The organism is Acidilobus saccharovorans 345-15, assembly GCF_000144915.1.
GTDB lineage: Archaea > Thermoproteota > Thermoprotei_A > Sulfolobales > Acidilobaceae > Acidilobus > Acidilobus saccharovorans.
Genome location: NC_014374.1, coordinates 1,255,402 through 1,312,263, shown reverse-complemented (window position 1 = coordinate 1,312,263; position 56,862 = coordinate 1,255,402). Strand labels below are relative to the sequence as shown.

General features: G+C 57.0%; 59 protein-coding genes and 1 tRNA gene (1 of these 60 only partly in view). 28 read left to right on the top strand and 32 right to left on the bottom strand.

The genetic code is table 11. The features are described from left to right. Positions 1-69: 69 nt before the first annotated feature. Positions 70-2,742 carry an aconitate hydratase AcnA gene (acnA, locus tag ASAC_RS06745; RefSeq protein WP_048813041.1) on the bottom strand — a complete coding sequence of 891 codons (2,673 nt, stop codon included), beginning with the start codon at positions 2,740-2,742 and terminating at the stop codon, positions 70-72. A 111-nt stretch (positions 2,743-2,853) separates the two neighbouring features. On the opposite strand from acnA, the gene ASAC_RS06740 reads away from it, so the two are divergent. Further along, complete coding sequence (locus ASAC_RS06740; protein WP_148217201.1) at positions 2,854-3,993, top strand: NAD(P)-binding protein; 1,140 nt, start codon at positions 2,854-2,856, stop codon at positions 3,991-3,993. On the opposite strand, the gene ASAC_RS06735 is transcribed toward ASAC_RS06740, so the two are convergent. From ASAC_RS06735 to ASAC_RS06705, 7 genes are all read right to left on the bottom strand, one after another. Further along, the gene (locus ASAC_RS06735) at positions 3,990-5,063 is read right to left on the bottom strand and encodes a DHH family phosphoesterase (protein WP_013267245.1); all 1,074 of its coding nucleotides are present in this window, start codon (positions 5,061-5,063) and stop codon (positions 3,990-3,992) included. The genes ASAC_RS06740 and ASAC_RS06735 overlap by 4 nt on opposite strands. Further along, the gene (locus ASAC_RS06730) at positions 5,063-5,311 is read right to left on the bottom strand and encodes a hypothetical protein (protein WP_013267244.1); all 249 of its coding nucleotides are present in this window, start codon (positions 5,309-5,311) and stop codon (positions 5,063-5,065) included. Before ASAC_RS06730 ends, ASAC_RS06735 begins: the two co-directional genes overlap by 1 nt. 46 nt (positions 5,312-5,357) lie before the next feature. Further along, a complete protein-coding gene (moaC, locus tag ASAC_RS06725; RefSeq protein WP_013267243.1) occupies positions 5,358-5,789 on the bottom strand; it encodes a cyclic pyranopterin monophosphate synthase MoaC in 432 nt (143 codons plus the stop codon). 62 nt (positions 5,790-5,851) lie between these two features. Continuing rightward, on the bottom strand, positions 5,852-6,109 hold the full coding sequence (locus ASAC_RS06720) for a helix-turn-helix domain-containing protein (protein WP_148217299.1): 258 nt from the start codon (positions 6,107-6,109) through the stop codon (positions 5,852-5,854). A gap of 16 nt (positions 6,110-6,125) precedes the next feature. Further along, positions 6,126-7,364 carry a Cdc6/Cdc18 family protein gene (locus tag ASAC_RS06715; RefSeq protein WP_013267241.1) on the bottom strand — a complete coding sequence of 413 codons (1,239 nt, stop codon included), beginning with the start codon at positions 7,362-7,364 and terminating at the stop codon, positions 6,126-6,128. A gap of 116 nt (positions 7,365-7,480) precedes the next feature. Next, positions 7,481-8,017, bottom strand: coding sequence for a hypothetical protein (locus tag ASAC_RS06710; protein WP_048812881.1), 537 nt, complete (start codon positions 8,015-8,017; stop codon positions 7,481-7,483). Further along, positions 7,963-8,655: an endonuclease III domain-containing protein gene (locus ASAC_RS06705; protein ID WP_013267239.1), complete on the bottom strand. Its 693-nt coding sequence runs from the start codon at positions 8,653-8,655 to the stop codon at positions 7,963-7,965. The genes ASAC_RS06710 and ASAC_RS06705 overlap by 55 nt, the downstream gene beginning before the upstream one ends. 66 nt (positions 8,656-8,721) lie before the next feature. On the opposite strand from ASAC_RS06705, the gene ASAC_RS06700 reads away from it, so the two are divergent. Next, positions 8,722-9,261, top strand: coding sequence for an archaemetzincin family Zn-dependent metalloprotease (locus ASAC_RS06700; protein ID WP_013267238.1), 540 nt, complete (start codon positions 8,722-8,724; stop codon positions 9,259-9,261). Here ASAC_RS06700 and ASAC_RS06695 read toward each other — a convergent pair. Then, positions 9,258-9,698 (bottom strand): archease, encoded by a 441-nt coding sequence (locus tag ASAC_RS06695; protein WP_013267237.1) that lies wholly within the window; start codon positions 9,696-9,698, stop codon positions 9,258-9,260. The two genes, ASAC_RS06700 and ASAC_RS06695, sit on opposite strands and share 4 nt — an antisense overlap. Before the next feature lie 55 nt (positions 9,699-9,753). Here ASAC_RS06695 and ASAC_RS06690 point away from each other — a divergent pair, with 55 nt between their 5' ends. The 3 genes from ASAC_RS06690 to ASAC_RS06680 are packed head-to-tail and all read left to right on the top strand — an operon-like array spanning position 9,754 to position 12,162. After that, the gene (locus tag ASAC_RS06690; RefSeq protein ID WP_013267236.1) at positions 9,754-10,815 is read left to right on the top strand and encodes an NAD(P)-binding protein; all 1,062 of its coding nucleotides are present in this window, start codon (positions 9,754-9,756) and stop codon (positions 10,813-10,815) included. A 45-nt stretch (positions 10,816-10,860) separates the two neighbouring features. Further along, positions 10,861-11,352 (top strand): Lrp/AsnC family transcriptional regulator, encoded by a 492-nt coding sequence (locus tag ASAC_RS06685; protein WP_013267235.1) that lies wholly within the window; start codon positions 10,861-10,863, stop codon positions 11,350-11,352. Positions 11,353-11,385: 33 nt separating this feature from the next. Then, positions 11,386-12,162: a hypothetical protein gene (locus ASAC_RS06680; RefSeq protein WP_048812880.1), complete on the top strand. Its 777-nt coding sequence runs from the start codon at positions 11,386-11,388 to the stop codon at positions 12,160-12,162. 3 nt (positions 12,163-12,165) lie between these two features. Here the strand turns inward: ASAC_RS06680 and ilvA are convergent, their stop codons facing one another. From ilvA to ASAC_RS06660, 4 genes are read right to left on the bottom strand one after another with little or no spacing between them, the layout of a single operon-like run. Beyond that, complete coding sequence (ilvA, locus tag ASAC_RS06675; RefSeq protein WP_238523604.1) at positions 12,166-13,401, bottom strand: threonine ammonia-lyase; 1,236 nt, start codon at positions 13,399-13,401, stop codon at positions 12,166-12,168. A 50-nt stretch (positions 13,402-13,451) separates the two neighbouring features. Next, a complete protein-coding gene (locus ASAC_RS06670; RefSeq protein WP_013267232.1) occupies positions 13,452-13,877 on the bottom strand; it encodes a DUF61 family protein in 426 nt (141 codons plus the stop codon). A gap of 1 nt (position 13,878) precedes the next feature. Continuing rightward, on the bottom strand, positions 13,879-14,571 hold the full coding sequence (locus tag ASAC_RS06665) for a fibrillarin-like rRNA/tRNA 2'-O-methyltransferase (protein ID WP_048812879.1): 693 nt from the start codon (positions 14,569-14,571) through the stop codon (positions 13,879-13,881). Positions 14,572-14,577: 6 nt separating this feature from the next. Next, positions 14,578-15,831: a SnoRNA-binding protein gene (locus ASAC_RS06660; RefSeq protein WP_013267230.1), complete on the bottom strand. Its 1,254-nt coding sequence runs from the start codon at positions 15,829-15,831 to the stop codon at positions 14,578-14,580. A 260-nt stretch (positions 15,832-16,091) separates the two neighbouring features. On the opposite strand from ASAC_RS06660, the gene ASAC_RS06655 reads away from it, so the two are divergent. The 3 genes from ASAC_RS06655 (at position 16,092) to gatE (ending at position 19,618) form a co-directional block, all read left to right on the top strand. After that, positions 16,092-16,262 carry a 30S ribosomal protein S30e gene (locus tag ASAC_RS06655; protein WP_048812877.1) on the top strand — a complete coding sequence of 57 codons (171 nt, stop codon included), beginning with the start codon at positions 16,092-16,094 and terminating at the stop codon, positions 16,260-16,262. 103 nt (positions 16,263-16,365) lie between these two features. Continuing rightward, positions 16,366-17,703, top strand: a complete 1,338-nt coding sequence (gene gatD / locus ASAC_RS06650) for a Glu-tRNA(Gln) amidotransferase subunit GatD (RefSeq protein ID WP_048813039.1) — start codon at positions 16,366-16,368, stop codon at positions 17,701-17,703. After that, positions 17,690-19,618, top strand: coding sequence for a Glu-tRNA(Gln) amidotransferase subunit GatE (gene gatE, locus ASAC_RS06645; protein WP_013267227.1), 1,929 nt, complete (start codon positions 17,690-17,692; stop codon positions 19,616-19,618). Before gatD ends, gatE begins: the two co-directional genes overlap by 14 nt. On the opposite strand, the gene ASAC_RS06640 is transcribed toward gatE, so the two are convergent. Then, positions 19,615-20,181 (bottom strand): hypothetical protein, encoded by a 567-nt coding sequence (locus ASAC_RS06640; protein ID WP_148217200.1) that lies wholly within the window; start codon positions 20,179-20,181, stop codon positions 19,615-19,617. The genes gatE and ASAC_RS06640 overlap by 4 nt on opposite strands. A gap of 187 nt (positions 20,182-20,368) precedes the next feature. Between ASAC_RS06640 and ASAC_RS06635 the strand changes: the two genes are divergently transcribed. Then, the gene (locus ASAC_RS06635) at positions 20,369-21,118 is read left to right on the top strand and encodes a hypothetical protein (RefSeq protein ID WP_148217199.1); all 750 of its coding nucleotides are present in this window, start codon (positions 20,369-20,371) and stop codon (positions 21,116-21,118) included. 4 nt (positions 21,119-21,122) lie between these two features. Here the strand turns inward: ASAC_RS06635 and ASAC_RS06630 are convergent, their stop codons facing one another. Further along, on the bottom strand, positions 21,123-22,097 hold the full coding sequence (locus ASAC_RS06630; protein WP_013267224.1) for a tyrosine-type recombinase/integrase: 975 nt from the start codon (positions 22,095-22,097) through the stop codon (positions 21,123-21,125). A gap of 176 nt (positions 22,098-22,273) precedes the next feature. Between ASAC_RS06630 and ASAC_RS06625 the strand changes: the two genes are divergently transcribed. Both ASAC_RS06625 and ASAC_RS06620 read left to right on the top strand, forming a co-directional pair. Then, positions 22,274-22,813 (top strand): TFIIB-type zinc ribbon-containing protein, encoded by a 540-nt coding sequence (locus ASAC_RS06625; protein ID WP_148217198.1) that lies wholly within the window; start codon positions 22,274-22,276, stop codon positions 22,811-22,813. 32 nt (positions 22,814-22,845) lie between these two features. Beyond that, positions 22,846-23,832 (top strand): GTPase, encoded by a 987-nt coding sequence (locus ASAC_RS06620; protein ID WP_158303800.1) that lies wholly within the window; start codon positions 22,846-22,848, stop codon positions 23,830-23,832. A gap of 85 nt (positions 23,833-23,917) precedes the next feature. Here the strand turns inward: ASAC_RS06620 and ASAC_RS06615 are convergent, their stop codons facing one another. Both ASAC_RS06615 and ASAC_RS06610 read right to left on the bottom strand, forming a co-directional pair. After that, positions 23,918-25,192: a Glu/Leu/Phe/Val family dehydrogenase gene (locus tag ASAC_RS06615; protein WP_013267221.1), complete on the bottom strand. Its 1,275-nt coding sequence runs from the start codon at positions 25,190-25,192 to the stop codon at positions 23,918-23,920. A 121-nt stretch (positions 25,193-25,313) separates the two neighbouring features. Next, positions 25,314-26,729, bottom strand: a complete 1,416-nt coding sequence (locus ASAC_RS06610) for a YeeE/YedE thiosulfate transporter family protein (protein ID WP_013267220.1) — start codon at positions 26,727-26,729, stop codon at positions 25,314-25,316. A 125-nt stretch (positions 26,730-26,854) separates the two neighbouring features. On the opposite strand from ASAC_RS06610, the gene ASAC_RS06605 reads away from it, so the two are divergent. Further along, the gene (locus tag ASAC_RS06605) at positions 26,855-27,097 is read left to right on the top strand and encodes a sulfurtransferase TusA family protein (protein WP_013267219.1); all 243 of its coding nucleotides are present in this window, start codon (positions 26,855-26,857) and stop codon (positions 27,095-27,097) included. Positions 27,098-27,154: 57 nt separating this feature from the next. Here the strand turns inward: ASAC_RS06605 and ASAC_RS06600 are convergent, their stop codons facing one another. Next, positions 27,155-27,970, bottom strand: coding sequence for a mechanosensitive ion channel family protein (locus ASAC_RS06600; RefSeq protein WP_013267218.1), 816 nt, complete (start codon positions 27,968-27,970; stop codon positions 27,155-27,157). A gap of 156 nt (positions 27,971-28,126) precedes the next feature. Between ASAC_RS06600 and ASAC_RS06595 the strand changes: the two genes are divergently transcribed. Both ASAC_RS06595 and ASAC_RS07655 read left to right on the top strand, forming a co-directional pair. Then, a complete protein-coding gene (locus ASAC_RS06595) occupies positions 28,127-28,600 on the top strand; it encodes an NUDIX hydrolase (RefSeq protein ID WP_013267217.1) in 474 nt (157 codons plus the stop codon). 143 nt (positions 28,601-28,743) lie between these two features. After that, positions 28,744-29,196 carry a PadR family transcriptional regulator gene (locus tag ASAC_RS07655; RefSeq protein WP_202965446.1) on the top strand — a complete coding sequence of 151 codons (453 nt, stop codon included), beginning with the start codon at positions 28,744-28,746 and terminating at the stop codon, positions 29,194-29,196. On the opposite strand, the gene ASAC_RS06585 is transcribed toward ASAC_RS07655, so the two are convergent. Next, positions 29,159-30,307 (bottom strand): radical SAM/SPASM domain-containing protein, encoded by a 1,149-nt coding sequence (locus ASAC_RS06585; protein ID WP_158303799.1) that lies wholly within the window; start codon positions 30,305-30,307, stop codon positions 29,159-29,161. The two genes, ASAC_RS07655 and ASAC_RS06585, sit on opposite strands and share 38 nt — an antisense overlap. 73 nt (positions 30,308-30,380) lie before the next feature. Between ASAC_RS06585 and ASAC_RS06580 the strand changes: the two genes are divergently transcribed. The 6 genes from ASAC_RS06580 (at position 30,381) to ASAC_RS06555 (ending at position 35,915) form a co-directional block, all read left to right on the top strand. Continuing rightward, a complete protein-coding gene (locus tag ASAC_RS06580) occupies positions 30,381-31,907 on the top strand; it encodes a B12-binding domain-containing radical SAM protein (protein WP_148217197.1) in 1,527 nt (508 codons plus the stop codon). A 27-nt stretch (positions 31,908-31,934) separates the two neighbouring features. After that, a tRNA-Gly gene (locus ASAC_RS06575) sits at positions 31,935-32,013 on the top strand. 155 nt (positions 32,014-32,168) lie between these two features. Next, positions 32,169-32,687, top strand: coding sequence for a 4Fe-4S dicluster domain-containing protein (locus ASAC_RS06570; protein WP_013267213.1), 519 nt, complete (start codon positions 32,169-32,171; stop codon positions 32,685-32,687). Beyond that, positions 32,674-34,575 (top strand): aldehyde ferredoxin oxidoreductase family protein, encoded by a 1,902-nt coding sequence (locus ASAC_RS06565; RefSeq protein WP_013267212.1) that lies wholly within the window; start codon positions 32,674-32,676, stop codon positions 34,573-34,575. Before ASAC_RS06570 ends, ASAC_RS06565 begins: the two co-directional genes overlap by 14 nt. Positions 34,576-34,621: 46 nt before the next feature. Then, the gene (locus ASAC_RS06560) at positions 34,622-35,053 is read left to right on the top strand and encodes a PPC domain-containing DNA-binding protein (RefSeq protein WP_158303798.1); all 432 of its coding nucleotides are present in this window, start codon (positions 34,622-34,624) and stop codon (positions 35,051-35,053) included. A 10-nt stretch (positions 35,054-35,063) separates the two neighbouring features. Beyond that, positions 35,064-35,915, top strand: a complete 852-nt coding sequence (locus tag ASAC_RS06555; protein WP_048812875.1) for a DMT family transporter — start codon at positions 35,064-35,066, stop codon at positions 35,913-35,915. 54 nt (positions 35,916-35,969) lie between these two features. Here ASAC_RS06555 and ASAC_RS06550 read toward each other — a convergent pair whose 3' ends face one another. From ASAC_RS06550 to ASAC_RS06525, 6 genes are all read right to left on the bottom strand, one after another. Then, on the bottom strand, positions 35,970-36,929 hold the full coding sequence (locus ASAC_RS06550) for a 2-oxoacid:ferredoxin oxidoreductase subunit beta (protein WP_013267209.1): 960 nt from the start codon (positions 36,927-36,929) through the stop codon (positions 35,970-35,972). After that, a complete protein-coding gene (locus tag ASAC_RS06545; RefSeq protein ID WP_013267208.1) occupies positions 36,919-38,835 on the bottom strand; it encodes a 2-oxoacid:ferredoxin oxidoreductase subunit alpha in 1,917 nt (638 codons plus the stop codon). The genes ASAC_RS06550 and ASAC_RS06545 overlap by 11 nt, the downstream gene beginning before the upstream one ends. 128 nt (positions 38,836-38,963) lie before the next feature. After that, positions 38,964-39,872, bottom strand: coding sequence for an electron transfer flavoprotein subunit alpha/FixB family protein (locus ASAC_RS06540; RefSeq protein WP_048813036.1), 909 nt, complete (start codon positions 39,870-39,872; stop codon positions 38,964-38,966). 10 nt (positions 39,873-39,882) lie between these two features. Then, on the bottom strand, positions 39,883-40,689 hold the full coding sequence (locus tag ASAC_RS06535) for an electron transfer flavoprotein subunit beta/FixA family protein (RefSeq protein ID WP_013267206.1): 807 nt from the start codon (positions 40,687-40,689) through the stop codon (positions 39,883-39,885). A gap of 256 nt (positions 40,690-40,945) precedes the next feature. Next, positions 40,946-41,263, bottom strand: coding sequence for a DUF424 domain-containing protein (locus ASAC_RS06530; RefSeq protein WP_013267205.1), 318 nt, complete (start codon positions 41,261-41,263; stop codon positions 40,946-40,948). Between the two features lie 62 nt (positions 41,264-41,325). Then, entirely contained in the window at positions 41,326-42,207 is an 882-nt protein-coding gene (locus ASAC_RS06525) for a dipeptidase (protein ID WP_083774100.1), read from the bottom strand. Between the two features lie 98 nt (positions 42,208-42,305). Here ASAC_RS06525 and ASAC_RS06520 point away from each other — a divergent pair, with 98 nt between their 5' ends. Continuing rightward, positions 42,306-42,815 (top strand): hypothetical protein, encoded by a 510-nt coding sequence (locus ASAC_RS06520; RefSeq protein ID WP_013267203.1) that lies wholly within the window; start codon positions 42,306-42,308, stop codon positions 42,813-42,815. A 72-nt stretch (positions 42,816-42,887) separates the two neighbouring features. On the opposite strand, the gene ASAC_RS06515 is transcribed toward ASAC_RS06520, so the two are convergent. After that, positions 42,888-43,460 (bottom strand): class II aldolase/adducin family protein, encoded by a 573-nt coding sequence (locus ASAC_RS06515; protein ID WP_238523603.1) that lies wholly within the window; start codon positions 43,458-43,460, stop codon positions 42,888-42,890. Between the two features lie 223 nt (positions 43,461-43,683). Between ASAC_RS06515 and ASAC_RS06510 the strand changes: the two genes are divergently transcribed. After that, positions 43,684-45,222, top strand: a complete 1,539-nt coding sequence (locus ASAC_RS06510; RefSeq protein WP_013267201.1) for an APC family permease — start codon at positions 43,684-43,686, stop codon at positions 45,220-45,222. Between the two features lie 133 nt (positions 45,223-45,355). Here ASAC_RS06510 and ASAC_RS06505 read toward each other — a convergent pair whose 3' ends face one another. Then, complete coding sequence (locus ASAC_RS06505) at positions 45,356-46,981, bottom strand: B12-binding domain-containing radical SAM protein (protein ID WP_048812874.1); 1,626 nt, start codon at positions 46,979-46,981, stop codon at positions 45,356-45,358. A 107-nt stretch (positions 46,982-47,088) separates the two neighbouring features. Between ASAC_RS06505 and ASAC_RS06500 the strand changes: the two genes are divergently transcribed. The 4 genes from ASAC_RS06500 to ASAC_RS06485 are packed head-to-tail and all read left to right on the top strand — an operon-like array spanning position 47,089 to position 50,901. Next, positions 47,089-47,487, top strand: a complete 399-nt coding sequence (locus tag ASAC_RS06500) for a HEPN domain-containing protein (protein ID WP_013267199.1) — start codon at positions 47,089-47,091, stop codon at positions 47,485-47,487. A gap of 56 nt (positions 47,488-47,543) precedes the next feature. Continuing rightward, positions 47,544-48,299 (top strand): Fe-S cluster assembly ATPase SufC, encoded by a 756-nt coding sequence (gene sufC / locus ASAC_RS06495; RefSeq protein WP_013267198.1) that lies wholly within the window; start codon positions 47,544-47,546, stop codon positions 48,297-48,299. Positions 48,300-48,352: 53 nt separating this feature from the next. Next, positions 48,353-49,747, top strand: a complete 1,395-nt coding sequence (gene sufB, locus ASAC_RS06490; protein ID WP_048813035.1) for a Fe-S cluster assembly protein SufB — start codon at positions 48,353-48,355, stop codon at positions 49,745-49,747. 8 nt (positions 49,748-49,755) lie between these two features. Beyond that, a complete protein-coding gene (locus ASAC_RS06485; protein ID WP_148217194.1) occupies positions 49,756-50,901 on the top strand; it encodes a SufB/SufD family protein in 1,146 nt (381 codons plus the stop codon). Here ASAC_RS06485 and ASAC_RS06480 read toward each other — a convergent pair. From ASAC_RS06480 to ASAC_RS06470, 3 genes are all read right to left on the bottom strand, one after another. Then, entirely contained in the window at positions 50,867-51,493 is a 627-nt protein-coding gene (locus ASAC_RS06480) for a FumA C-terminus/TtdB family hydratase beta subunit (RefSeq protein ID WP_048813034.1), read from the bottom strand. The genes ASAC_RS06485 and ASAC_RS06480 overlap by 35 nt on opposite strands. Before the next feature lie 10 nt (positions 51,494-51,503). Beyond that, positions 51,504-52,412 carry a fumarate hydratase gene (locus ASAC_RS06475; RefSeq protein ID WP_013267194.1) on the bottom strand — a complete coding sequence of 303 codons (909 nt, stop codon included), beginning with the start codon at positions 52,410-52,412 and terminating at the stop codon, positions 51,504-51,506. Between the two features lie 63 nt (positions 52,413-52,475). After that, positions 52,476-53,489, bottom strand: coding sequence for a glycosyltransferase (locus ASAC_RS06470; RefSeq protein WP_048812872.1), 1,014 nt, complete (start codon positions 53,487-53,489; stop codon positions 52,476-52,478). A gap of 74 nt (positions 53,490-53,563) precedes the next feature. Here ASAC_RS06470 and ASAC_RS06465 point away from each other — a divergent pair, with 74 nt between their 5' ends. Together ASAC_RS06465 and ASAC_RS06460 are read left to right on the top strand one after the other, a co-directional pair. Then, a complete protein-coding gene (locus ASAC_RS06465; RefSeq protein WP_420805100.1) occupies positions 53,564-54,634 on the top strand; it encodes an AIR synthase family protein in 1,071 nt (356 codons plus the stop codon). A gap of 6 nt (positions 54,635-54,640) precedes the next feature. After that, positions 54,641-56,029 (top strand): bifunctional hydroxymethylpyrimidine kinase/phosphomethylpyrimidine kinase, encoded by a 1,389-nt coding sequence (locus ASAC_RS06460; RefSeq protein ID WP_013267191.1) that lies wholly within the window; start codon positions 54,641-54,643, stop codon positions 56,027-56,029. A 2-nt stretch (positions 56,030-56,031) separates the two neighbouring features. On the opposite strand, the gene ASAC_RS06455 is transcribed toward ASAC_RS06460, so the two are convergent. Together ASAC_RS06455 and ASAC_RS06450 are read right to left on the bottom strand one after the other, a co-directional pair. Then, positions 56,032-56,745 carry a 50S ribosomal protein L2 gene (locus tag ASAC_RS06455; protein WP_013267190.1) on the bottom strand — a complete coding sequence of 238 codons (714 nt, stop codon included), beginning with the start codon at positions 56,743-56,745 and terminating at the stop codon, positions 56,032-56,034. Continuing rightward, positions 56,711-56,862 carry the 3' portion of a helicase HerA domain-containing protein gene (locus ASAC_RS06450; RefSeq protein WP_013267189.1) on the bottom strand. It continues 1,396 nt past the right edge of the window, so 152 of the gene's 1,548 nt are visible here — the last part of the coding sequence; its start codon lies off the right edge, out of view; its stop codon occupies positions 56,711-56,713. The genes ASAC_RS06455 and ASAC_RS06450 overlap by 35 nt, the downstream gene beginning before the upstream one ends.

The window sequence follows — 56,862 nt, the reverse complement described above, 5'->3', positions numbered from 1 at the left end:
TAAGACATACAGAAAAAGTTCCGGCCTCCTCATACATGAAGGTTTTTGAAGGCCTTAAAACTGCACCCCTCACCCCTTCGCCTTCTCCTTTGCCTCCTTCATCAGCTGCCTTAGCATGTAGTGCAGTATGCCTCCGTGCCTTATGTACTCGACCTCTATCGGCGTGTCGACCCTGGACTTGGCCTTAAACTCTATGACTCTGCCGTCGGGCTTCACGGCCCTTATGGTCAGTATCTTGCCTGGGGTCAGGTCGGAGAGCCCTATTATATCGTAGGTCTCGCTGCCGTCAAGTCCCAGCTCGTCTGGACCCTCGTTAGGCATGAACTCTATGGGCACTATTCCCATGCCTACCAGGTTGCTCCTGTGAATCCTCTCGAAGCTCTTAGCTATGACGGCCCTGACGCCCAGCAGGTAGGGTCCCTTGGCGGCCCAGTCCCTGCTGCTTCCCATGCCGTACTGGCTCCTGCCCAGGACTATGACTGGTATGCCCGCCTCCCTGTACTTCATTGCAGCGTCAAACACGTGCATGACCTCCTTTGTGGGCCAGTATATGGTGTAGCCTCCGGTCCTGTCCGGGGTCAGCAGGTTCTTGAACTTGGGGTTGTCGAAGGTGCACCTCATCATGACCTCGTGGTTGCCCCTCCTGCTCCCGCACGTGTTGAGCTCCTCAGGCCTCACTCCCAGGCTGAGCAGGTACTGGCCGGCCTTTGAGGTCGGGTTTATGGCCCCGGCTGGGCTTATGTGGTCCGTGCTTATCCTGTCCGGGGCGTAGATGAGCACCCTGGCCCCCTTTATGTCCTTGAGCGGCTCGGGGTTCTCAGTCATCCCCTCGAAGAATGGGGGCCTCTTGAGGTAGGTGCTCTTGGGGTCCCACTGGAACGTCGGCGTCGCGGGCGCCTCTAGCTTCACCCACTCCTCGGTGCCCTCAAATATGTCACTGTACTTCTCCTGGAACTCCTTCGGGTCAAGGGCTCCCTGCACGTACTTGGCCACCTCCTCGGCCGAGGGCCATATGTCCCTCAGGTACACGGGCTCGCCGTTGGGATCGTAGCCGAGCGGCTCCCTGTCGAAGTCTATGTCTATCCTGCCGGCTATGGCGTATGCGACTACCAGCGGCGGCGAGGCCAGGAAGGCGCCGGTGGCGAGCGGGTGTATCCTTCCCTCGAAGTTCCTGTTGCCGCTGAGCACCGCAGCCGTGTAGACCTTCTCGGACCTTATGAAGTCCTCAACCTCCTTCCTGAGCGGCCCCGTGTTGCCTATGCAGACCGTGCAGCCGTAGCCGGTTATGTGGAAGCCCAGGGCCTCGAGGTAAGGCATGAGGCCCAGCCTTGTCAGGTACTCGGTGACCACCCTGCTTCCCGGGGCGTTGCTGGTCTTAACCCACGGCCTCACCCTTAGGCCGCGCTGAACCGCGTTCCTGGCCAGGAGGCCAGCGGCTATCATGTTGGTTGGGTTGCTGGTGTTGGTGCAGCTCGTTATGGCGGCAATTATTACCATGCCGTCGCCCACGTCGTAGGTCTCACCGTCTATTGTGAGCTTAGAAGTCTTCCTCTGCCTGTTCTGCGACTTAGCATATGACTCTATTATGGCGCTGAGCTGCTGCTTGGCGGAGCTCAGGGGTATCCTGTCCTCAGGATGCGCTGGTCCAGCTATGGCTGGCTCTATCTTGCCCAGGTCTATCTCTATGAGCTGGCTGTAGGATGGCTGAGGGGCGTTCTCGTCGTGCCAGAGGCCAACCCTCTTGGCATACTCCTCCACGAAGCTCACGTGCCTCGGGTCCCTCCCGCTCATGGCCAGGTAGCTTATGGTGACCTCGTCGATTGGGAAGTAACCCATGGTGGCTCCGTACTCAGGCGCCATGTTAGCTATGGTTGCCCTGTCAGGGACGCTCAGGTACTTTATGCCTGGGCCGAAGAACTCGACAAACTTGCCTACGACATTTGCCTTCCTCAGGGTCTCAGTTATGTAGAGCACTATGTCCGTTGGCGTGACGCCCTCCCTCGGCTTACCCACGAGCTTAACTCCGACTACCGGGGGCACCAGCATGTAGTACGGCTGGCCGAGGACCACGGCCTCCGCCTCTATGCCTCCAACGCCCCAGCCGAGCACCCCGAGGCCGTTTATCATGGTCGTGTGGCTGTCGGTGCCGAGGACGCTGTCAGGGTAGGCCGTGAGGCCCCTGCGCTTGTCGTTCCCTATCCATACCACCTTAGCGAGGTACTCGAGGTTAACCTGGTGAATTATTCCCTTGCCTGGGGGCACGACCCTCAGGTTCTGGAATGACTTCTGAGCCCACTTGAGGAACCTGTACCTCTCTGAGTTTCTCTCAAACTCCTTCTCCATGTTCTTCTTCAGGGCGAGGCTGGTGCCGTAGTAGTCGACCTGGACGCTGTGGTCAATTACAAGGTCCACGGGTATGAGCGGGTTGACCATGTTGGGGTCGTAGCCCATCTGGGCGAACTGGTCCCTCATGGCAGCCAGGTCCACTATGGCCGGGACCCCTGTGAGGTCCTGCATTATCACCCTTGCAGGCAGGAGCGGTATCTCGACCTTTCCCGCGTTCTCCTTCCAATTAAATATGGTCTTTAGGTCCTCGTCCCTCACCACAAAGCCGTCGTAGTTTCTAACTATGTTCTCCAGCAGGACCCTTATTGAGTACGGCATCTCGCTGACCTTTACTATGCCCTTCTCCTCGAGCTTGCGGAGGTTCACTATTGTCACTGGGCCGGCGTACGAGTCCATCTTTTCAAAGGCTACGCTTATGTCCTGCGTGCTCAAGCTTCAGTCCCCTCCTAACCTAGGCATCTGGATTTTTAGCTATTGCATCTAGGCGTGAACTTACAGGCCCAGGACATGAGGGCGGCTGTGATAGGGGCTGGCTTCTCGGGGCTTATGTTTGCCCTGTCGCTGGCCCAGGGCGGAGTGAACGTTGACCTGTACGAGGAGCATAACAGGGTCGGCTACCCTGAGCACTGCACGGGGCTCGTGTCTAAGGCCACCCAGGACATGATAGGCCGCCCCGCCCTGCGCTCCGAGCTGGGAACCATAGGGAGCTTCGTCATAGCCGGCCCCAGGCTGTCCCTCAGGCTCAGGGCCTCGCAGCCCATAGTTAAGCTCGACAGGGTGAGGCTTGAGGAGCTCATGCTTGAGGAGGCCGAGGCTGAAGGCGTGAACTTCATCAGCGGGGCCAAGGTTAGGCCCCTGCCCTCGGGCGAGGTGCTGCCCCCCGGCAGGAGCTATGACGTCATTGTGCTAGCCGAGGGCTTTAACGGCCGCCTGAGGGGACCCCTGGGCATAGGGTTCTCGGGTCACCCCCTCTTCGGGGTCAACGCCGAGTTCGAGGGGGGCGGGGAAGCTGACTTCGTGGCCAGGTTCGACAGGTCCACGTCAGACGGCTTCTTTTCGTGGAAGGTCTCCGTAGATGGCCTCACCGTAGTAGGGACTGCCTCAAGGGACCCAAGGGGCCTCGGTAGGCTGCTGGAGGAGTCCATGAGGGTTCACGGGGCTGAGGGAAAGCCGCTGAAGACATATGGAGGGCCCATATTGACGGGCCCGATGCCAAGGAGGGTGAGGCTGGGCAGGGTGATAGCCGTCGGCGACGCCGCCTCTATGAACAAGCCGCTCACGGGTGGGGGGCTTTACCCATCAGCGGCCGCCGCCCGAAGAGCGCAGGCCCTCATTAACGGCGGGGCCAGGCCCGCTGACGCCGTAGAGGAGGCAGTGCTGGGCGTGCTTAAAGTCTTGAGGAGAACCTACAGGCTCTCCAGGCTACTTCATGGGAGGCCGGAGGCCGTTGACGTGCTGATAAGGGCCGCCACGGACTCAGGTCTTGCAGAGAGGGTCTCGGGCAGGATAGACTATGACGTCCATGATAGCCTCTTCAGGGAGTCCATTAAGTCGTGGCGTTTTTACCTGGCCGCAGCTGATACTATTATAACCAGCCCCGTGACGTCACTTAGGCTTCTGGCCTCGCTGCTTGCTGACATGATCTAACCATTGCTAACTAACACGTCTGCAAGCTTTCCTATGGACTTAATCACTAGATCTACCGCCTGTTCAAGGTCACCTGGCTGAACTTCAAGTGAAACCACGTTATTGCTCCTCTGGCTCTTTCCGCCCACGTTGAGCCCTTTGGAGCGGAGCTCCTCTATGAGTGGCTTGGCCTGGGCAAGCCCCCTGACGTAGATCCTGCCCGTGGCGCCCTCCTCTACTGAATAAACTACCACTATCTTACCGGCGTTCTCCCTTGCCAGCTGCCTGGCCAGCATGCCTGTTATCTTATACTTCGTGGTGACCCCGAAGGCCAGCACCCTTCCGTTGAGCTCCTCCTTCCTTGAGGCGGCCGAGCGGGCCCTGCTCAGCTCCTCCTCCACCGCCTCCCTGGCGTTGGTCATGCGAGGGTCGCTCAGTATGGCCTCGCATGGGTCAGCCCCGCCATAGGCGAGCGAGTAGGCGAGGCCGTCTATTACATCCTTTAGCTTCGCCGCCTCAGCCGCCCATATCTGCATGGCGCAGTTCCTTATCAGCTCCGAGTCCTCCTTCACGTCAAGCCCTACCTCCTCCATGTATGCCCTGTACACCCTGTTGTTGACGGCGTCGTCCCACAGGTCGCCGTATATGCTCATAGCTACCAGCATGGGATCGTAGAAGCCTAGGGCGTCAGCTATGACGTGGGCTGCGCTGGGCCAGAGGCCGTTGGGGTCGCCCTCGGCGGCGGGGTTGTAATAGTAGAAGTTCGGGACCCTTGGGTAGGTGGTGGTGTGGTGGTCAACCGCCACCACAGGCCTCCCCCCTGCGGCCGTCACAAGTGACGCGTAGACCTCCGGGGGAGCATTATAATCTAGAACTAGCACCACGTCCTTGTTGGCCGCCAGCTTAGATGCCTGCTCCACGAAGTCCCTGGGCGGCCTGTAAGTGAAGGGAGGCACCACGAAGATGGCCCCAGGCCCCACGAACTGGGCCACGGTCACCGCGGAGGCTATGCCGTCGGCGTCCCAGTGGTGTATTATCAGGGGCTCCACGTCGGCTAACAGGGAGGCCAGGGAGTTCCTGCTGAGGCTCATCAGTTGCACCCTGAGCTGCAGAGCTGAAGCACGTACTCGGCTATCTCCCTAGCCTTCGTCTCCGCGTCTGGGTCCTCGGACCTCCTCAGTATAACTTCTATGTTATCAACTAGTGACTTCATGCTGTTCCCCTGTGGCCCCTCCCTGACGGCCGCCTGGACGAAGGTCTCTAGCTCCATTAGCGTGAACGGGTCCGCGTAGGCATTGTACTTGGTGAACGCCTTCCTGAGCGCGTCGTGAACCCTCAAGCTAGCTCCCTGATCCCAGGTGGAGGGGGAGGAAAAATGAGTAAGCCTATGCCTCCCCCTTGAACTTGGACTCAACCACGACGTTCCTTATGGCCGTTACCGGGTACTGGCCCTTCTCGTCCTTCTCGTAAGCCTTAACCATGTCCCATATGGCCAGCAGGCCCGCCATGACGCCCGCCAGGGCGTCCATCTCGACGCCCGTCTCGGCCTTGGTCTTAACCGTCACCCTCAGCCTGACGCTGTTCTCGGTGTAGTCGAAGCTCACGTCAACGCCAGTTATAGGTATCGGGTGAGCTAACGGTATTATCTTTGAGGAGTCCTTGGCAGCCATGATGGCCGCGACCGAGGCCACCGCCTCAACGTTGCCCTTCTCAACGAGGCCCTCCCTGATCCTCCTCACCGTCTCGGGCCTGAGCACTATCTCGCCGGAGGCGGTGGCCTCCCTGTAGACTACAGGCTTGTTTGTGACGTCAACCATGTGAGCCACTGAGGTCGCCCGAGGAGGCGTACACGGTTGAAGTTAAATCAACTTACACAAGCTCAGAGGCTCTCCAGCTGCCTCAGGACCTCGCTGAGCCCGCTGACCTTGGGGTCCCTGAGGTCAACCATGAACATCCTCAGCCTGCCATATCTCCTTTCCTGAACTATGCCCATCTTGACCAGCTCCTCAAGGTGCTTCTCGACGAGCCTGTGGTTGAGCCCTGACTCCCTGACTATCCTCGTTATGTTTGCCTGGCCCTCGTTCAGGAGCACCTTAAGCACCTTCACCCTCCCTCTGCTGGAGAGAAGGTCCTCCACCTTCAAGTCCCACACCTCAGGGCGATATCTTTGGGCCGCCGACCCTGTCCATTATTATGGACTCGACGACCTCCCTGAGCCTGTCCGCAGGGATCTCAGGCGGGAGCCTCACCATGGTGGTCCTGCCCCTCTGGGGCAGGTTGGTCACCCTGGACTCCAGGAGGCCCAGGTTTGAGAGGTCCTTGAGGTACTCGTAGAACTGCGTGTGCCTTCTGGGCTCCTCCCCGTAGGCCCTGGCGAGGCTCTCATACTCGCCCTTTATCTCCCCGGTGGAGAGCCAGCCCCCCTTGGCTGCTATGAGGGTTGAGATGGCCAGCAGTATGAGCAGCTCGTGAATGTTCAGGGACCTCATGACGTCAAGCGGCACGTTTGATATGGCGTCAGTGCTTATGGCCCTCCTGACGTGCTCCTCAGTTATCCTGATGGCCCCTTCGGCTTCAGCCATCTCAGCTGCCATCCTGAGCGCAAGTATAGCCCTCCTGGCGCTGCCGTCGCCTCCCTTGGTCTCGGAGTAGCCATAGTAGTCAGATATCATGTCAATTATGTCGTGGCTCCACGCGCTGTCGGCGAGGCCCAGGGAGGCCCTCTGCTCGAGTATGGCCCTCAGCTCGTCGGCCGTGTAAGGCTTTAGGTAGACCTTGAAGCCTATCTGGGACTCGACCTGCGGTATCCTCTCCTTCATGTAGCTGAGCACCTTGAAGTCCTGCGAGACCAGGAGGAAGTTGAGCCTGTTCACGTTGTCCTTAGGGGGTATCTCCTCGTAGACCCTGAGCAGCATATAGAGGTCCTCGTTGCTGACCCTCGTTGACATGAGCAGCGACTGGAACTCGTCCAGGACCACGAGGGCGTAGGAGTCCTTTATGTAAAGGTAGTCCGTTATAGCCTTAAGCATCTCTATGGCCGCTGTCCCCCTGACCGGCACATTTATGCCAAGCTCCGATACTATGCCTGAGAGTATCTGGTGCACGCTGGGGGCGCCGTAGACGTTTATGTAGACAGGCCTAAGGTTAACGCCCCTCCTCCTGAGGTGCTCCTGGAGGGCGTGCGCTACATATTTCGCCAGCGTGGTCTTGCCTATGCCAACCCTTCCTATGGAGCCATATATAACCGTTATGTCCGTGGCCCCTGGCCCCTCGCTGAACCTTGACGTGTACCTGTTCAGCAGCATTTCCGCCTCCTTGTCCCTGACCGGCAGTATGTCGGGCACGTAGGTCTCCTCGAACACCCTCCTGTCCGTGAATATCCTTCCTCCCATCAAGGCCTGTCCTCCGGCCGGCTAGGGTACTTTCATACCTTCTATTAACGGAAGAGGAGCTGAGCTTATTAAGGGAACCTGCTAGCTCCGCGCGTGCGCCTCGCGGACCTTCCCTCTCAGGGTAATACTGGAACTAGGACGGCGCAGTGAGGCCCACAGCTGCGCCACTCCCCAACTGATATGAGCAGGCAGTCCCCAACGCTCTCCACTACAACCTTGAGGTTGGCCTCCCTGCCGCGGAGCGCCACGCCGGCGACCCTTAAGGCCTCCTTAACGGCGCCCTCGCTGACCCTGCCCTTAAGTGGTACCCTTACCTTGAGCTCCAGGCCCGCCGAAAGCCCCTTGGGCACAAGCCTTGCCATCGCCTCGCCCAGCCTCTCAGGCGTCGAACACGCAAGCACTGGGACGACCCTGGCTATGAAGGCATGTTGATACAGGAGGAACTGCCTCGCGATCTCGTCAGGGCTGAGGCTTGAGTAGACCTCCACGACCCCCCTGTAGCCCGTGGCCTCAAACCTGGCCGAGGGGTCCCTCGCGACCACGGTGTCCATGAGCTCCTCGAGGGCCCAGGAGTCCCTCCCTGGAAGCGAGGTGACGACTAGCCTTGGGCACCTGTCGCAGTAGCTGATGGGCAGTACTGCCTCAGGGGGCACTCCGAGCACCTTGGGTTCCTGGCCGTGCAGTAGGCCCTGCCGAAGGCTATTAATAGCCTGTGAGCCTCGTCAGACCTCTCTGGCCCAAAGAAGTTAAGCAGCGCCCCTGAGACCTCCTCATAGCTTGCCCCCTTCCTTGTAAGCCCCCACCTGGCCGCTATCCTCTTGGCGTGCGTGTCCACCGCAAACCTCGGCACCTTCCTGTAGAGCGAGAGGAACACGTCAACCGTCTTCGAGCCGATGCCCCTTATTGAGAGCAGTGCCCTCTCGACCTCATTAATGTCGCCGTGCTCAAGGAAATCAACTCCCCTCTCAAGCGCAAGCCTAGCGAGCTCCCTTATGGCTCTGGCCTTCTGCCTAACCATCCCTGCCCTCCTAATTACCTGCTCCAGACCATCGCCTAGGGCAAGTATCCTCGCCGGGTCCAAGCCCGTGGCCCTTTTGAGGTCATCATATGCAGCTATTGAGTTTCTGTCGTTCGAGTTCTGGCTTAATATTATTGCGACCAGGAGGGCGAAGGGGCCGTCGGGGAGGCTGTGGAGCGCTGTAAAGTCCTCCTGCCTCACTGTGACGCTCCCCTTAAGTATGTTGTAAACTGTAATGCCGTCAGCTGATATGACCTTCGGCCTCTCCCCCAAGGCTGTCCCCTTAGCCTTGTCTAAGTTAAAGTTAAAACTTTAAGGAACACCTGGCACCTGAGAGTCATGATAGAGCTGATAGTACAGCCCGTGGGCAGGACCAGGCCTGAGGACGCGGTCTTCGTGGGCTCCGAAATAGCGAAGCACTTCCCGGTGAGGTTAAGCGCCGTGCCCTCCATGTGGCCGCTTCAGCCCCCCGCATCTGCCTATGACTGGAGCAGGATGCAGTACAGGGCTGATGAGGTCAACGCGTGGCTTCACAGGAACCTTGAGCCGCTCCTCAAGGGAGGGAGGTTAGCGCTGGGCCTCGTGGGGGCGGACGCCTACGTGCCTGGCCTTAACTTCGTCTTTGGCCTCGCTGACCCAAACCTTGGAGTTGCCACCGTCTACACCGCAAGGCTTGAGACCGAGGACCACGGCAAGTACCTGGGGAGGCTCCTCAAGGAGTCTGTTCACGAGGTGGGCCACCTGCTTGGCCTTGGACACTGCAGCAACAGGTCGTGCGTCATGTCGTTCAGCAACTCGCTGGAGGACGTCGACCTTAAGTCCGCGTACTTCTGCGACGACTGCAAGCTTAAGCTCAGGTCCCTTCACCCCTCGGACTAGATGTCCACGACAAAGCGAAGCCTCCAGCACCCGTCCTCCTCCCTGAAGTCCATCTGCGAGTAGGTCATCGCCTTTACTATGGTCCTCTGCTCGTGCCTTGACGGGTCGAACCTCTCGCCCCAGACCCTGGCTACGAGCCGCGTGCCGTCCTCGCTGAGGTCGCACACCCTGAATATGCTGAAGACCAAGCCGTCGGCGTCGGTGCTGACCAGGAGCTGCTCGATCCACCTGTAAATGGTGTTGTAGAGGTCCATCCCGTTAACCTCTATGTCGACGTGAGTCAGTGGCCTGACCTTCGACGTGTCAGTCATGATCTCGTAGACCGCCAGCCCCGCCTGCTCAAGTGCCTCCTCCTTGGTCCTGCCCCTGGCCTCTATGAGCACGTCAGCCGTGTGATCCAGGAAGTCATAGCCGGGACAGCCCTGCAACACTCCCACCCTGCCGCAAACTTATTACTTCGCTGCAAATGTAAAAGGCTTTAGAGGAAGGGGCTTGGCTGAGGCACTAAACATAGTTGGAGCGGGCCCTGCAGGCGCCTCTGCGGCGTACGCGGCCTCGAAGCTTGGCTTCAGGGCAGTTGTCTACGAGGCTAACCCAAGGCCGGCTGTTAAGCCATGCGGAAGGGGCATACCAACGCTTTCTAACCTGCCCTTCGAGGTCCCCAAGGAAAGGGTCATAGCTGACATAAAGGGCGCCGTCCTCTATGTTGATGGGGTTAAGTCCGTTGAGGTCAGGGACACTGTCAGGGGGTACATAGTTGACAAGGAGGGCATGATACGTGATGTAATAGCCTCCTCTGGGGCCGAGCTGTACACTTCGTCGCCTTACAACGCCTCAAACGGCACAGTTAAGGTGAACGGCCAGGTCAGGGAGGTCAGGACGGGCCTCCTGGCGGGCGGCGTTGCCTTCTACGATGGCGAGAAGATTTATGGGGTTCAGGCCATAGTCAGGGCGCCCAGGCTTGAGTCCATGGATTACCTTTACATAGACTTTGACACGAGCCTGATAGGCTACTACTGGATATTCCCTGCCGAGGAGGGCGTTGAAGTCGGCGTGGGCGGCTTTGAGTCACCGCAGAGGCTCAGGGAGCTCTTGGAAAGGTACATTGAGAAGCATAAGGAAATGCTGGGCAGCTACTCAATACTCTCGATAGCCGGGGCCCCCATAGCAGTGGGAGGGGTGTCCACGGGGAGCGTCAGAGGGCTCTTCAAGGTCGGCGAGGCGGCCGGCTTCGTCCTTCCCCTAACTGGGGAGGGCATTAGGCCCTCGGCTATATCAGGCTACGAGGCCGCCAGGGCTTACCTCACAGGCCTTGACGTTAATAGCGTGCTCGAGTCCCTTAACATATCGAGGGTAGTTAGGGTCCACAGGTCCATACTTAAGGCGCTTAAGGGCATGAGTCCGGAGAGGAGGAGGGATTTCATGTTTGAGATACCCGCAGCCGTTCATGAGGAGGTGGCCCTGGGCACCATGAACATTAACAGGATAGTAAAGGCCCTCGCCTCAAAGCCTCTCCTTGCAGCTAAGATAATGAAGTATATTATGATTAGCTGACAATATTAACTGCCTGAAGGCTAGTAGGCCTGTCGGCGAGAGGGCTTGAGAAGGCAGGCGACCCCCGTAGTTGACGAGAGGGACCTCCAGCTCATAAAGTACCTGGAGGAGGACGGAAGGATGCCGTGGAGCGAGATAGCCTCGAAGATGGAGGTCAGCGAGGCAACTGTCTACCTGAGGGTCAAGAAGCTGGTCAGCGAGGGGGTCATAAAGGGGTTCACGGTAAATGTTGAGCCCTCAAAGCTTGGCCTTGAGGCCTCGGCCTACTTCCTAGTAAAGGCCAGGGCCGACAGCCTGGGCAAAGTGAGGGAGCTCCTCAGAAGCCTTAACTATGTAGTTGAGGCATATGAAACTAGCGGGCCCTACAACTTCCTTGTCAAGGTGCTGGCGCCGACCCAGAGGGACCTGTCAGCGGCCCTGGACGGCATAGCTTCTGCGCCCGGTGTGATAGAGGTCTCCTCGATAATGGTAATAAATGAGCTGAAGAGGGTCTCGAGCGTCGCCAGCGTCTACGAGAGCTGGTCAGAAAAGCCTTAAAGCTAAGCGACTAGTTTGCTGAGGGGTCCAGGCTTGACAAGCCGCGACGTAACGATATATTTTCACCCCTCCTGCGAGACCAGCCATGAAGTGATAACCGGGCTCCGCAGGGCTGGGGCCCTGGGCAGGGTCAGGCTTGTGAGGCTGGGCTCCCTTGAGGCCGTCAGGCTAGGCGTCCTCAGCGTGCCCTGGGTGACGGTCGGTGACGAGCCTGCGGCTACCGACCCTGTGAGCGCCGAGGAGGTCATTGACATAGTTAACGGTTCTAAGGTAGACCCAGGGGACCCTGTCGAGGCCTTCATGAACTCGGTCCTTCACAGCTCCCTGGCATCGGCGGTTGCCATACTTCACGGCTCCCTTGCCCCCGTGGCCGTCAGGGAGCTGGTCAGCGCCGCCGTGAGGTCTCCCGTGAGCGGCGTGAGGCCTGAGCAGGTTATAGGCGAAGTGATTAGAAAGGACAGGGAGCTTTTCGCTGAGTGGCGCGACAAGCTGAGGAGGGCGCTGTCGATCAGCTTCGTCAGGGAGCTCTACTGGGCCTCCGGCGGCGCCTTAAGCCCCCAACTTGTCAGGGAGCTTTCAAGGCCTGAGGTGGTAGGCCTGTGGCTGCTCGGCAAGGGCAGCCTTGGGAGGTCCGCGCTCCCTTACAACCCTAAGGGCTCCGCGTCTGAGGACGTAGAGTGGATTGCCGAGTTCGTCTCAAGGACCGCCAGCGGGCTCCTTGAAAAGGTCAGGGAGGAGCAGGAGGGCATATACTCTGACAAAGAGTACATGGAGGTCGTGAGCTCAGCCAGCGGGCCGAGCGGGCCCTGACGGCTACCCCTCGGCCTCCCTGAAGTTAAAGCCGTCAGCCTTCAATGCCTGCAGCGCCTCAGGCACCGCGTCCGGGTCTGGCGCCTCGACCAACACCTCTACCATGGCGTAGCCCGGCACCAGGCTTGGCGAGAACCTGTCGTGCCTTATGTCAATAACGTTGAACCTGGCGTCGGCAAGCTTCCTCAGGACCCTGTCAAGGTAGCCCGGCTGGTCAGGCACTGTGCCCACGAGCTTTATAAGCCTCCTCGTCCTGAAGAGCTCGTAGTTAATTATGTTGGCCAGCCTCGTCAGGTCCACGTTGCCTCCGCTTATGAGTGCGACGACCCTCTTACCCTTTACGTTAACCTTGCCCTCCAGTATCGCCGCCAGGGGGGCAGCCCCCGCGCCCTCAGCAAGCGTCTTGCCTCTCTCCAGCAGGAGGAACATGGCCCTGGCGACCTCCCTATCATCAACTGTAACTACGTCATCTACGAGGTCCCTTATTAACTCAAAGGTGAACTTGCCGGCTGTCTTCACTATAAGGCCGTCCATCAGCCCTGAGACAACGCCAGTTATGTTAACGGGCCTGCCCTCCTTGAGGCTCATAGAGTACTTGGGCAGGTAGGAGGGCTCAACTCCTATTACTTTGACTTTGTCGCCAAGCCTCTTCTTAAGCACCACGGCGTTGCCAGATATGAGGCCTCCGCCGCCTATGGGAATGACCACCACGTCCGGCGGCTCGCTCATCTGCTCGAGCAGCTCAAGCGATATAGTTCCTTGGCCAGCTATAACAGCTGGGTCGTCATACGGGTGTATCAGCGTGGCCCCCGTCTGTTCGACTATCTCATTGGCCTTCTTCATGGACTCATCTATAACGTTCCCATAAAGCACCACCTCGGCCCCATAGGACTTCGTGGCAAGTATCTTAGAGAGGGGGGCCACAAGCGGCATAACTATGGTAGCCTTGACGCCCAGCAGCTTCGCCGCAAACGCTACTCCCTGCGCGTGGTTTCCAGCGCTGGCGGCCACGACGCCCCTCTTGGCGGCGTCGCCCAGGGTCCACATCTTGTAGTATGCCCCCCTTACCTTGAACGAGCCCGTCTTCTGCAGGTTCTCCAGCTTGAGGTAGACCTCCCCGCCCGTCATAGCTGAGAACGTAGAGCTCAGGTCGAGCGGGGTCTCATGTATAAGGCCTTTTAGTACGTCCCTGGCCCTCAGGGCGTTCTGGTAAATCTCTTCCACCAGACCGCTCTCCAAGGCTTGACACCACGACTTGAAGGTGTATACAGAGTTATAAAAGGCGCGCGTCAAGCCACGCTAAGCGAGACGAAGACCAGGCTCCTGTACTTGCCTATAATTACGAGAAACTCGTCAACGCTCAGCTCCCCTATGCCCTCCGCGGTGTAGTCGCCCCTCAGCATTATCTCCGCCAGCCTCCTCTGCCACCTGTTGCCAACCACGACATACTTAGCTACGCCCGACTCAGTCCTTATATAGTAAAGCAGCAGGGGCACCGTCATGAAGTCCCAAAAGTACTCCGGCACCTGGGAGAGCAGCCTGGAGACCTCGTCCTTGTCAAATTCATGCGACGTGCCGTCGTTGAGGATTATATAATCGGTGTCCCTCAGCTCCCGCAGCCTCACCTGCTTGCTCGGCCAGGAGGCCTGGAGCCTCCTGACCTCCTCGGTGTACACCTTAGTTATGTGCCTTGCAGGCCCCTCCTCAGAGCCCACTTCAGCCCCTCCTGTATATGGCGTAGACCATCGCGTGATCCTTGTCAAATGGGTCCAGGTGAACCACGTCCTTTATGTCAAAGCCTCCCTCCGCCAGGGTCCTCATCTCCCTAAGGTAGACCTCGCTCGGCTCACTGGTGACGTCGACGCTTCTCGCCTTTATAGCTAACAGCAGGTATCCACCGTCCTCAAGGAAGAGCTTGGCGTTCCTAACCACTATGTCCGCCTGCTCCGGCTGGGCCACGTCAGCGTAAAGCCCCCTTGTGGCGCCCACCAGGTGCCTGTACCTGACGGGCTCCCTAGCGTCCGCCAGAATCGGCACTATGTTCTTCCTGTCAGGCACTATCTGCAGCAAGTCCCTTATCACCCTTGGCGAGAACTCAATCCCATATATCAGGCCGGTGGGGCCTATGATATCACTTATGTGGCTCGCCGTGGTGCCGCTGGCTATGCCAAGGTAGAGTATCCTGTCGCCCTCCCTCACGGGCAGCTCCTGAAGGCCCTTCAGCAGCGCGGCTGCAAGTTTGCTGCGGTAGACGTTCCACTCCCTGTACTCAACGCCTTCGTAGGAGTAAAGGTGCTCCCCGTAAACCCTCTGGCCCGGCACGAGGTTCTTCGTGGCTAGCCTCAGGCTGCCGTCGTCCAACTCAACTACGTACACGTTCTTCCAAGACTGGTGTTCATACACGCGCACTTTTCATCACCTCCTGCCCTTTCCTCCCCTTCCTCCCCTGCCATGCCTCCTTGGAGGCCTCTGCCCCCTCTGCGGGGCCTGTGGGGCCTCCTTCCTCTTGGGCGGCGAGGCGTATACCTTCTTTATCTCAGCTATCCTCTGCTGAAGCTCAGAGTTAAGCCTGTCCCCTATGAACCTTCCGCTGAAGGCATCAACCTTAGCGGCTATTGCGAGCTTTGCAGCTAGGGCCCTGGCTATCTTACCCCTCTGCCACTTTGGGGCCCTGAATATCTCCGGGTACTGGAATATTATCCCATGCTTTGGCGGCCTGCCGCCAGTCCTAAGGGCCCTAAAGAGGGCCTTCTCTGCGCCTAAAACCTGGATAGTGCTGGCCGGCATCGTGGCTAGCCTGTCAAGGCCCCCTGCAAGGCTTATTAGCCTAGCGCCGAGCAGGGGCCCTACCAGCTCCGTTATGTTCGGGGCCACCTCCTTCATTACCCTGTTCACGTAGCCTTCCAGCTGATCCCTAAGGTCGTAGAGCTGAAGTATGATGCCTGCGAAGGTCTTTATTGCCTCCAAGTCGTGCTCTGAGAGGTCAGCCCCTATGCTCCTCTTCGCGGCGCTGGCTATCTTCTCGGCCAGCTGGGGTGGGACGCGAAGGTCCTTCAGCCTGTCCTCTGTGAAGTTCTCCCTGTCGCCCAGTTCAGCGACGAGCTTGACGTAGAGCCTGTGATCTTCCACTATGTCATTAAGTTCAGGGAAGTTGACGCTGTACCACTCCCTCAGCCTGTTTACAAACAAGTTCACGGTCTTATCTATGTCATCTATGGTCCTTATGGAGTGGGCTGCCAGAAGGTCACGCTTCTTGGCCGCCCCCATGAGGCCCCTTCTTGTGAACTCGAAGGCCACGTTGAGCTCAAAGGCGGGGGCCTCCGAGTCGCTCTTTATGAGTTCTGACTCTATCAGGAGCTGGGGAATTCTGGACCTCACGGACAGGGCTACCTGGTTGCCCTCGCTGACAGTAGCTCTAAGCCCCTGCTGGTTCAGGTACTTGGCCTCCTCCTCGCTCTCCACTATCACCTCCTCGGGGCTGAGCTGCTTAACCTTGTCGGCAAGCTTGATGAAGGCTTCGCTCAGCTCCCCCCTAGATATTTTAATGGCCTCGGCCACCAGGTCGTCAAAAGACTTTGGCAGAGGCTCAAAGGCCAGCTCCTTGCCGCTCTCGTCAACTGCATAGCTACCCGCTATAGTGTCAACGATGTAAATCTTCAACCCCTTCACCGCTCCTGGCTAACGTCTGATAAGAGAAGATTATAACCTTAAACGAGCCCTTTGCCTGCAGCTCTTGCATGGCCGCTAACCGCTTCTACTACAAAAACATTATCAGGGCCGAGCTGAGGACATTGAAGACAGGAAGGAAGGACGGCAGCTCATGTGCCTGAGCCGAAGTAGTCCAGAAGCAGCCATTAACAGGTAACGGGTCGAGGCCTCAGAGGAAAGGTTTTAACTAGCAAGCGGAGCTTTCACAGCGGTGAGAACGCTTGCCTACGCACGGATCAATGACTAAGGCTGGCAAGGTTAGGAAGGCGACGCCCAAGATAGAGCCCAAGCACAAGAAGAACCAGCCGCCAAGGATTAAAAATAAGGTGGAGTTCGTCAGGAGGGTGCTTAAGGCCGCCCAGCAGACGGCCTCCTCAAGGGCAGCGAGCTGAGCCCCACCACTTTCTTTTGCTTATTATTTAACCCTGAGCTCACCCACAGCTCGCGGTGAGGCGTATTTCCAACGAGAGCGGACCCTACTACGGCTACACGGGCATAGCAGCGAAGAAGCTGGTTGAGGCCTCAGCGAGGCCAGGAGATGTAGTTGAGGTCGCAAGGTCCGACGGGTCCAGGCTTATGGGAACCCTGATGCCCAAGAGCGAGTTCTCCGCGCCTGACATAGTGGTGCTTAAGCTTGACAATGGCTATAACGTGGGCATAAGAATTGACGAAGGCGCCAAGGTCAGAGTTGTCGAGGGAGGGTCGCTGACGACCCATCCAGGCGAGCCGGTGAGCCTCTCTGAGGAGGAGGTCAGGCCCCCCGCTGAAAGGGTCTTTGTGCTGGGCACCGGCGGCACTATAGCGAGCAGGGTTGACTATGAGACTGGGGCGGTGAACCCGTACATGGACTCCAAGGAACTGGCGGCATCCGTGCCTGAGATGTTTAAGTACGCCACCGTTGACTCTGTTCAGTTCATGTCTATATTCAGCGAGGACATGACTCCAAGGAACTGGCAAGCCATAGCCGAGGAGGTCGCCAGGTACTTTGAGAAGGGGTACTCCGGCGTAGTAGTAGCGCATGGAACAGACACCATGGCATACACGGCGGCAGCCCTTTCGTTTGTCTTTCACAGGGGGCTGCCAGGGCCTGTGGCGTTAGTTGGAGCCCAGAGGAGCAGCGACAGGCCCAGCAGCGACGCAGCGTTCAATCTTACGTCGGCCGTCCTCGTGGCGTCAAGGGCGCCCTTCGGGGAGGTGTGCGTGGTGATGCACGGCGAGACCGGCGACTCGTACGCGTTGGCCCACAGGGGGACAAAGGTGAGGAAGATGCACACGAGCAGGAGGGACGCCTTCCAGTCTGTAAATGACGTGCCCCTTGCCAAGGTGTGGCCCTACGAGGGTAAGATAGAGATGCTCAAGGAGGACTACAGGCGCAGGTCGAGGGAGCTCAGGCCTGAGAACGGCTTCGACGACAAGGTAGCGCTAATAAAGTTCTTCCCAGGCATGACGAGCGACCTGATAGACTTCCTTGTGGACAGGGGCTACCATGGAATAGTGATAGAGGGCACGGGCTTCGGCCACGTAGCCAACGCGCTCATACCCTCCGTGCAGAGGGCCGTGGAGGAGGGAATACCTGTTGTTATAACTAGCCAGACGCTCTTCGGCAGGGTTAACCTTAACGTCTATAGCACGGGAAGGCGCATGCTCCAGGCCGGAGTCATACCCGCGGAGGACATGCTGCCGGAGACCGCCTACGTAAAGCTTTCCTGGGCGCTTCACAGAACCAGGGACCTGGGAGAGGTCAGGAGGCTGATGTTGACCAACTTGGCCGGCGAGATAAATCCGAGACATGAACTTAAGCTGTTCCCGAGGTGGTACCATGACAGGGAATGAAGAGCTTGACTACGAGGCGCTGGGGCTCAAGGTAGGCCTTGAGATCCACCAGCAGCTTAAGACGAGGACTAAGCTGTTCTGCAGCTGCCCAGCCGAGCTGACTGAAGAGAACGCCCCCGAGAGCTTTACCAGGAGACTCAGGCCGACCCGCAGCGAGACTGGGGACGTTGACATAGCCGCGCTCTTTGAGTACAGGAAAGGTAGGGTCTACAGGTACGAGGCGCCTAGGGGGCACTACTGCCTGGTCGAGTCTGACGAGGAGCCGCCACACCCGATAAACAGGGATGCGGTGGCCATAGCTATAGCCATCGCTAAGGCGCTCGGGTCAACCATTGTGGACGAAGTCCACGTCATGAGAAAGATAGTGATAGATGGCAGTAACACGAGCGGCTTCCAGAGGACTGCAATAGTGGCGCTGGGAGGCAAGATAACTGTCAATGGTAAGGACTACGGCATACAGACTATAGTCGTCGAGGAGGACGCCGCCAGGAAGGTCGGCGAGAACGGGCCTGAGACATCATACAGGCTTGACAGGCTCGGGATACCGCTCATAGAGATCTCCACGGCCCCTGACATGCACACGCCCTCTGAGGCCAGGGACGTGGCCCTCGCTATAGGCATGCTGCTCCGCATGACTGGCGCCGTCAGGAGAGGCCTTGGAACCATAAGGCAGGACCTTAACGTCAGTATAGCGGGAGGCGCCAAGACCGAGATCAAGGGAGTTCAGACCCTGGAGCTCATAGACAAGATAGTCAAGTATGAGGTCATGAGGCAGGTCAACCTGCTCAAGATAAGGGATGAAATGGTAAGGAGGGGCATAACTAAGGAGCTCATAAGGATGGAGCCAGTGGACGTGACTGACGTATTCAGGAGCACCAAGAGCAAGGTGATTGCCAAGGCCATAAGCGAGGGCGGCCGCGTCCTGGCTATAAAGCTTCCCAGGATGAAGGGCCTGCTCGGCACCTACGTACAGCCCGGCAGGAGGTTTGGCACAGAGATAGCGGACTACGTCAGGTTCTGGGCCAACGTGCAGGGCCTGTTCCACAGCGACGAGCTGCCCAACTACGGCATAACGCAGGAGGAGGTTAACGCCGTCCACAAGGCCCTGGGGGCTGACCCAGGCGTAGACGCCTTCGCCATGGTGGCGGAGAGGGAGGACAGGGCGCTCAGGGCCCTCTCCGTTATAGTGGACAGGGTCAGGCAGGCGCTCGACGGCGTCCCAGAGGAGACCAGGGCAGCCAACGAGGACGGCACAACTAAATACATGAGGCCAAGGCCTGGCAGGGAGAGGATGTATCCCGAGACGGACATACCTCCGCTGAGGGTGACGCCTGACATACTGGCTGAGGCCGAGAAGCTGGTGCCGGAGCCCCCCGAGGCCAAGGTGAGGCGCTTCGTTGAAAAGTACGGCATGAGTAGGGAGCTTGCGGAGAAGGTGGTCTCAGACCCCAGGCTGCCTATAATAGAGGAGATGATATACACCTATGGCTCCTCGGTGCAGCCAACGCTGATAGCCTCGATATTCGTAACCATAATGAAGGGCCTGAGGGGCAAGGGCGTTGACGTGGACTCCATAGACGAGAGCAGGCTTGAGAGCCTCATAAGGCTCCTAGCTGACGGCAAGATAGCCAAGGAAGCCATCGAGCCCATACTTACTAAGATGTCTGAGGACCCCAAGATAACGGCTGAGGAGGCGGCTAAGCAGCTAGGACTCATTGGCATGAGCAGGGAGGAGGCCGAGGCCGTGATAGACAAGATAATTGCTGAGAACATGGAGCTCATAAAGCAGAAGGGCGAGGCCTCATTCAGCACGCTGATGGGTAAAGCCATGGGGGTCCTCAGGGGTAAAGTAGACGGTAAGACCGTTTCAGATATTCTGAGGTCAAAGCTAAGGCAGCTGGCCTCCTCGAGCTAAACGCCACTAGGGCACGACGAGTAGAGCGAGGCCGCATACTCCAACAAGTCCCTGACCTTCCCCTCCGCCGCGTTTATTTCATAAGCACCTTCCCTTAGCGTCATAAGCGGCCACTGCTTTCCCGTCTCGTCGTCTACAATAACAAGTAGCGGCTGCCCCTCCGTCTGCGACCTAAGCATCGCTTCACTTCTCATAGAATTAGCCATAAGTGAGGGCGGGTCCCTGTAGTCTATAGCAACAGCAACGCCCTTGACCTTGATGTCACCTGAGTCAGCCACATGATAGTTGGGCTCTTTCGAGCCTGAGGGACAGCCGTCGACCCAGTCGTGCGATGTTATCTGAAGCCATCTTATCGGAGGCTTTTCGCTGCTTATGAGGGACCCCACGCCGACGGCTAGCCTGACTGGGCCTGAGGCCGTGCTCACGCTGACGATAGACGGCGACGTGACTAACACAGCGCCGCTGGCCAGGGCCCAGTCCCTTAACGACATCAGCTCCTGCCTGCTCAGCGTGAAGATGTTGGCGAACTCCACGAGGTACATACCAATGTCAACTCTTGGCAAGGCGTCCACCTGGTAATTCTAGCTTAGAGGTTCGTAGACAGGTGAAAAAGCTTCAATAGAGCATTAGCCTTAATAGGGGCGCCTCAACATACTGCGAGTTGGGCTGATAGGGACGGGTGTAAAGCTTTACATAGCTATCACGATCATCTCAGCCCTGCTTGGAGTCTTCACATTCTCATCAGTGCTGGTGCTCTCAGGCATCTTCAGGTGGCCCTCCCTTGTGCCGCCACTTGTTGGGGCCTTCACCGCCGCACTCTCCTTCGTGTTCCTCAGGAGAGCCTCGAGGGAGTTCGAAACCTGGCTTAGCAATATAATCTCAGTCGCCGTAGGCTCTGGCGAGGACGAAGGGGATTACGGAGGCGGCGAGGGCATGGAAGATAACGACAGCGATGAAGAGTATGATAATGAAGACGTATTCCTCGTGTACTACTTAGTATCAAACATAGCTAGGGAGGTCTACGGTCGCCTTAAATCCATAGAGATGGTGGCGTTCACCGACGACTTGGTGCTCTTCTACCCAGAACCCTTCGAGCTAGGCTCTGAGGGCGAGGACGAAGGGGACTACTACAGTGATGCGGACCTGGATGAGCCGGATGAGCCGGAGGCCGAGCTGCTTGATGGGGATAAGCTTGTAGTTAAGTTGCCAGCTAAACACTTCGCCCAGCTAGTCAAAGTCGTCCAGGGAGGGGATGGGGAGGTGGCCGTTGTGAACAACGAGGAGGAGCTCAGGAGTCTCTACAGGGTAGCTAAGGCCATAGCTGAGGCCGACATAAACGACGAGGGCCTGGCCTCGTACAGCGCCTACAAGGCCCTGCTAAAAATGATTAGGAGCTCCAGGCTCAGCGTCCCTGAACAGCTCAAGGACCTCATGCCGTTTGAGAGCAGGGACCTCAGGAGGAGGGTAAAGGAGCAGGTCATGGAGGAGGGCATGATCTGAGGGATCAGGTCCTCTGCCCTGTCATGCCTGGGTAAAAGCCCTGAGGGTACAGCGGGTAACCCATGTAAGCCTGCCCTGGGTACTGGGGCGCCATATAGTAGGGCTGCTGGGGCTGCATGAATGCCCTCTCGTACTCCCTCCTGACGTCCTCGTCCAGCAGGTGAAGGTACACCTGTGTGATCCTTATGTCGCTGTGGCCCAGCAGCCTCTGAAGCACGGGAAGGCTCATCCCCCTCCTCAGCGCCTCGGTCGCGAACGTGTGCCTGAGCACGTGAGGCCTCACCTTGCTGACGTCTATGCCAGCCCTCCTCGCAAGCGACTTCACCCTATCATATATGGCCTGATAGCTCAGCTTTACCACCCTCTCGTTGGGCCCCCCTGGCGGCAGCACTGAAAGCACCGACCTCGCCACCTGGCCAAGCACCACAAGCCTCTCCTTGCCATACTTTCCTCTAACCCTGGCCTCGCCCTTGGCTAGGTCTATGTCGCCCCACGTCAAGTTGACCACCTCCCTCGCCCTTAGCCCTGACTCAGCCATCAGGGAAAGTATGAGCAAGTCGTAGAGGTCCCTGGCCTTAGACATCATGGCCTCAACCTCCTTCCAGCTCAGGGCCCCGCTGAACTCAGACCTACGTTGGGGCTCTGCCGGGAGGCCTGAGATGCCGAGCCACTGGAGGAACCTCCTGACAAAGATTGTGTAGTAGTGAACAGTCGAACTCCACCTACCTCCCCGTGGTCCCACGGGGCCCTTGGACCTCATCTCTGAAAGCCATGAAAGGTAGTCTGCCTGGGATAGCTGGGAGACAGGCCTTGAAGGACCCACGTGAGACGCGAAGGACTGCAGCGCTGCCCTATAGGACTTTAGCGTCAGCTTTGAGGCCCCGGAGGCCTCCAGCGCGCTAAGGAAGCTTTCAACAGCGTCAGCGACGCTCTTCGAAAGAACCTCTGGCTGAGGCTGCTGAATTCTTCTGGCAGGCAAACTTAGCGCTCACCTGAGATCAAGTAGCGGGCAGGGCCAGCTAGGGGTTCAGAGCCAGTGATACCACAGTTTCGCGAAGTGCCATAGCACTTACGCCAGGGCCCCTCCCTCCCTGCGTAGCTAAGCTATCACAATGAATTTACAGCCCATAGTTCAAGGGCGCGGTGGTGATTAACATGCTAAGGTGCCCTTACTGCGGCTCTGAGAGGCTTGCCTGGAGCGAGGAGACCGGACACCTGGTGTGTCAGGACTGCGGAGCGATAATAGAGAACTTAATAGACGACAGGCCTCCGCGGTTTAGCGAAGACGCGCAGAGGGTAGTTGAGGGCTCTCCCCCCAGGGGGCCGCTTGAGGTGGCCCTTGAGAGGGCCTCAGCTAAGGCTGTGAGCAGGGGCAAGTTCATTGAGGTTATAAACGGCGCTATAAAGTTTAGGTCGCCCGCCACCAGGCACGACGCTGAGGCCTCGGAGGCCCTCAAGGTAATAGATGGGTTCCCCGAGCTTAAGTCAAGAACTGAGAGGGTTAAGGTGGGCTTAGCCGTCTACGCTACCCTTAAGGCGCTCGGGGTGAGCTCCTCGAGGGCTCTGTCTGAGGCCGCCAGGAGGTCAGGGGCCTCGCCTAAGTCCATAGAAAGCGCTGTGAGGAGGCACAGGGCCGCCTTCATGATGTACGAGGAACTCGTGAGGGAGAGGCTCCTGGGCCCAGAGCGCAAATAAGCATGGGCTCCGCCAGAATCAAGGGTCAACTGTTGCCGGATCCGGCAGCCATAGCTAAGAGGATACACGTGCCCTCTTACAGCGAAGTGCTGCAGAGAATTAAGAACAGGTACCCCCATAACGTCAACGCCTACGAGAGGGAAAGGAGGTCCCTGGACCTGGTTAAAGACGTGATAGTGGGCAAGACGGAGCCTGTGATGCAGCTAAGGTCGCTGCTCAGGGGGCTCCACCCGTTCTACTTGAGGCTCCTCAGTATAAGCTTTGACATGGAACAGGTCAACAGGGATATAGAGTGCGTCGTGAAGGCCAGGACGGTGGCCCAGAGAATGTGGCAGAGCTACAGGTACAGGCTGCTCGCCGCCGAAAGCGAAGGCGAGGCGAGGGCCATAGGCAGGGAAGCCCGGGGAAGGATGATGTCTCAGCTTAAGAAGTGCTCCCACGGCCTTGAGAGGCTCAGGGAGGTAGTCAAGTTCCTCGCTGGACTGCCTGGCATAGACGTGAGCAAACAGATAGTTATAGTGTCTGGACCTCCTAACGCGGGCAAGTCCACGTTCCTGTCGTCGGTATCAAGGGCAAGGCCTGAGATAGCCCCCTACCCATTCACAACTAAGAACGTTATAGTGGGGCACGCTAACGTTGATGGAGTCGAAGTGCAAGTAATTGACACCCCAGGGCTACTTGACAGGGATCCCTCTCAGATGAACGAAGTCGAGCTGAGGGCGGTGGCGGCTCTCCAGGAGCTTCCAGGGCCTGTCCTCTACCTCGTGGACCCGACGCCGGAGGCCCCCCTGGACCTTGAGTCCCAGGTTAGCCTCCTCTCCAGAATTAGGGCGATGTTAGGCGGTAGCCGTAGGGTCCTTGTGGTAATTAACAAGGTGGACGCAGTTGATTCCAACAGGCTTAACCTAGTGGAGAGCACCCTCCTGAAGTCTGGCATCACAGAGCACATGAAGATTTCAGCGCTGGATAAGGAGGCGTGCCTTGAGGCCCTTAGAGCGGTTCTGAAACCTAAACCATAGGCTTCCATTGTAGGTGACTGCCCAGGAAGGCGGCAACAAAATAAGGTGAGGTTGACCTAGGCTAAAACTTCAAGTTGACAAGGGCTTAGATCCAGCCCCTCAGCTTCATAGCCCTTACGACCTTGTCAACAGCTATGGCCTGCGCGGCCGTCCTCATGCTGTAGGCCCCTCCGAGGCCTCCGAGCTTCTGCTCCCAGTAGTTCCAGACCGCGTTAAAGTTGTCAGTCATCTTCTGCATCAGCTTGTTCTTGGCCTCCTCCTCAGTTATCCACCCACCCATCCTGTTGTTGACCCACTCTATGTGGCTCATCACTACTCCTCCTGAGTTGGCCAGTATGTCAGGCACTATGACGACCTGCTTCTTAACAAGTATCTGCTCCGCCTCAGGCGACGTTGGCCCGTTGGCTCCCTCGACTATGAGCTTGGCCTTTACGTTGTTTGCGTTACTCGCATTTATGACGTTCTCCACGGCAGCAGGGACCAGTATGTCAACGTTGCTTGTCAGCAGTTCGTCATTGGTAATCTTCCTCTCAACGTCAGGGTAGTCAATGACAAAGCCGGAGCCCTTCTTAGTTATGTACTCCCTGACCGCGTCAGGGTCAAAGCCCTTGCTGTTATATATGCCTCCCTTTATGTCTGATATCGCAACTACCTTTGCGCCCATCTCCTTGAGGAACTTGGCAGTGTAGTAGCCCACGTTGCCGAACCCCTGTATGGCAACGGTCCTGCCCTCTATGCCACCCCAGAGCTTCTTAGCCGCGGCCTGGGCAACGGTGGCCACGCCGAGGCCCGTCGAGTATATCCTGGTCTCAAGGCCCCCGAGCTCCAGGGGCTTACCAGTAACGACGCCCAGCTGCTTCAGCCCAGTCCTTGACTCATAGGCGTCCAGGAACCAGGCCATGGTCTGGGGGTTGGTGTTAACGTCCGGGGCAGGTATGTCAAGGTCGACGCCCACAAAGGGTGATATTGCTGAGAAGTAGTTCTTAGAGAGCTGCATGAGCTCATACTGGTTAAGCTGGAATGGGTCAACCTGTATACCGCCCTTAGCGCCTCCGTAGGGGAGACCTGCCAGCGAGTTCTTCCAGGTCATCCACATGGCCAGAGCCATTACCTCGCTCAGGTTGGTCTCAGGGCTGTACCTGACCCCTCCCTTGTAGGGGCCAAGGGCGCTGTTGTGCTGAACCCTCCAGCCTATGAAGACCTTGACGCTCCCGTCCCTCATGACCACAGGTATCTTGACCTGTACAATTCTTTCGGGCGTGGCCAGCATGTCGTAGACTTCCTTGCTCAGGCCCAGTATGCTGGCCGTGACCTCCAGCTGCTTCTTGGCTTCTTCATAAGGGTCAAGCCTTACGGCCAACTCAAATGCACCTCGCATGTATACAGAGCTGTTTCACAAGATATATAAATTCTTGCTAAAATAGTCTAAGAGTTATTCTTATAGGCTTTAAAAGAAATAGACGGCTATTTTAAATTAAGTATTAACGGGAAGCGGCGGAGCCCCTCCTTAGCCAGCCCACGACCGCCAGCAACAGCACTACTACTGCTGCGACCTCCATTACCGCTGACCACTGCGATACTGCAGCAGGGCTCATGTGAACCCTGAGCGCCGAGTTAAAGGCCCTGAGCTCTATTCCTACAGCTCCAAGGACCATAGACCAAAGGACTGCGACCACAAGCCCGCTTACGTCGACGTTGCCAACCTTTAGCTCAATTGAGGAGAGCTGCCTTATTGTCTTAACTCTCCTGGCGGCCGCGCTGCTCATGGCAACATATGCGTAGTAGCCGGCTATGGTGCCAGGTATGAAGCCTACTGTGAAGACGAGCCCAAAGAGGCTCAGGGCCGCGAGGCCGCTCCAGAAGCCGCCGACGCTGCAGCCCTGAGCCATCCTGGCGCCTATCGCTAGTATGACGCCTCCCAGGAAAGCTATTGCCATCTCAGCCGCGGCGTTCGTGTTCCTCGCTGGGAGCCTGATCGAGAACGTCCCCCTCCAAATGGCTGACACCATGGCGCCGGAGAGTATCATCAGTATAAAGAAGGTGAACACGCTGGCTATGCCCACTGTCTGGAACCAATTGTTTGGCATTGACGCGGAGCCGAGGACGCCGCCAAAGGGGGCCGTCAAATACTCCCCGAGGAGGCCAACAGGTGTCGTCACGCCGAGGTAGTTGAAGTCCCTGCCAGCCAGGAACACAAATGAGGCCACCATGAAGAGGCCGAACACTGTTCCAAGGAGATACGGCGAGCTCCAAATCTTTCCCCGTTCGCCGCCGGTCCAGGCTAGCCTGTTATGCCTGAGCCATAGGGCGGCGGCCATAATTCCAGCGAAGAATATAACGCCAGTGAGGGCGGCGGCCGCCCTGAGCGACAGGAAGCTGTCAAGAAGGTTCGGCACATAGTTCTGGGGGGCCCCGTTCATTATGCTGAGTGAGGTGTCGTGGTGCCACCACCAGTTAAGGTTGAGCCCGTCAAATACTGGGAAGGCAAATATAACAGTGCCCGCTATCATGCCCGCTATTTCGAGCCAGTTGACCAGGTAGCCCTGGCCGGCCTTCCACAGCATGCCCACCATGCAGCCCTGGCCAAGCATTATGCCGAAGCCAAATATGAATGAGCCTAACAGGGTGTACCAGCCCGCCCCCGGCACCTTGAAATAGGCGTCCACTGCAGGAACAAGCCCCGAGGCCACTAGGAGCCCTGTGAGGAGCGAGGAGACCGCCACCCCTACGAGGATCATCTCATAGACTTTGCTGTACTTAACTCCCATTACCTGATGGGTCGCAACTACTATGCAGTACGTGGTCCTCTCGGCCAGGACTCCAAAGAGGAAGCCCAGGACTGCGTAGAAAGCAGCGTCAACCCAGGGGTTCACCTTAAACAGCGGAACACCTGCCAACCGTTCCCACCAATTCTCATTTTAGAGAAAACGACCTAAAAGCGTTCTCTTTTTAGAAAAACGGGGACGCTATATGGCAAAATTTTTATAGAGAGAATTCCCTTCTCTAATATGAGAGTGGAAGCATGAGTGAGGCCAGAAAGGTCCTTGTAGACGCTAGGGGGCTCTCGTGCCCAGGCCCCATAACTGAGATAGTTAAGGCCTACAGGAATCTAAAGAACGGAGACACCATAGAGATCTGGGCCACGGATCCCGGCTTCAAGCCTGACGTGGAGGCCTGGGTTAAGAGGACGGGAAACCAGCTGGTCGAGGTTAGAGAGGAGAAGGACAAAATAGTGGCCGTGATAAAGGTCACCGCTAAAAAATAACTTGTAACCATTTTACTTTTTCTTTGTTTAAGATAAAACATTATATCTATTTAACACTCATGCTAATTCTTTGGAGACTCTTTTTATGAGCATGTAGACCAGCGGTATGACTGCTATTGCAAAGGCTATAGCAAAGCCCCAGCTGAACGCATATATGATGCTTGTAACATTAGAGAACGGCTGCACTATGACAGCTATTGCTATAAGTAGGAACACGACGTAGAGCAGGAACCTACCGTAGCCGGCCAGGTCTTTGAGCTCAGGGTGCGACTTCAGGAGGTTGTCAACCACGGTGTCAGTTATGCTTAAAGTAGCTACAAGTATCACTGAAGCGATTATGATGTCATAGAACAGGTATGGGTTTATGAACTTTATCCAGTAGAATATTGCCAGCTGGGCTGCAACCGTTATTATCACTGCGTAGAGGCCGAACTTAAGCACGTTAAATATGGCCCCGAAGAATGGGTTTCCGGAGCCGCCCACCTGCTTCTGCATGTAGTCCACGAGTATGTTAACGAGCGCTATTCCAAGCGTTAGCAGCACTATAGCGCCTGCCAGGGAGGGCAGGTAGTTGGCTATCTCAGTCATATAGACGGTTGCCATGCCGAGCTTTAGCACTGAGAACCCTATGGCCAGTGATATCAATATAATGAAGGCCTTTACAGCGCCGACGCTGAGGCCTAATAGGTTGGCAACGTCAGGGTACTGGGCGAAGAACCTGAGGTTTAGTACTCTTCTTAGGACCGCGGCAACTGCATAAGCAACTACGACGCCTATTACTACTATTATAATGAATTCTATTATAATGAATTCTATTATCGAGGGCAGGCTCTGAGTAAGGGCGTAGCTTAGAGTTGAGAGCACGCCACTCACTGGACGATCACCAGGTCTCTTTTCTCTTCTAATAAACAAATTTAAAAATCTTTCTGAAGTAGTTTTTTATATTAAAAATATAATAGGGCCACAGCTAGTGCTAATAATAAGTTATAATATTATGGTGCATTCTTGACAGCTGGCAGGCGTATAATCTTGCGCGGGCTTTACCCGGATCAGCCTATTGTAGGCGTTGGTTCCCTTGTAATAATTAACGATCGGGTCCTCCTGGTTAAGAGGGCGGCGCCGCCAGACAAGGACAAGTGGGCTATACCTGGGGGCAAGGTAGAGCTCGGCGAGGGGCTCTACGCCGCCGCCGAGAGGGAGCTAGCTGAGGAGACAGGTCTACTATGTAGCTCTAAAGGCGTAGTGAACGTCGATGAAATAATAACTAGAGACGAAAATGGAAAGGTAATGTTCCACTACATCCTGATAACGGTCCTTATGGAAAACTGTAGGGGGACTCCAAGGGCTTCAAGCGATGCTGTAGATGTTAGGCTGTTTGACATTAAGGAGGCGTCGGAAAGCGCGGAGGTTGCTGCCTCGACGCGCGAGTTCCTCAAAAAGGTTATGAGAGGCCTGACAACCATGACGAACCCCATTGAGGTCATCACTACGTCATCGCGATGATCCGCTCTTTTAATAATGCGCTTTCCGCTCACTATCGGAACATGGCCGCCAGCTAGTAAATGCAGAAAATTCTGATAGCCGCAGGACTTCATCAAGCTAACAGATATAAGTCCTTTAAAAACTCAGCACACGAGGGCCTTGAGTTGCAGGGCTGGGGACCGCCATGGTCTCACATGGCCAGAGGAAGGAGAAGGGGTTGGCTGAGGCCGCTGGTCCTCTCACTTCTCGCTAAGAGGCCTATGAATGGCATGGAGCTTATGGAGGAAATTTACAGGCTCACAGGAGGTCTCTGGAGGCCCTCGCCGGGAAGCATTTACCCTACGCTTGCCGAGCTAAGCGACGAGGGCTTCATCTCAAGGCGCGACGATGGAAGATACGAGCTTACTGAGAGGGGGCTACAGCTGGCGCAGACCCTTTACATGCCCCTAGCGTCGGCCCTTGACCCGCTCGTGATGCTTGACAACGCCCTGACGGACCTTGAGGAGCAGCTTAGCGAGTCCCCAACTATGCTCAAGGACAAGCTTCAGCGCCTGCTTGAAGCAAGGAGGAGGCTTGACGCTATAATCGAGAAGCTGAAGGGACAGGCCGGCCCTTGACATAGGGGCACATCGGGTCGGGGGCCCTCAGCGTCCTGTACCTCTGCAGCGCCCTGGCAGGGCAACCGCCGCGGCAGAGCTCATACATTGTACATGAGCTGCACGGCAGCACGTTGCTCAGGTCCCTCCGCCTGAGGCCCCCAAAGCCGCCCCTCCAAAGCTCCTTAATGCTGTCCCTCCTCACGTTGCCCTCAGGCTTCATGAGTCCAATAAGAAGCTCGCACCCATAAACGTCACCGTTGGCGTCTATCACCATCCTTGACCTGCCTGCTGGGCACGTCTGGTAACTGCTCTTGCCGAGCAACTCCTTGGCCTTCCTGTAGCTTTCCTGAAGTAGGCTTATCGGCATAAGGAACCTCATGGAGCTCAGCGAGATCCTTGGGCTGCCCGCCGCCAAAGGCAGTATCGTCCTCCAGATATTCTCAGACGGCCGTTGAAGCCGGTTTACAATCGCTCTCCCAAAAGGCGCCAGCGCCTCAAAAGTTATGCTGTCCACTCCTAGGTTCTTTGCTAAGTCAATCATGGACTTAACATAGGCCTCGTTAGCGCTGAAAAGGGTGACCCCGATGGTGACCCTGAGGCCCACCTCCTTCAGGTGCCTTATGGCCGAGATGGCGGCCCTGAAGGAGCCTGGCGGCCTTATGGAATCATTTATGGCCTCACTTGGACCGTCAAGTGACACCTGGACCTCCGAGAGCCCTGACTCCCTGAGCCTTACGGCCTCCCTCTTACCTATGAGCGTGCCGTTAGTGCTCATGGAGACCTTCATGCCGAGCCCTGAGGCTGAGCTTATGATGTCGTAGATGTCCCTCCTGAGCATGGGCTCGCCGCCAAGGATGTACAGGACTCTGGTGCCCAGGTCCACGAGCTCCGAGAATGCCCGGGACCACTCCTCATAGCTCAACTCATCAGGGAGAGGCTTATCAGCGGAGATATAGCAATGGAGGCACCTGAGGTTGCAGGCCCTGGTGACGTACGCGGAGACCTGGTACGGAACCCCCTCGGCAGCGAGACCCTCTGAGCCCTCAGCCAAGTGGCTTAGGGGCGTCGCTGGGCACTCCGTCAGGAAGGCCTCGGCAAGGACATCGCTGAATATCTCATCGCCTTTCAACGCTTCCTCCAAGGCGCACGCTTAGCTACTAGCAGTTATTAGCTTTGGCAAGGCTCTAGTCGCTAGGAAGCAGATGGCAAACCAGTTGGAGGCCGGCGCTGTAACAAAGAAGTACAGGAAGGGCATGACAAAGGTTGGCCTCTTCTACCCGTCAACCTATGGAGTGGCCATGTCGTCCCTGGTATACCACAGGCTCTACTTTATGTTAAATGACATGGAGAACGCCTACGTTGAGAGGCTCGTGATGCCTAGCGCTTCAGGAGGCCCTGTACAGCTCAGGGGGCTGGAGGGCGGCACACCCCTCAGGTCCTTTGACTACCTAGTTATACCGGTGCACTACGAGCTTGACTATGCTAACGTAGTTAGAGCGCTCATAGGCTCAGGGGTTAGCGTGAGGTCTGCCGACAGGGCCGGCCCGAAGATAATAATGGGAGGGCCCGCCGTGACGGCGAACCCGGAACCCATGGCAGACGCGGCAGATGCCATAATAATGGGCGACCTGGAGCCGTCAAGTCTGTGGCTAGAGGAGGTGCTCAACGAGGGCGCTCCCATAGAGCCCTCTGAGCACGTTTACGTCCCATCTTATGGACCTCACGAGGTTCGCATAGCCTCCTCCGGCGAGATAAGGGGGGATCCCAGGAGAGTAATGGCTCCGGAGGCCGCATTTACAATAGCTGTTGAGCTGGTGAGGGGCTGCCCCTTCTCATGCATTTTCTGTATGGACTCCTACATAACCAAGCCGTTCAGGCCCAGGCCCGCCGATGATGTAGTCAGGGAGGCCAGGCAGCTTTACCAAAGGTACAAGGAGAGGGTTGCCATGATAGGGCTCACTGTGAACGCCAGCCCGTGGTTTAAGGAAGTCCTGAGCTCGCTCCTCAGTGAGGGGATAAGGTTCTCCCTGCCCTCCATGAGGGCGGAGCTCCTCGACGAGGAGTCCGTGGGGCTCATAGCGTCTGCCGGCCAGAGGACAATAACGCTAGCCCCCGAGACCTCACAGAGGCTCAGGTTCGCCCTGGGCAAGTCGTCAAGGAATGAGGACTTCCTGAGGGTTGCCGAGAGGGCTGGCAAGCTTGGGCTTACAGTTAAGCTCTACATGATGGTCGGGGTGCCTGGGGAGAGGGAGGGGGACCTGAGGGAGGCCGCGGAGCTTGTTAAGAGCGTGTCACAGGTGGCCAGAGTTGAGCTCAGCGTCAACCCCCTCATCATTAAGCCTCAGACCCCGCTCCAGTGGCTCCCCATGAAGGACGAGGGGGAGCTGAACAGGAGGCTGAGGCTGTTCCGCGAGCTCGTGCCAGGTGTTAACTTCAGCTTTTACGACCCCTTCCTTGCGCTGGTGCAGGCCTCAATATCGCTTGGCAACAGGGATACCCTAAAGTACATAGTTGAGACTGCAATGGAAGGCGTTGGCAGAGGCTCGTGGAGAAGGCGCGCCGCGGAGGGCATGTTCTCAAGCGCCGTGAGGCCCAGGGCGTCCCCGCTGCCATGGAGCCATGTAATAGGGGCCGTGGATGAGGGCACCCTGAAAATGAGGCTTAAGGCATATCTGGCAGAGGTGCCTGAGGCGCTGGAGGAGCTAGGGGATGTCAAGGGAATATTTTAAAGCCCCCACCTTATGCTTAACCTGGGTGCGGCGGTCGTCTAGCCTGGATTAGGACGTCGGCCCCCCAAGCCGAAGGTCCCGGGTTCAAATCCCGGCCGCCGCACCAGATCGCCTAAAAATCAATCAACATTGATTATATGTAGCTATGTTCCCATATAACCATCCTGCTGACCAAACCAGTCAGAAAATCATAGGTGCATATATGTGAGCCCTTAAAATGGCGAAGCCCCAAACCCACCCCAGTGGTGAGACCTTGAGCCAATGGAGTCTAAGGGGATCCACGTAGTTGTGGACCCCTCTAAGTGCGTTGGCTGTAATATATGCGAGCTCTGGTGCTCCTATGAACATGAAGGTGTGTTCTCGAGGTCCCTCTCCAGAATATCAGTTATAACTTATGAACGCCTAGGCTTTGATTATCCCGTGGTATGCCAGCAGTGTGAGCCAGCCCCATGCGTCGAGCTGTGCCCCACCGGCGCGCTGAGCAAAGGAAAGCTCGGTGAGGTGAACCTAGACAAGGGCAAGTGCATAGGCTGCAGGGTGTGCAGCGAGGTCTGTCCCTATGGCGCTGCGAGAATGGAGCCCAGGGAGGCCCGCTACCCCCTCATCTGTGACCTGTGCGGCGGGGAGCCCATGTGCGTCGCCAGGTGCCCAACTAATGCGCTGTCGCTTTCCAAGGTAACCAACGTAAAGGTGAAGCCGCGTAACGCCGCCGAGGCCTTCGCCATAAGCGAGCTCAGGAAGTTGGCGGATGAGTGGGGTGTTGACGTTGACGAGGCTTAAGGGCTATGGAGGGAAGGTGCTCAGGGTAGACCTTACTCACAGAACATACAGGGCTGAGGAGCTCGACCCCTCGCTCGCCAAGGCCTTCATAGGCGGCAGGGGGCTCAACGCCTACAGGCTATACTGGGAGGTTCCGCCGGGCGTCGACCCGCTGGGGCCTGAGAACAAGCTAATGATAGCGACGGGGCCCCTGGTAGGCTTCCCCCACGGCCTTGGGTCGAGGCTTAACGTGACCTCCCGCTCGCCCCTGACAGGCCTCCTCGGGGACTCCAACGCAGGCACTCACTTCTCCGAGGAGATGAAGTTCGCCGGCTATGACCAGATAATCATAGAGGGCAGAAGTGAAAGGCCTGTGTACCTGTACATCACGGAGTCAGGCGTTGAGTTCATGGATGCCGAGGGCCTCTGGGGGTTCACCGTGTCGCAGACCCACGAGGCTATAAGGCATGAACTCGGGGATCAGAGGGTCCAGGTGGGCGCAGTTGGGCCTGCGGCTGAAAACCTTGTGAAGTTCGCTGGGGTCTTCTTCAACGTCTACAGGGCCGCCGGCAGGACTGGCATGGGGACGGTGTTGGCCTCCAAGAACGTTAAGGCAATAGCCGTGAGGGGGGACGGCTACATTGAAGCTGAGAACGTAGATGAGCTCATCAAGGTTATAGATGAGATGCTCCGCAGAATCTATGAGAACCCGCAGTACTGGCCAAGGAGAATAATGGGCACGTCGAGGGTGCTGATGGCCGGCCAGAGGCTTGGCTTTCTCCCAGGGAGGCACTTCCAGGACCCAGTGGTTGACTACGCGTATGATGTCAGCGGCGAGAGGCTCGCCAGGGAGTACAACGTTAAGGTGAGGGCGTGCTCGGCCGGCTGCGCACTGCCCTGCGCGAGGTTCTTCATGATAAAGAGGGGGCCGCTGGCCGGCCTCATGGGTGAGGGGCCTGAGTACGAGCCCCTCGGCGGCTTCACCGTCAGGGTGGGCAACAGGGACCTGGACAGGGCGCTCAAGATAATACTCAAGGTGGCGGACTACGGCATGGACGCCATAACCACGAGCGAGGTCATAGCTTGGCTCATGGAGCTGAGGCAGCGCGGTGAGATAACGGATGAGGAGGCCGGCGTGAAGCTGGAGTGGGGCAACCCTGACACAATAGAGGAGCTCGTGGACATGATAGCCTACAGGAGGGGCATAGGCAAGGTCCTGGCAGAGGGCGTCAAGAGGGCCTCTGAGATGCTGAACAGAGGCAAGGACATAGCGTTCCACGTTAAGGGGCTGGAGATGATACAGGCGGACCCGAGGGCCCTCAAGGGCTACGGCCTCGGCTTTGCGGTGGCCAGCAGGGGAGCGGATCACCTCAGGTCTGAGCCCTTCGTTGAGGTTGAGGACGATCCTGAGCTTGGCAAGAAGATGTTCGGGGAGCCCGAGGCAGCGATGAGGCTAGGCGTCAAGGGTAAGGGCAAGCTGATAAACTACTTTGAGGACCTCAATGCAATCGTAGATTCGTTTGAGTCCTGTAAAAACACGGCAGAGAACATGCTAATACTTGACTTTGATATGGCCGCCAGGGCCTACACCGCAATCACAGGAATCCACGTCACCGAGAGCGAGATGAGGGAGGCCGGCATGAGGATAGTTAACATAGAGAGGGCCTACCTAGTCAGGGAAGGAGTGAGGAGGTCCCACGACAGGCTGCCGAAGAGGTTCCTGGAGGAGCCGCTGAGGAGCGGGCCAGCTAAGGGGCACGTGATAGAACTTGACGTCATGTTAGATGAATATTATGACGTGAGAGGCTGGACCAGGGATGGCGTACCAAGGAGGTCCACCCTACTAAGGCTGGGGCTCAAGGAGGTGGCCATGGACTTGGAGGCCAGGGGAATAAAGCTCGAGGACTAGCTAACGCGTTAATTGCCCCCCAGGTAAAAGCTAGCAGGTGAGGGCTGTGGAAGTAAGCCTTTCTCCCTCATCCCTGATAATTGCAAGGCTTCACCCCGGGGAGGAGCTGCTTGAGTCCGTGAGGCAGCTCTCCAGGAAGTACTCAATAAGTGGCGGCCTCATAGTAGCCATCGGAGGCCTGAAGCACCTGGAGGTAGGCGTCTACAAGCAGGGAAAGTATGACGTCCAAAGCTTCGACGCCGGCGAGGGCGAGACCATAGAGCTCACGTCTGCCGTAGGGAGCCTGGCCCTCGACGAAACTGGGGCCCCCTCGCCTCACATACACGTGACGGCGGCACTGCCAGATCATCAACCCGTGTCGGGCCACCTGCTTAAGGGCGTGGTCAGCCCCCTGGCTGAAGTCTTCATAGTGAGCGCCTCTGGGACCCTTCGGAGGCTCATGGATCAGTCCATAGGGCTTCCGGCGTTAACTCTGTGAGGCTGTCAGCTTGATACCAAGAGCAGCAGCTCTCGCAATGGCCGTGTCGGTTGGCGTGGCCTTTGGAGTACATGACGCTGTCGCGAAGATGAAACTTGAAGGCGCTGACCCGTCACTTCTCTCGTTCTCGACGCTCTTGGCAGGGCTCCCGCTCCTTGCTATAGTGCTGCCCTTCGCTGGCGGCCTCAGGCTAACCCTCGCGTCAGCTGGGCTCTTTATTGTAGCTGGCATAGTGAACTTCAGCGTCGGAAGGACACTCATGTACGCCGCGACCTCCCGACTATCCTCCAGTGGTGCGAGCGTTATGACCAGCTCCAGCGCGGCCTTCTCAATACTCATGAGCCTGATCCTGGGCGAGCGGGTAACGCCCTCAATAGTTCTAGGGGTCGTCGCTATAATGGCCGGCGTTTACCTGGCTTCGGACTGGGGCACGGAGAGGTTCAGCCTCTCGGGCCTTGGACTTGGGCTTGCCACAGGCTTTGCCATAGCGTCATCAGTGGCTATAATAAAGCTTGGCGACCTCTACGGTGGCAGCCCAGGGCTCGGAGTGATAATAGCTTACCTCTCAGGGCTGGTGGCGCTTAGCCCCAGGGCTAGCCTGGGCCTGCTGAGGAGGTCCGGGAAGCCTGTCGCTATAATGGGCCTGGCCGCGGCCCTGGGCCAGCTTCTCAGGTACGTGGCCCTCACGTCCTTGGAAGTTGACGTCGTGACCCCGCTTCAAAACCTGAGGCCCATAGTGACGACCGCCTTACTTTACGGCGCCACCAGGGAGGCTGGCAAGCACCCTATGATAAGGCACTGGGTCGCGGCCTGCGTGGCGTTCCTTGGAATACTGCTGGTGTCGGGAACTATAGCTCTATAATTATTAAAATTAAAGAAAAACTTTAAAATATAATTATGTTTTAGAAGCAATTATTTAGTTATGCTTTTTCCTCACATTTATTATGTAGTCCTTAAATATAGCCCTCATTGTCGGCACGTCTACTATGGGCGTTCCATCGTCCTTTGCTATTACGTTCTTGGCCGGCGACATCTGCATGTACATTGGGTTCACCTTAGAGACGTTGTCGACGAAGCTCTCGACATACGGGTTAGCATAGAATATGCCCACAGGTATTCTGTCTCCCCACTCCTGGGCCTTAGCAAACGCCCTGCTCAGCTTCTCGGCCACCTCCTTTGGGTCAGGGCCCTTCACGTATGGGTCCCAGTCCTTCTCGCTGTCAAGCTTGTAGAGCCTCTGCTTGTAAAAGTCCGGCGTGTAGATGTTGTTCCACGTCGGGCACGGCTGCAGCACGTCTATGACTGCTGCGCCCCTGTGCTTTATGGCGGCCTTCAGTATCTCCTTAAGGTCGTCTATCCACAGCGCATAGGCCCTGGCCACAAAGGTGTAGCCGCTTGCAAGGGCGACAGATATCGGGTTAACCCAGTCCTGCATGTTAGGTAAGGGCATTGACTTGACCCTCTGGCCTGCCCTCAGAGTTGGCGACGCCTGCCCCTTGGTCAGGCCGTACACCTGGTTATCGTGAATTATCACTTTTATGTCCAGGTTTCTCCTTCCAAGTGCGACGAAGTGCGCCATGCCTATTCCCAGGAGGTCGCCGTCGCCGCCGTTAACCAGCACCGTGAGCTCTGGGTTGGCCAGCTTTATGCCCTCGGCGTAAGGTATGGATCTCCCGTGAAGGTTGTGGACGCCGTTTACATTGAGGAAGTGTGACGTCTTGCCGCTGCAGCCTATGCCTGAAACGTCGACCACTTTGTCTGGCGGTATGTTCAGCTCCGCCAGCGCCCTCTGCATGGCTGTCAGTATGCCGAAGTTGCCGCACGCAGGGCACCAGTCGACCCACACGTTAGTCCTATATGCGGCCTCACTCGCCATAGGTCAACACCTCCCTCACGCTCTTACCCTCAAGGATCCTCTTCACGGCCTCCTTGAGCTCCATGCGATACATGGGCCTCCCCGTGTACTTCAAAATAAACCTTGATATCTCAAAGCCGGTGTTCATCTCTATAACCTTGGCCGCCTGGCCAAGGTAGTTATGCTCAACGTCTATTACCCTCTTGGGGTCGAACTTTGACAGGATGTCAGCCACGTACTTTGATGGGAACGGGCTGAATACCTTTAAGTGAAGGTAGGCGCCGTGATAGCCCTCCTGCTTCAGTTCCTCAAGGGCATCAAGGGCCGCCCCCTTCACGAAGCCCCAGCCCACCAGCAGGAAATCAGCGTTGTCGTCGCCGTAGTATACGGCCCTCTCCTCCACGGGTATCTCCTGGTCCATGATCTCAAGCTTCTTCATCCTCTTGTCATACATCTTGACCCTGTTTATAGGGTCCTCGCTTATGTGGCCCCACTCGTTATGTTCATCGCCGGTGTACCAGGTTATAGCGCCAGAGCCTATGGCAGGCCTCGGGCTTATGGGGTCGCTTAGGTCGAACCTCTTCATGGGTCCTGAGGCCTTAAGTATAAGCTTGCCCCTGTCAACCTTAACCTTAGAGGGGTCAGGCATCCTCATGGCTGATATGACGTTAGCCATGTATTTGTCTACGAGGTGTATAACAGGCACCTGGAACCTCTCGGCCCAGTTGAGGGCCTTCAGCGTGTCGTAGAATGCCTCCTCTATGTCACCACTTGCAATCACTATCCTTGGGAACTCGCCGTGGCTCGCGAAGAGCGAGAAAAGCAGGTCAGCCTGCTCCCCCCTTGTCGGCTGTCCAGTGCTTGGGCCTCCCCTCTGGTAGAAGGTTATCAGCAGCGGCACCTCGTTGTGGCCAGCCCAGCCAAGGCCCTCAGCCATCAGGCTGAAGCCTGGCCCGCTGGTTGCCGTGGCTGCCCTCACGCCTGTGAGTGCGGCGCCTATTGCTGAGTTTATAGCTGCCAGCTCGTCCTCAGTCTGGAAGACAACTATTGAGCCCACCGGCTTGCCATCAACGCTGACGGCCTGGTGAGCCTCTATGAACACAGACTCATCCGATGCTGGCGTTATTGGGTAGTACGACTGATACCTGACGCCGCCCACTATCTTAGCCATGCCTATAACGTCGTTCCCACTGGCGCTGATCATCTCCTCAACGTCGAGCTTGGGCTCATCGAGCTTTGCAAGTCCCCTCACGTCCTTGGGGACGCTCTCCATTGTAAGTCCTATGACGACCATATTAGCGTTAACTATCTTCTGGTTTCCCTTGAACCTCACGCTGAGCCCGTCCCTTATTACCTCTGGGTCAACGCCCAGGACCGCAGCTGCGGCCCCCAGGAGTATGCTGTTCCTGTAGCGCTGCACCTCAACGCTGCTGACGCCGAGCTTCTGTCTGGCCTCGTCAAGTATCTTCCTGAAGTCCAGAGGAACAGAATGAGCGTTTAGCTTCTCCTCAACGATCTTGGCAGCGTTGCCTACAGTGGGCTCGAGACCGTACTCCTTGAACCTGGCCTCGACCCTCTCCCTTACCTCAGGCTCCATGCTTATTACTTGGGAGATCTTCGTCTTATCAACGCCTGCATCGTAAACTAAGACCCCTCCCGGCGCAACCTCATGGAAGTGTGTCAGGACGGACTCAGCGTCCATTGCGCCCACGAGCTCGACTGGATAGGTTAGGCTGCGCGGGAACGAGGTGGCTGATATGGTGAAGTGCACGTACGAATGTCTTCCCACTATGTTTGAGTAGTACTCCCTGTCTGACATGATGCCATAGCCTAGCCCTGCCAGGGAGGCCGTGAGCACCGAGGCGCTGGTCTCAACTCCAGCGCCCTGCGGCCCGCCCAGCAGCAGGTGAACCTCCTTAAGTGCCATTGCTCACACTCATCAAATTAAGCTAGCCTAAAACGCTTTTACACTGATGTATGTATTTTTCTTTTTCATAATCTTAAATAATTTCTTCAAAATATTTTTATAGAAAAGTATTATAAAGTGTATCCAGGCTACTTGTGAAGTCTCTCCCTCAGCCTCTTCGTGAGCACCGGCACAAACTGGTAGAGGTCGGCCACTACTCCATAGTCGCAGTTCTTGAATATTGGGGCGCTCTTGTCGTTGTTTATGGCTACTACAAGCTTAGCGTCAGTGATGCCCGCCAGGTGCTGCGGCGCGCCGCTTATGCCTATTGCCATGTAAAGCTTTGGAGCCACCTTGTGGCCGCTCAGGCCAACCCAGTGGTCCTCGCTAAGCCACTTGAGGTCGGCCGCCACGGGCCTTGAGCAGCCTATCTGGGCGTTGAGCACCTCCGCCAGATCAAAGGCCAGCTTGAGGTCGTCCTTGCTCCTGAACCCCCTCCCGACACTCACTATTATCTCAGCCGCCTCTATATTAACGCCGCCCCTCTCCTTGGGCCTTCTCTCAACAACTTTAATGGATGGAGTGACCGTTAGCTCCTTTACGTCGCCTTTGGACTGCGACTTCTGCGCCTTGGGCGTCTTCCTGGCGGCCAGGAGGAGGACCGCTGGCAGTGGGACTACGTCGTCCTCCAGCGCCCTCCCGCTTAGGAAGCCGCGAGTGTATGAGACCTGGTCGCCTGAGAGCTTCACATTGAAGACCTCAGTTGCCATGGGCAGATCGTAGAGCCCTGCAAGCCTCGAGAGGGCGTCCTTCAGGTTCTTAGAGGTTAAGGCGACTACAAGGGAAGGCTTGACCTGGTCATAGATCTCCTTAACAGCCTTGAATATGGACTCAGGGTCGTCCTGGGCTATATGATAGACTATGTGGCCGTACTCGGCCAGCGAGGCCGCATTAACGTTGCCATAAGCCACTATGTGTACGCTGCCCAGCTGCCTGGCTATAGTTAGGGCCTCAGCTATGTCATCTTCAGAACCTCCAACGACCAACGAGGAAGCCATTGCCATCACCTCACGCCTTTATCACGCCCTCGGAAACCAGGGCATCTATCAGCTTGTCGGCAGTCTCCTCAAGGGTCTTGCCCTCTATCATTACCTGCTTCCTCTTGACCGCAAGCACCCTGGCAGCTGAGAGCTTCTTCTTTGGTGTCACCACGTCGCTTAGGTCGCTTAACTTGACCACGTGCTGCGGCTTCCTTGAGGCCATCCTTATCTGTATCAGTGTTGGAGGCCTTGGAGAGTTTATCTCCCTGGTGACGCTCACAACTGCGGGAAGCGGGGCCTCTACAACCTCCACGTAGTCCTCCACGTCTCTCTCGGCCACCAGGGTGTTGCCTTTGATATCTATTTTTCTCGCGAAGCTAACGTAGGGCAGGTCGAGCTTCGCGGCGACCCTGCCCGCCACCTGGCCCGAGAACCCATCAATGGTGGCCTCGCCGGCCAGTATTATATCCGGCTTTATGTTGAACTTCCTGAGCACAGCCACTATAGCGGAAGCTGTGGTCACCTGGTCTCCAGGGGTTATTAAGTCATCCTCAACTATGTAGGCCTCGTCCACACCCTTTGCCAGGCCCTCCTGAACGGCCATCTTTATGTCCTTGTCCCTCTTAGCCACGGGCCCCCATGTAGCTACGCTTATGGAGTAAATCTTTGAGCCCTTGAGGTACTGGTCCCTGATCCTTACCGCCTCCTCCACCGCGTTCCTGTCTATGTCGGAGAGCTTCAGGGGCATGTAGTCAAAGTCCACGGAGCCCTCGGGGGTCCCCCTTATCATCTCCGGGTTGAGGGCCGGCTTCAGCAACACCACTATGTCTCCCACGTGATCACCCGCCTGCTATATTTGACCCTGTAAATAAAAGGCCAAGCTTATGGGCTGCATATAGGGGGCTCAGCTGAGCTCTTTTGGAGTTTACCGTTTGTCCTGCGCCTTCGCTTAATCATTTCCTTAAATCATGGTCGGCGCAGGGACTTCCGCCTTGCCGCAGGGCTTTTGAAACCTCGTGGGCCTACGGGTTATCGAGCCCAACGGAGTGGGGACTCCCATCTAAGGCAAGTCGCAGGGCTCGAGGAAGGGCTCAGCCCAACATGAGCGACTTGAATATCTGCACGTAAGGTACTCCACCCACCACTATCTCAGAGCCTGGGGCTACAAGGCCGAGCCTCGCTGCAAGCTCCACCGACCTCTTGCCGACGAGCACTATCATGTCGGCTTCGTCAAAGTGCCTCAGCACGTCGTTCTCATCGCCAACCTTATCTCCGAAGAACTCCTCGTTAACTTCAAGCACCGCCCCGTCCTCCCTTGTGAACCTCCTATTTAGTAGCTCGGCGTCAGCTACTGCTAACACCGTGCCAGACTCGGACCTTATTATGTTGTAGACCAGCTTGCTTCCCATGTCGGTCAGCTCAAAAGTTGTAACGACGAGGGATGTTTAAAAGCTCAAGTAGGGCTAATTGGCTACTGCGGCAGCGCCTGTCTGAAGACGCGCAGCGCGTTGCCCCACAGGACGGCCTCTGCGTGGCTGCCAAGCCTTGAAGCCAGGTCATCAATGTTGGAGAGGTCTGAGAACCCCTGCGGGTACTTGTCAAGGCCTAGGAAGTCCGTGCCCAGGGCCACGTAGTCCCACCCAAACCTCTCGCCGATGTAGCTGGCCACTGTGGCTATTCCATTTATGTCGTCGGATGGCAGCGTGCCCGGTATGCTGGTCACGCCAATCACGCCCCCGGTCTTTACTATGCCTTCTATCTCCGCGTCGTCGAGGTTCCTGTAGTGCTGCTTAAGTGCCATCACGTTGCTGTGGGTGGCTATGACGGGCTTCCTGCTTAGTGACGTCACGTCAAGGGTCGTCTGCCTGGACGAGTGCGACACGTCTATTATCACTCCAAGCTCGTTGGCAAGCTTTACCAGCTCCTCGCCCTGGTCTGTGAGGCCGTAGTCCTTCTTTGAGGTGCAGGAGGACGCGAACTTGGTGTTATAGTTCCAAGTTGGAGCTATTACCCTGAGGCCAGCGTTAAAGAGCCAGAGCAAATCATAAGCGTCGCTTAGGGCATCCGTGCCCTCGAGCCCTATTATTAGCTTCACCCCAGGCTGATCCAGGTCGCTGGCCCTCCTCACTATTCTTACCTTGCCCTCGAGCTCAAGGCTTAGGAAGTACTTAAGCTGGTTGAGCAGCACGTTAAGCGTTAAGTCATACCTTCCCCTGCCGACCGCGGGGAATATCATGGCCACTACTGCAACGTCGCCTAACTTTGACAGCTTATCAAGGCTCGCGGGACCTTGCCCCGACACGAAGTCATAGCCCCTGGAGTACCAGTACCCTATGTCCTCATGTAGGTCAATAAGCCTCGTGGTCCCACCGGACAGCCTATGGTTAAAGGCTAAATATTATATGTTCACGTAATGAAACTTTATACGCGACTAGAACAGCTTTCTACTTAGTGAGCGAGTTGGCGCTGCAGGACTTTGAGGCCAGGAGAAGGCTGGCCGAGTACTTTAAGAATGAGTCTAAACGTGAGCTTGAGTATGCGGAAAAGCTGAGGGCGACCTCCGAGAGGTCCCAGAACCCGGTGGTAAAGCTCATAATGGACGCCGTGTCCCAGGATTCAATAAAGCACTCTAAGATTTATGAAACTATGGCATCCATAATTCAGGGCGCGGGACTCATAGACCAGGCGGAGTCCTCGGCCGTGCTTAACGACATAGAGTCGCACATAAAGATGGAGAAGGAGAGCATAGACGAACTTGAAAAGCTCAAAAATGATAATATGATAAAGTCCGACCCCGCGCTCACGTTCCTCATAGATATGCTGCTGAGGGACGAGAGCTTCCATCACGCCCTCCTGACGCAGATCTACAACGCAATAATAAAGAACATAACTCTCAGCGAGCAGGAAATATGGGACGCCGTGTGGCGTGATGCTACATATCATGGAACGCCGGGAGGTTAACCCCATAGGGTTCCTTTATTATGCACTGAGACCCTCGTAACTCAGGAGCCCCTTTTCTTTACGTATTGAAGTTCACCTTCTCATTAAGTTAATGTACAGTTGAACCTCGGCCAGGTCACTCAGGGCTTCAACAATATCAAGGGCCTCATAGACGTCGCGAGAGGAGTAGGCCACTATGCCGTGGCCTCTGAGCGCGGCCGCCTGGCACTGCTTAAGCGCGTCGCTTACCGCAGCCGCGAGCTCTGGGGTGCCAGGCTTTACATAAGGTACCTCGCTGACGCAATTAACTCTTGCCTTGGCCTCTGTAGTTATGGAAAGATCGAGCTTAGACCCGAGCTCGTAGAGCGCTATCACCTTAGGTGGGTGAGCGTGGACAACGCTCACGGCTGAAGGTATTGAACTGTAGATGCCTAGGTGCATCCTGAACTCGCTGCTCGGGGTTCCAACTATCACGTTACCGTCAAGAGTCATAACTGCTATGTCGTCGGCCTTAAGCTGATGCCTTGGAACTCCCGTCGGAGTTATGTAAACAAGTCCTGACGACCTGTCTATGACACTGACGTTACCCCCCTTCACTTGTACTAGCCCCCTCTGGTAAAGGAGCCTCATAACATCTGCAACGACTTCCATTACTTCCTCATTCAACCTCAACCTACGTAACCCATCTACCAGGACTATTACAACTGAGTTAAAACCGTTAGGGCGAACTGATGGACTTCATTAATGATTGTTTCTAAGCGCAGCTTGCTGTTCGCCGCATCAAGGGTAGGTATAGCCATGCATGCTCTACATAAAGATCTATACAATAACTGTGTACATACATTAATACCTTTAAGGCATGACTGTCGCCGTGAGGTCGGCGTTTTAGGTGGCGCGCACACCGAGCAGGTCCCTGAGGAAGGAGCTTTCCTTCCTTGAGATACTGATAGCCGGGATAGTGGGCGCCGTGGGAACCGGCGTCCTCTTCGCGCCCGCGCAGATGGCCGTTGAGGCAGGGCCGAGCTTAGTAATGGCATGGGTTCTCGGCGCCATATTCTACACATTCATATCAATACCTATTATAGAACTTGCCCTTACCTGGCCCGAGGCCGGAGGGCCTGCCAGGTACCCCCTGTATACCCATGGTAACATCCTAAACCTGATATCATCGTTTATGAACCTGGTCTGGTACCTCTTCATACCTCCGATAGAGGCCCTGGCCACTGTCGAGGGCCTCTCGTTCATATTTCCGTCACTAATAGTCCCACACACCACTATTCCGACCCTACAAGGCGCAGTGGTGGGAACCCTGCTCCTGTTGCTCTTCGTGCCATTCAATTACTTCGGCGTGAAGGCCTTTGGTAAGGCCACGGCCTCGGTCGGCATTATAAAGCTGCTCGTTTACGTTGCCGCAGCGCTGGCCCTGGCCTTTGCGTTCTTCGACTTCAGGAACTTCTCAGCAGTCAAAGGAGGTTTCATGCCCTTTGGGTTCAGCGGCGTCTTCCTGGCGATACCCTTTGCCATGTTCGCATATGGCGGCATAAGGGTTATACCCGACTTCGCCGAGGAGGTAAAGGATAAGTCGTTCTTAGGAAAGGCCATACTGCTAACGGTGCTGGGCCAGACGCTCTTCTATATACTGTTCAGCGTGGTCTTCATTGGCGGGTTAAAGTGGAGCTCGCTTAGCATAACGCCCGGTAACTGGACGGCAGTGGGCTACCTGCCAGGGAATCCCTTCGTAGACTTAGCAAACGCCGCCAGGTCCTCGCTTGCGCTCTACCTGACGCTAGTCGTCGCTATACTAGGCCCATTCGTCACAGGCTACATATACCTGGGCAGCGGGGTCAGGGTGCTGTTCTCTATGGCAAGGTCGGGCTACATGCCGGAGAAGCTTAAGGAAATAAGCGAGTCCTACGCGATCCCCTACTGGGCCCTCATAGTGTTTGCTATAATTGCAGCCGTTCTGACCTTCCTGACGGCCCCAGTGCCCACAATATATGCTATGCTCCAGGACGCCGTGGTGGGCGGCTACCTGGCGTTTGCAACTCTCCCCGTGGCAATGCTCGCTGGCCACAGGAAGAACCTGATACCTAAGGAGTACAGGTTGCCAGGCTCATGGATATGGGCGGCCCTGGCCTTTGCCAGCGCCTCTCTCATATCATTCTGGAGCGGCTGGCCCGCGGTGCCCTACGCAGTGGCCATAGGGCTTGCCGGCGCCCTGATCTTTGGCGCCGTATTTAGGGTCAAAGGAAGCCTTCTCAGCTCCTTATGGTACCTTGTATACCTGGGCTTCATAGTACTCATGTCCTACATAGGCAGCGATGGCGCCCTCTCGATCATAGGCTTCATACCAGCAAGCATCATAGTGGCTGTAGTCTCAGTCGTGGCGTTTCTTCCATGGGGGGTCCTCAGCGCAAGCTCGTCGTAAAACGATTCCTGCCACTTGGCACCCCATAGCTTTCCCTTCCTTTTCTTAATATTCTAAATTGTTGATTAAAATATTAAAACCCTTTTCTTTTCTTTATATAGCGACTCGCCTCCAAAACATGTAAACATATACTTCAATAGGCGGTAGTCCTTAACGTCGTGTAGCTCTCGCTCACCTCTGGTACCTTCAACCTCCTCGAGGCGAGCTCGCTCATTGCCTCCTCATAACGCTTAACCAGCATGGAAGCCAACGTCTTGCCAAGCCTCCCTATTATTACCTTAGCAAAGGGGTTCTCCATCTTTTCCACGGCCATATCCATGTCAGCTGCGGCCTCGCTGAAGGCCTTTGAAAGAGCCTCAAGTATGAACTGCCCTCTGACCGGGTCCAGCAGCATCTTGTTTAAGATGGTGAAGTATGTGTGCCTCAGGGCCCCCATGGGTATGAATGGCAGCGGGAACGTTATCACCCTCAGCTTCTTAATTCTATCCAGGAGCTCTAAGTCATAAATTACGTCGTCCTCGGTCTCCCCGGGGAGGTTAACTATCATTGTGCCAACCACTACCCATCTGTTATCGTTGAGTATGCCTATGGCCTGCTCCACCACCTCAGGGTACTGCTCCGGCGTGTAGGGAAGGGCCTTACCGGGCATGAGCTTCCTCAGCAGCCTCGGGGAGCCCGTCTCTATGCCCATCTCTATGAATGTCCTCCTGTCACCCTCGTTTATGTACTGCGCGGCCTCCTCAACCATCTTAGGCCTGTAGGCCACCGCGGCGGCCGTTGTAAAGTCCGTGGATATAGTATACTCGTCGCCATACGACTTGACAAGCCTGTAGGCCTTCCTGGTGAGCTCGATGACCTTCTCAGGGTTGGGCTCTATGCCCTTGGCTCCGTACCTAAAGAACTCCTCGCTGTGAAGGTTTATGTCCTTCATCCCACCCCTCTCTATGTTGACCCTTATCTCCTGATCTATGTGGCCCTCAAATGGGAGCGACTTTATGGCGCCGCTGAGCGTCGGGGTGCAGAAGGAGCAGCCCCTGCCGCAGCCCCTTGAGACCTCCACCAGTCCCCCGTTCGCAGGCGTCAATATCGTCGGGATGTCCTCAAGCTTAGCTGGAGGGGCTGAGACCACCGGGGGCAGGGGCTCCCCCCTTAGAAGCCTGGAGAACACCGAGGGGCCGAGGCTCTCGAACTCCCCCTCATATACAACATCCACTCCAAGCTTCCTATGATAACCGGTGTCTGTCAGCTGCCACGTGGCCGGCCCTCCGACAACTATCTTCATGTGGTTCCTGTGCGCCTTAACTGCCGGGTTTGTAAATATCTCCAGGAAGGACCTGGCGATGAACGGTATGCCCCTGTAGGGCAGGCCGGCAAGCTTAAGTATCCAGTAAACTATCCCGCTTCCAAAGCTGAGCCCGAGGGGGTCCATGACATATATCCCAAGCACTCTAGTGTTGGACCCTATGACCTTGTCAAGCTCATAGGGGCTGGCTATGACAACCTCGTCCCTGCTAACCACGCCCTTAGCCACGAGCGAGGCCTCGACCTTAGCTAAGCCGTAGGGGGCCCTCTCAGCTATGCCATTCCTTGACTTCACCCTGAAGTACGTCCTTGCTATGAGGGGCTTGATGTAGCTGTCCGGGAGGGCGCTTATGAAGCCTGCCACGCTGGCGCCTAAGGTGTCACTGGCGGTGGCTCCCTCAGCCGTTAGCACGACCTTGAAGCCCTCGCTCACAGCCTTCACCCACACTGTGCGCATGTAATATGTAGAATACCGCTACTTTAAAAGTGCTAACTTAAATTAACATTTATGGAACCTAATTAAGGCTTTACGCCTTAGGTTTCCCGAGTCCTCAGGGCTGCGGCGTGTCGCTTAGGTACGGCGAGGAGCTGCTGAGGTCGGCTGAGAAGCACCTGAAGGCTGGCCTCTATGGAATCTCGTGCTACGAGTCCAGGCAGGCGGCCCTGTCATCGCTGGCCATGCTTGGGGCCAGGTCGTCTCACAGCCTGAGGGAGGCCTACGCTGAGGCCGTTAAGAGGGGTGCCCCGAGGGACCCTCAGCTCCCTGCGTGCCTTGGCGTCTTGGACTCCCTTAGCATAATTACAAGCGACGCCTGCGACGACGCCTGCAGCGACGAGCTCCCAGGCGGCTATGAGGCCAGCGAGGCCACCGAGGAGGACGCCGTGAAGGCGCTGGAGTGCGCGAGGGTTATAATTGAGTACGTCAGGAGGGCCCTGGGCGTGCCCTCCAGACCTACAAGATAAGGCCTTTCAAGGCACAGACCACCGCTTATTAACTTTAACGCGCGTTAAAGGTCTGAGTGAGCGAGTTGGCTATAGAGGTTCAGGACCTGCGAGTCAGCGTGGACAACAAGGAGATACTGAAGGGGGTCTCGCTTAGGGTTGAGAGAGGGGAAGCCGTAGTCCTGATGGGTCCTAACGGCAGCGGTAAGACCTCGCTTGCATACGCCCTCATGGGGCATCCAAGGTATAAGGTTGTCAGCGGCAGGATATTAATGGACGGTGTTGACATAACTAACGAGCCCACATACGATCGCGCCCTCAGGGGCCTAACCCTGGCCTTCCAAAGTCCGGTTGAGGTCCCAGGCGTAAAGCTGAGCTACTTACTTAACGTAATAAACGCCAAGAGGGTTAAAGGCTTTGACCTAAGCTACGTCGACCCGCAGTTCGTCTCGTGGGTCAGGCAGCGCTCGTCAGAGCTTGGCATGTCGAAGGACCTGCTAGACAGGGAGGTCAACGTGGGCTTCAGCGGAGGCGAGAAGAAGAGGTCCGAGATCCTTCAGGTGCTCGCCATGAGGCCCAAGTACGTTATCCTTGACGAGCCCGACAGCGGCCTTGACGTTGATGGCATAAGGGTCATAGGGAACACCATAGCCTCCATGGCATCCCAGGGCATAGGGGTGTTAATAATAACTCACCACGCCGAGATAACCAAGTTCGTGAGGCCCTCAAGGGCCTACGTGCTTATCAACGGAAGAATAGTGGACTCCGGGGGACCTGAGCTAGTTGAGGAGGTCCTCACCAAGGGTTATGAGACCCTTCAGATGGCGAGGTGAGAGCCTTGACTGAGCCCGTTAAGCTTGTGAGGGAAAGGGAACTCAAGGAAGTAATGCACTTCGACGTTGGGTCGCTGCTTGGCAGGTCAATGCCATACCCCAAGGAGGTGGAGGTCAAGGGTAAAATTTCAAGGGACCTCGTCGAGGAGATCTCAAGGTCCAAGGGGGAGCCCGAGTGGATGAGGCTCCTCAGGCTCAGGGCGATTGAAGCGTTCGAGAGGCTACCCATGCCCAACTGGCTTGAGGGCGTTGAGAGCATAGACCTTGATGAGATAGCCGCCTACGTGAAGCCAAAGGCTGAGAGCTCCAGTGAGTGGGAGGACCTGCCTGACTGGATGAAGGATGCCTACAGGAAGCTCGGCCTCCCAGAGGCCGAGGCCAAGGTGCTCTCGGGCCTCACGGCGGTCTTCGACAGCGAGAACATGATAACCAGAGTCAAGGAGGAGCTGAAGAAGAAGAACGTGATATTCATGTCTATGGACGAGGCGGTGAAGAAGTACCCCGACCTGGTCAAGGAGTACTTCGGCAGGGTATTCCCGTACAACGATCACAAGTTCGCCGCACTTCACTACGCCCTCTGGAGCGGCGGCGCGTTCGTCTACGTCCCCAAGGGAGTCAAGGTGCTCAACCCGGTCGAGGCGTTCTTCCTGATAGGCAGCGAGCTCGAGGGTCAGTTCGAGCACACGCTCCTGGTGGCTGACGAGGGCAGCTTCATACACTTCATAGAGGGATGCGCGGCCCCAATACTGCCGAAGTTCAGCTTCCACGACGGTATGGTGGAGATCTACGCCAGGAAGAGGTCCGAGGTCCACTTCACTACAATACAGAACTGGAGCGGCAGCATAATCAACTTCAATAACAAGAGGGCCATAGCCGAGGACTACGCCAACGTCGAGTGGGTTGAGGGCAGCATAGGGAGCAAAATAACGTTCACGTACCCAAGCACCATACTTAAGGGGAGGGGCGCCTCTACCAAGAACATATCCATAGGCATAGCCAACGGTCCATCCAAGATAAAGGACGTCGGCTCCAAGGCCATACACGTGGCGCCTGAGACCAGGAGCCTGATAATATCGAAGAGCATAAGCTCTGGGGGCGGCATAGCGGCCTACAGGGGCCTCGTCAAGGTACTTAAGGGCGCCAGGAACAGCGTCGCCCACGTGCAGTGCGACAGCCTAATAATGGACAGGGAGAGCAGGGCCTACACGCTGCCGAGGAACGAGGTTGACGAGCCAACAGCGGAGGTGACCCACGAGGCCACCGTTGGAAGGCTCGGCGAGGAGCAGCTGTTCTACCTGGCCTCAAGGGGCATAACTGAGGGGGAGGCCAAGGCAATGATAGTCAACGGCTTCATAAGGGACGTGCTGAGGGGGCTGCCGCTTGAGACGGTGAGCATACTAACAAAGGTCATCGAGCTCGAGTTCAGCCAGCTCGGGAGCGTTGGGTGAACACTACTATGACCTCGCTCCTGGTTGAGAGGGCGAGGAGAATAGCCTCCACAGCCTTGTGGCAGGCGGTCGCGGACTCGCCCACAACTAAGAACTACACTAACTGGAGGCTCTTCGAGGAGGCGTTGAACTTGAGCGGCCCCGTGAGCTTCTCGCAGCCCAAGGGAAGCTGGGACATGGTGCTAGGGCCCTGCGGCGCCAGCTACAACTATGACATTGATGAGAGCGTGCTTGACCTCTCGGCATTTAAACTCTACGCGGAGCACGTAGCTAGGCTTGCCGGTGCGCACAAGCTTGAGCCCACGAGCGGCACTTACAGAATAGCCCTCTGCAGGCCCGAGGGCGACGGCTGGTACTCCTATCACCTTCTCATAAACGTCAATGAGGGGGTAAGCGCGAACATCTTAGTCTACGCGCCGAGGGCCTCGCCTGGGACCACGGGAATAGAGGTCAGGGCCAAGAGGAACTCCAACCTTAACCTTGTGATAGTGGCGGAGCCGCAGGCCGAGAAGCCCATGGCATTCATATTGAGGAGGGCCCTGGGAGTTGGAGCCAAGGTTAGGTCGACTGTGGTCTCGGGCGGCAGCGTTATGACGAGGGTTGACGAGCAGAGCCTCCTGAGCTCCGGCTCACAGCTCGTGCACAGGTCCTTCGTGGCCTCGTCAGAGGGCCAGACAGTTGATGATGTGATAGATACCGTTCAGACGGGCCACGACAGCACCGCCGATGTAACAGGCTTTGGCTTCTCGTCCGGCAGGTCGCTGGTGTCCGTGAGGGGCACGGTAATCATGAACCCGCAGTCCTACGGCTCGTCGTCAAGCTTCGTAGTTGAGGCCCTGCTCCTGAGCGAGGAGTCCAGGGCCTACACTATGCCTATGATGAGGATAGACACGGGGGACATAAGGGCCGCCTCCCACCGCGCCGCCCAGTACAGGGTGCCCCTGGACCAGCTCTTCTACCTTGAGTCCAGGGGCCTTAACGGGCAGGAGGCCTTCGAGCTGCTGCTCAGGGGCAAGCTGCAGTCTACCCTAGACGGCCTGCCAGCCGAGCTGACGTTCCAGGCGGAGGACCTAGGGGTAAGGCTGATAAAGAAAGCCGTCGAGGCCATAGCAGCGAAGGTCACTCCTCAGCAGGAAGCCCGAGCTCCCTCTTGACCTCCTTCGCCTTTTCAGCCACCTCTGCCAGCCTCTGCTCGTAAAGGTTAGCGCCCGTGGAGTCTATGGCAACCGTTAGCGGGCCGAACTCCTCGACCTCGAAGACCCACATGGCCTCTGCCATGCCCAGCTTGTCAAGCCAGTAAACGGCTGGCACCCTCTTTATCGCCTCGGCGGCCAGCGCCCCGGCGCCCCCAGTGAAGACCGCATAGACCGCCTTGTGCTTCTTCATGGCCTCAGCCGTGCCCCTGCCCATGCCTCCCTTGCCAATTATCATCTTTACCCCGGTCCTCTCTATGAACTCCGGCTCCACGGGCTCCATCCTCATGCTTGTCGTGGGGCCGGCAGCTATGATCTTCCAGCTGCCGCTGACGTCCTTGACCGCCACCGGCCCGCAGTGGTAAAGCGCCAGTCCCCTGAGGTCCACGGGCAGCGACCCTCCCCCGCGGAGCACCTCAAGGGCCAGCTCGTGCGCCTCGTCCCTTGCCGTGACCACCGTGCCCGTGAGGTAGACGACGTCGCCTATCCTGAGCTTATCCACGTCCTCGTCCCTGAGGGGGGTCCTCAGGTGGAACTCCCTGGCGGAGCTCATTCTCATCACCTCATATCATGCAGCCGCTCCCCGTGTACCTTATGTGCTTGCTAGTCATCTCCCAGCTGCCGTCGGAGTGCACCACAGCAGAGGCCCTCCTGGTGGCCCAGCAGCTTGTCACTATACCTATGGCAAAGGTCGCCGGGTGCCTGTATGAGTAGTCTATCTTAACGTCCAGGGCTGTAAGGCCGCCGCCGAAGCCGTGAGGTCCCAGCCCGAGCTTGTTTATCGCGTTAAGCAGCTCCACCTCCAGCTTGGCTATGTTGGGGTCAGGGTTGCGCTCGCCCACGGGCCTCAGCAGGGACTTCTTGGCAAGCGTTAGCGCTATGTCAGCCCCTGCTGCCACAGAGACGCCTACTATCACAGGAGGGCACGGCAGGGGGCCGTACTTCACTATGGTGTCTATTACTCCGCTCTTGAGCTTCTCGAAGCCAAGTATGGGCTCGCTCATTATTAGCGTTGCCGGGAACTCGCTCCCGCCGCCCTTAGTCATGAACCATACCTTCAGGTCACTGCCCTCCACAATGTCTACGTGGATCCACGGTATGTACCTGCCGGTGTTGTCACCGCTGTTCTTCTTGTAGAACGGGTCCACGGCGTTGGGCCTCAGGTAGCCGTCCTTCGTGGCTTTCCTGACGGCCTCGCGCGCAGCGTTAACCGCGCCCAGCCTGAGGGGGAAGTTCTCGCCCATCTCAAAGAAGAAGTAGGGGGTTCCCGTGTCCTGACATATGGGCACCTTCCTTGTGCACGCTATGTCTATATCCTTCAGTATGGCCTCGAGCTGCTTCTTAGCCAGTGGGTTCGTCTCCCTCTCATATCCCTCCTTCAGTGCCCTGTAGACGTCCTCAGGTATACTCGTGGCCGCGGTCCTTATCATTTCATAGAAGGCGCCCACTAGGTCCTGCTCAGTTATGCCCAAGCCTCACACCAGGCTCAGCTATCACGTCAAGCTAAATATTCCTTTACTATAAAATCCCCAATACTAAGTTAGACTATCCTGACTCGCCAGCCTCTCGATCTCTGACGCTATATCATAAGAGGCATCCCTTAGCAGAGGGGGCTGCGGGTCCTCCCTGAGCACCTGGAGCAGAGCATTGTAAACCCTCTCTGGCGTCGCCTCGCTGCAGCTAAGCACCCTGTAGCCTTTCCTGCCCTCAAACAGCCTTGCGTTCTCATTATGCTCGAAATGCTTATCGATTTTTAATATGACCGCCCTCTTTCTCATGATTGAGGCCTCTACAAGGCTCCCATAGCCGGCCAACGCTACCAGCGCCTTAGCTTTGGCCACGACTTTTGTTGGGTCAGAAACAAAGTTCTCCCCGCCCAGGGTCACCACGTCCATGCCGACTTTAGTTAGATGCTCCTCCAGCTGTCTGGCCAGCCTGAGGCCGGCGTCTGTTCCACCTATGTTGATCACCACGTAGTCGCCCTCCTCCGGCTCAGGGTAACTTTCATGCGTTGGGATCTGGCCGTACCTCAGAAAGCCTTCGCCGTCGCCCCAGAGGCCCACGTTAAATCGAAGGGTAAACCTGTGAAAGCTCTTCAGGACCCATGAGTTGACCCTCCTGGACACGTAGTTGGCTGAGCTGCCCAAGGACGTTATGTCGGTTATGAGCACCGACTTCTGGGGCAGACTGAGGCCGCTCATCATGAGCTCCCACGGCTCGTCGCCTATCACCATGTCGAAGTCTTCCAGGTCCAGGCGCTCGGCTATGGCTCGAGAGTTGCGCCTCAAATCAAGGTAAAGCCTGGCCAGGCCAATCGGTGAAAACGTCACCCTGCAGTCCTTTATCACGTTCATTATGGAGTCCCCAAGGCTCCTCAGCTCCCGGGAGAGCTCGTGGAGCCTCTCGGCCCTGGCCTCGAGATACCTTGCAGCCCTACCGGCTGTGAGCCACGTTACGTCAGCCCAGCCCAGCAGCCTTGAGAGCCTGTAGTCCCTGGTCACGTGGCCTAGGCCGACGCTTGAGCTCACATAAAGCACCTTAAGCTTCAAGGCCTGCACCTGGAGCATGTACTAAAGCGTATTTTAACGTGTTGCTCTATGTTACCACTATGAATAGTAACGAGGTGCCTGGCTTGAGCATAGTCATAGGTAAAGTTAACAGGGGGCTATTTGAGAAGGTCATTTACCCTCAGCTGGGCGCAAAGGACCCCTCCGTCATAGTTGGGCCCCAGTTCGGGGTCGACTTCGGGGTTGTGAGGGTTGGGGACTATGACCTAATATTTGAGGTTGACCCGGTTTATGTGGTGCCTGAGTACGGCTGGGAGAAGAGCGCCTGGTTCGCTGTGCACATACTCGCCAGCGACGTGGCCGTCTCCGGGGTGCCGCCGAGGTACCTCTTCATAGACCTCAACCTCCCCCTCAACATGAAGGACGAGGAGCTGGCGACCCTCTGGGGTTACATACACAGGGAGTGCAGCAGGCTGGGAATATCAATAGTTGCCGGTCACACCGGCCGCTACGGCGGCATTGACTACCCAATGATAGGCGGCGCCACCATGGTCGCGGTGACGCCCAAGGATCACTACGTGACGCCAGGCATGGCGAGGCCTGGGGACGTCGTAATAATGACTAAGGGCGCCGCCGTTGAGACCGCTGGGATACTTGCATCCATGTTCCCTGACGTCCTGAGCAGGAAGTATGGCGATGAGTTCGCAAGAAAGGCGCAGGGCATATTCTGGCTTCAGTCTGTAGTTGAGGACGCGCTCACGCTCTCACAGCTTGGCCTGAGGACTGGCGTCACGGCCATGCATGACGCTACTGAGTACGGAGTCTGGGGGGCCCTTAATGACATAGCAGAGGCCAGCGGGGTCTCGATAAGGGTTCACAGGGAGAAGCTGTTCATAAGGGATGACGTTAAGAAGGTGATCGACGCCTTCTCGGAATACACGTCGGTGCCCGTTGACCCATATGCGTCAATAAGCGAGGGCACGCTGATAGCCACCGTTAGGCCCGAGGTGGCCGACAGGGCGGTGGGGCTCCTGAGGTCCAAGGGAATCGACGCGGCCGTCATAGGCGAGGTAGTAGAGGGCAAGGGAGTTTACCTAGTAGACGACGGCAGTGAGAGGCCGATCTCCCAGCCCGAGAGGGACCCCTTCTGGGAGCTCTTCTTCAAGGTCCTCCAGATGCGGAGGTGAGGCAGGGTGAGCAGGTGGGGCATACCGGTGGCTATGACAATAGCTGGCATAGACAGCGGTGGCGGCGCTGGGGCCAACGCTGACCTCAAGACTTTCGCGGCGCTCGGAGTTCACGGGACTGTGGCCGTGACCAGCGTCACGGCCCAGAACACGTATTCAGTGACGGGAATATACGACATGAGCCCAGAGGCCGTGGCCAGGCAGATAGAGACGGTCTACGAGGACATGGGAATAGACGCCGCCAAGACCGGCATGCTCAGCAACAGGGACATAGTTCACGCCGTCGCCACTGAGCTTAAGAAGTATGACTTTCCGCTGGTCGTGGACCCAGTCATGGTGGCCAAGAGCGGCGCGCAGCTGCTCAGAGATGATGCCATAGACGTGCTAGTTAAGGAGCTCTTACCCAGGGCCACGTTAGTGACCCCGAACTCGCCTGAGGCCGAGAGGCTCTCAGGCATGACAATAAGGGGCCTGGAGGACGCCCGCCGCGCCGCCAAGGCCATAGTTGATAGCACTGGGGCCGCGGCGGCCCTGGTCAAGGGTGGCCACCTGGGGGGCAGCGAGTCCGTTGACGTGCTGTACTACAACGGGAGCTACTGGGAGTTCAGGGCCCCTAGGATAAACACTGAGGACACGCACGGCACGGGCGACGTGCTCTCGGCCGCCATAACCGCATTCCTGGCCAAAGGGTTCCAGCTGCCCGACGCCGTGAGGGCTGCCAAGGACGTGATAACTGAGTCCATAAGGTACTCGCTCAGGCTTGGCAAGGGCCACGGGCCCGTGAACCCCTCCGCCTGGAGCTACGTGCCAGCGATGAAGTACAACGCTATACAGGACCTCAGGGCAGCTATAGACATGCTTAAGCAGCAGGAGTACTATGTCTCAGTCCTCGTCCCAGAAATATCAATTAACGTGGGGGAAGCCGTGGAGTATCCCTACGCCAGGGGCGTCGATGACGTGATAGCGGTCCCAGGCAGGATAACCAGGTATGGCGATAGAATCATGGTTCACGGCGACCCCACGCCAGGGGCCTCAAGCCACGTGGCCAGGGCCATCTTAGCCTATATGAGCAAGTACCCGGAATACAGGGCGGCCGCAAACATAGCCCTAAACGACTACATAAGAAAGGCTGTGGAGTCCCTGGGTCTCAGGTGGTCCTACTATGACAGGTCTGAGGAGCCTGAGAACGTCAAGGAAATGGAGGGCGGCTCCATACCGTGGGGCATTAGGAGGGCTCTCGAGAAGGCCAATGGACCCGTCGACGTAATTTATGACACGGGCGACTTTGGCAAAGAGCCCGGATCCTTCGTCTTTGGACGTAACGCCATGGAGGTCGCCAGCAGGATGATCGAGATTGGAAGGAAGATCAGGGAGCTGATGAAACAGGAGAAGTAAGGCTAACGCCTTCTTCCAGTCCTCCTTGCAGCTATGTGGCCCACCTTTCTGCCCGGCGGGGCATTTCTTGAGGTCGTCGTTGGCCTGCCCTCGTGCTGGTGGAAGCCGCCTCCGAACGGGTGGTTGGCGGCGTTCATGGCAACGCCTCTTACGGTAGGCCACTTGGTTCCCTTGACCCTGTACTTGTAGTAGCTGTTGCCGGCCTTAAGCAGCGGCTTCTCTATCCTGCCGGCCCCAGCCGGAACCCCTATGGTGGCCCTGCAGTTGCCCGAGATCTCCTTCTCCCTCTTGCTCGGCAGCAGCACCTTCACGGTGTCGCCGGACTTGCTCAGCACTATGGCGTAACTTCCCGCCTGCCTGGCCAGCTTCCCGCCATCGCCAGGCCTGAGCTCTAGGTTGTAGACCAGGGTGCCCTCAGGTATCTTAGAGAGGGGAAGCACGTTGCCAAAAGTTGGCTCTGCATCAGGACCTATCTTTATCTTCTGACCAACGAACATGCCCTCCGCTGCCGGCATCAGGAATTCCTCGCCGTTGGTTAGCACTACCCTTGCAAGGGGCACGTACCTGCCGGGGTCGTGCACTAGCTCCTTAACAACGCCCTCAAGGGTCTTGTCAGAGAGCTGAGGGTATCTCGCTGGACCTGGATGTATGTGGTCCGGGTTCTTAAATGTCAGCGATCCCTTACCTGCCCTCTGCTGCCTTAAGCTCTTTCCCATCCCTTACGCCCTCCTCTGTAGGTGAAGTGGGTAGGTTTTTAAGCAGTTTCGTAAAGTCCAGCACCCTCACCTGCCTGGTCCTGCCCACCTCGTCTATCATGACAGCATGGCCCACCG

Excerpts from the sequence above, each read along its gene's own strand:
- ASAC_RS06605 (WP_013267219.1), top strand. The coding sequence starts at position 26,855 with ATGAGTGAGGCCAGAAAGGTCCTTGTAGACGCTAGGGGGCTCTCGTGC.
- ASAC_RS06570 (WP_013267213.1), top strand. The coding sequence starts at position 32,169 with ATGGAGTCTAAGGGGATCCACGTAGTTGTGGACCCCTCTAAGTGCGTT.
- ASAC_RS06540 (WP_048813036.1), bottom strand. The coding sequence starts at position 39,872 with ATGGCTTCCTCGTTGGTCGTTGGAGGTTCTGAAGATGACATAGCTGAG.
- ASAC_RS06735 (WP_013267245.1), bottom strand. The coding sequence starts at position 5,063 with ATGAGCCTCAGCAGGAACTCCCTGGCCTCCCTGTTAGCCGACGTGGAG.
- ASAC_RS06740 (WP_148217201.1), top strand. The coding sequence starts at position 2,854 with ATGAGGGCGGCTGTGATAGGGGCTGGCTTCTCGGGGCTTATGTTTGCC.
- moaC (WP_013267243.1), bottom strand. The coding sequence starts at position 5,789 with ATGGTTGACGTCACAAACAAGCCTGTAGTCTACAGGGAGGCCACCGCC.
- ASAC_RS06715 (WP_013267241.1), bottom strand. The coding sequence starts at position 7,364 with ATGGGAGGAAGGATATTCACGGACAGGAGGGTGTTCGAGGAGACCTAC.
- ASAC_RS06700 (WP_013267238.1), top strand. The coding sequence starts at position 8,722 with ATGATAGAGCTGATAGTACAGCCCGTGGGCAGGACCAGGCCTGAGGAC.
- sufB (WP_048813035.1), top strand. The coding sequence starts at position 48,353 with ATGCACTTCGACGTTGGGTCGCTGCTTGGCAGGTCAATGCCATACCCC.
- ASAC_RS06550 (WP_013267209.1), bottom strand. The coding sequence starts at position 36,929 with ATGGCGAGTGAGGCCGCATATAGGACTAACGTGTGGGTCGACTGGTGC.
- ASAC_RS06485 (WP_148217194.1), top strand. The coding sequence starts at position 49,756 with ATGACCTCGCTCCTGGTTGAGAGGGCGAGGAGAATAGCCTCCACAGCC.
- ASAC_RS06545 (WP_013267208.1), bottom strand. The coding sequence starts at position 38,835 with ATGGCACTTAAGGAGGTTCACCTGCTGCTGGGCGGGCCGCAGGGCGCT.
- acnA (WP_048813041.1), bottom strand. The coding sequence starts at position 2,742 with ATGGACTCGTACGCCGGCCCAGTGACAATAGTGAACCTCCGCAAGCTC.
- ASAC_RS06455 (WP_013267190.1), bottom strand. The coding sequence starts at position 56,745 with ATGGGAAAGAGCTTAAGGCAGCAGAGGGCAGGTAAGGGATCGCTGACA.
- ASAC_RS06625 (WP_148217198.1), top strand. The coding sequence starts at position 22,274 with ATGCTAAGGTGCCCTTACTGCGGCTCTGAGAGGCTTGCCTGGAGCGAG.
- ASAC_RS06480 (WP_048813034.1), bottom strand. The coding sequence starts at position 51,493 with ATGAGCTCCGCCAGGGAGTTCCACCTGAGGACCCCCCTCAGGGACGAG.
- ASAC_RS06505 (WP_048812874.1), bottom strand. The coding sequence starts at position 46,981 with ATGCGCACAGTGTGGGTGAAGGCTGTGAGCGAGGGCTTCAAGGTCGTG.
- ASAC_RS06580 (WP_148217197.1), top strand. The coding sequence starts at position 30,381 with ATGGCAAACCAGTTGGAGGCCGGCGCTGTAACAAAGAAGTACAGGAAG.
- ASAC_RS06530 (WP_013267205.1), bottom strand. The coding sequence starts at position 41,263 with ATGGGAAGCAAGCTGGTCTACAACATAATAAGGTCCGAGTCTGGCACG.
- gatE (WP_013267227.1), top strand. The coding sequence starts at position 17,690 with ATGACAGGGAATGAAGAGCTTGACTACGAGGCGCTGGGGCTCAAGGTA.